Consider the following 55,529-nt stretch of genomic DNA (forward strand, 5'->3'; position numbering starts at 1 on the left):
GTCTTGCCGGCGCCCGCCGGGCCGATCAGCAGGACGGCCAGGGTGGTGGCCGCCGGATCGGGCGCGGGAGCGGAGGCCGGCGGCGCGGCGGGCACGCCGACGAGGCCGCCGGGCGGCAGCGGCAGGTGGCCGGTGGTCTCCGGGGGCGGCGGGCCGGGGGCATGCCGCGGGGCGGGCGGCTGCGCGGGCGAGGGCGGCACCGGGCCGGACGGGGGCACGGGCGCGGAAGGCGGCAGCGGGCCCGACGGAGGCACGGGCGCGGAAGGCGGCATCGGGCCGGAGGGGGGCACGGGCCCGGACGGGGGCACCGGTCCGGCTCCGGTCGCCGGGTAGCCGGGTGGCGGCGGGGGCACGGGTGCGGGACCCTGCTGGGCTCCCGGGTGGTGCGCGGCCGACGCCCAGGCGGCGTGCGGTCCCCGCCCCTGCTGGTGGGGCGGCAGCGGCGACCCCCCTGCGTGCTGCATCCGTTGCCACTCCGTCTCGTACACACATCTGGCACTGGCAGGCGGGTGCGGAGCCCGCTCTCCCCCACACCCTAAGGGGCGTGGGAGGGACACCCATCCGAACGGTACCGCCCCCGGCCGTCGTCGGATGCAACGACCGGGGGCGGTCCGAAGTGCCCGTGCCCCGGCCGGAATCGGACGGAACGGCACAGCGGGGTGGTTACTGGCCGACCTCTCCGTAGGCGGCGAGCAGGACGGCCGGGTCCGGGCCCTCCAGCACGGTCGGTTTGGCCAGTCCGTCGAGCACGATGAACCGCAGCAGGTCGCCGCGGGACTTCTTGTCGACCTTCATCGTCTCCAGCAGCTTGGGCCACTGGTCGTGGCGGTAGTGCAGCGGCAGGCCCACCGCTTCGAGGACGGTGCGGTGGCGGTCCGCCGTCGCGTCGTCCAACCGGCCCGCCAGGCGGCCGAGTTCGGCGGCGAAGTGCATGCCGACCGCGACCGCGGCGCCGTGCCGCCACTTGTAGCGCTCGTTCTTCTCGATGGCGTGCCCGAGGGTGTGACCGTAGTTGAGGACCTCCCGCAGACCCGACTCCTTCAGGTCGGAGGAGACCACGTCGGCCTTCACCCGGATCGAACGCTCGATCAGCTCGGCCGTGTGCGGCCCCGCCGGGGTCCGGGCGGCCTCGGGGTCGGACTCGATGAGGTCCAGGATCACCGGGTCGGCGATGAAGCCGGCCTTGATGACCTCGGCGAGCCCGGACACGTAGTCGTTGACCGGGAGCGAGTCCAGGGCGGCGAGGTCGCAGAGCACGCCGGCCGGCGGATGGAAGGCGCCCACCAGGTTCTTGCCCTCGGCGGTGTTGATGCCGGTCTTGCCGCCGACGGCCGCGTCCACCATGGCGAGCACGGTGGTCGGGATCGCGATCCAGCGCACCCCGCGCAGCCAGGTCGCGGCCACGAACCCGGCCAGGTCCGTCGTCGCGCCGCCGCCCACGCCGACGATGACGTCGGTGCGGGTGAAGCCGGACTGGCCGAGCGCCTTCCAGCAGTAGGCGGCGACCTCGACGGTCTTGGCCTCCTCGGCGTTGGGCACCTGGATGGCGACGGCCTCGTAGCCCTGCTCGGCCAGGTCGGCGCGGAGCGCGTCACCGGTCTCGGCCAGCGCCTCCGGGTGGACCACCGCCACCCGCTTGGCCTTCGGCCCGATCAGCCCGGCCAGCTCGCCCAGGAGCCGGCGGCCGACCAGCACCTCGTAGGACTCGGTCCCGGCGCTGCCGGCGACCTGGATCCGGGTGACTGACTCGCTCATGCTTCCTTCAACTCCAGTGCGTCCAGCGCTGCTCGGGTGACCTCTTCGGGGGTGCGGCCGTCGGTCGCCACGACGGCCGCGGCGACCTCCTCGTACAGGTGCCGCCGGGCCTCCATCAGCTCGCGCCACTGCTTGCGCGGGTTGACCGCGAGCAGCGGGCGGGCCACGTTGAGGCCGGTGCGCCTGACGGCCTCCTCCACGTCCATGGACAGGTAGACCACCCGGTGCCCGGCGAGCAGCGCCCGGGTGTCCGGGTCCAGGACGGCTCCGCCGCCGAGCGCGAGGACGCCCTCGTGCGCGGCGACGGCCCGGCGCACCGCCTCCTTCTCGATGGCGCGGAAGGCGGGCTCGCCCTCCTCCACGAAGATGTCGGCGATGGTCCGGCCCTCGGCGGCCACGATGTCCTCGTCGGTGTCCCGGAACCCGGTCCCGAGCCGCTCGGCGAGGAGCCGGCCCACGGTGGACTTCCCCACGCCCATGGGTCCGACGAGTACGACGGCGGGCAACGCGCTCACCGGATCCGCAGGCCGTCGAGGTACGACCGGACGTTGCGGCGGGTCTCGGCCACGCTGTCGCCGCCGAACTTCTCCGCCACCGCGTCCGCGAGGACCAGGGCGACCATCGCCTCGGCGACGATGCCCGCGGCCGGCACGGCGGAGACGTCGGAGCGCTGGTGGTGCGCCTGGGCGGCCTCGCCGGTGGTCACGTCCACCGTCCGCAGGGCCCGCGGCACGGTCGCGATCGGCTTCATCGCGGCGCGCACCCGCAGCAGCTCACCGGTGGACAGACCGCCCTCGGTGCCGCCGGCGCGGCCGGACACCCGCCGGATACCCTCGTCGGTCCGCACGATCTCGTCGTGCGCCTTCGAACCCGGCACCCGCGCGAGCTCGAAGCCGTCGCCGATCTCGACGCCCTTGATCGCCTGGATGCCCATGAGGGCGCCGGCCAGGCGCGCGTCCAGCTTGCGGTCCCAGTGCACGTGCGAGCCCAGGCCCACCGGCACGCCGTAGGCCAGGACCTCGACCACGCCGCCGAGGGTGTCGCCGTCCTTGTGGGCCTGGTCGATCTCGGCGACCATCGCCTTGGAGGCGTCGGCGTCCAGGCAGCGCACCGGGTCGGCGTCCAGCCGCTCGACGTCGGCCGGCGTCGGGTAGACGCCCTGCGGGGCCTTGGCGGAGGCCAGCTCGACCACGTGGGAGACGATCTCGATGCCGGCCGTCTCCTTCAGGTACGACCGGGCCACCGCGCCGAGCGCCACCCGGGCGGCGGTCTCACGGGCGGAGGCGCGCTCGAGGATCGGACGGGCCTCGTCGAAGCCGTACTTCTGCATGCCGGCGAGGTCGGCGTGGCCGGGCCGGGGCCGGGTCAGCGGCGCGTTGCGGGCGAGGCCGTCCAGGATCTCGGGGTCGACCGGGTCGGCCGCCATGACCTGCTCCCACTTGGGCCACTCGGTGTTGCCCACCATGACCGCGACCGGGGAGCCGAGGGTGAGGCCGTGCCGGACGCCGCCCAGGAAGGTGACCTCGTCCCGCTCGAACTTCATGCGCGCACCGCGGCCATAGCCGAGCCGCCGCCGCGCCAGGTGGTCCGCCACCATCTCCGTGGTGATCGGCACGCCGGCGGGAAGGCCCTCCAGCGTCGCGACGAGTGCGGGACCGTGGGACTCCCCCGCGGTGAGCCAACGCAGCCTGCTCAACGGTGCTCCTCCGTGTTCGCGCCCGGTACTGCCCTCAGCACGCGTGTCCTCGCGTACGGCGACGACGCGACCGGGTGCGCGACCCCGGCCCGCCACCTCCGATCCTCCCACGTCCGCGGCGCGGATTCGGCGGCCGGTCCAGCAGGCGGACGCCGGAGCGGGCGCTCAGCGCCCGGCGAGCGCCTTCTCGCCGGCGTGCCGCATGGCCTCCAGGGGCGCGGGCGAGCGGCCGGTCATCCGCTCCACCTGCAGCACGGCCTGGTGGACGAGCAGGTCGAGGCCGCTGACGACCGCGCCGCCGAACATGGACCAGCGGGCCGCCAGCTCGGTCGGCCAGGGGTCGTACAGCACGTCGAACAGGGTGGCGGGGCGCTCCGGCACGGCCGCGGCGAGGGCGTCGGTGGCACCGGCCGGGGTGGTGGCGATCACCAGCGGGGCGCGCAGCGCCTGCCCGGCGTCCGCCCAGTCCGCCGTGCGGACGTCCACCTCCAGGCGTTCGCCCCACCGCCGCATCTCGGCGGCGCGGGCCTCGCTGCGCACGTAGGCGACCACCTGGCCGGTGCAGATCCGGGACAGCGCGGCGAGCGCGGACGACGCGGTCGCGCCGGCGCCGAGGATCGCCGCCGACCCGACCTCCTCGATGCCGTGCTCGGACAGCGCGGCCACGATGCCGGGGATGTCGGTGTTGTCGCCGAGACGGCGGCCGTCCTCGGTGAGCACGACGGTGTTGACGGCGTCCACGGAGGCGGCCGTGTCGCTGATCTCGTCCAGCAGCGGGATGACCGCACGCTTCAGCGGCATGGTGAGCGACAGCCCCGCCCACTCCGGTCCGAGCCGGTCGAGGAAGCCGGGCAGGGCGGCCTCGTCGGTCTCGAAGCGGTCGTACGACCAGCCGCTGAGGCCGAGGGCGTCGTAGGCCGCCCGGTGCAGCACCGGGGACAGCGAGTGGGCGATCGGCGATCCGAGCACGGCGGCCCGGCGGGCGTCAGTTGCCCGAGGAGGCATTGAACTTGTCCTTGAGCTGCTTGAATTCCGCGTACGTCTTGGCGAATTCGGTGTTCGTGGTGCCGTCCGTCGCCACGAAGTAGATCCAGCCCTCGTGCGTCGGGTTCAGGGTCGCCCGCAGCGCGTCCTCGCCGGGATTGCCGATCGGGCCGGGCGGCAGGCCCTTGTTGGTGTAGGTGTTGTACGGGCTGCGGTCGCTGTTGATCTCCTTCTCGGAGATGTGGATGTTGCTCGTGCCCTTGAGGTAGTTGTAGGTCGAGTCGAACTGGAGCAACTGGTTCGTCTCGGTGTTGGTGGGCTTGAGACGGTTGTAGACCACCTCCGCCATCTTGCGGAAGTCGTCGTGCGTCTTGCCCTCCGCCTGGACCAGGCTCGCGACCGTGAGCAGCTCGAACGCGTTCTTCAGGCCCAGCGCCTGCGCCTTCGCGGGGAGGTTGTACGGGGCGTACTTCTGCTTGGACTGGGCGACCATCTGCTTCAGCACCGCCTCGGGCTTCATGCCCTTGGCGGCCGGGTACGTGGCGGGCCAGAAGAAGCCCTCGAGCGGGTCCTGGATGGAGGCGTTGTTCTGCGCCCAGCTCGGCAGGCCCAGCTTCTTGTACTGCGCCCTGGCGACCTTCCTGGTGGTGCCCGCGGAGACGCCGAGCTGCTTGTCGATGGCCTGGTACACCTGTGCGTTGCGCTCGCCGGGCTTGACGAGCACGTTGCTCTGGCTCCTCGGGTCCAGCATGAGCTGCACGGCGCTGGCGGCGGACATCTCCTTCTTCAGCAGGTACGCGCCGGCCTGGATGGTGTCGCCCTTGGGGTTCTGCCCCTGGGCGCTTACGAAGGCGTCGGCGCTCTTGACCACGCCCGCTTCCTTCAGCCGCCGCCCGATCTCCCAGCCGCCCGCGCCCTTGGGGATCTCCACGGTCACGCTCACGCCGGTCCCGCTGCCCGCGTAGTCGGGGGCCGGGGCGAAACGATTTTGGTAGAACTTCCAGCCGAAATAACCGGCCCCGCCGATGCCTCCGCCGAACACCAGGCAGACGACCAGGCAGGCGCAGCCGTTGCGGCGCTTCTTGCCCTTGACCGGTTTCTTGGCCTTGCCCCGCCGCTCACTCCGGCTCTGCAGCTCGTGCCCGGCGTCGTCCTCGTCGTCCTCCGCCCCCGAGAAGAAGGCGTGCTCCTCCTCGGCCGCCGGTTCCGGTTCCGGCTCGGGGCGCCGGCGGCCCGGCGGCTCGGGCGGCGGGTAGGCGTCCTCGGTGCGGTAGAAGTCGTGCTGCTGCGCGCCGTAGGCGGCGGGCTGCTGGCCGTACGGGTCGCCGGGATCGGGCGGGTAGGGCACCTGGTCCTGGGCGCCGTTCGCGTTCCAGACCCCCTGCTGCTGGTACTGCTGCTGGGTGTGCTCGGCGTACCGCTGGTCCTGGCCGGGGAACGCGCCGCCGTACTGCTGGTGGTCCTGCTCCGGGTGGTACGGGTACTGCTGCTGGTCGTAGCCGGGCTGCTGCTGCCGGCCCTGGTCCCAGTCGCCGTACTGCGGCTGCTGCGGGTACTGCTGCTGCGCCTGGCCGTCGTAAGGGGACTGCTGACCCGCGTGGGTCTGCTGCCCTCCCCATCCGCCGTCCCCGTACAACGGGTCCTCCGGATGCCACGGTTCGGAGCCAGGGCCCCGGCCATACTCAGTCATCGATCCCCTAGAGCCGCGAGGCGGACGGTCGTGCGGCCCGGACCTGCTGCCGTTCCGCCTCTTGTTTGCGGCGGCTGTTCGAACACCGCCGCATCGCGCGGAACGTTACCGTATCGCGATCAGATGACCACTTCGACGCCCTCGCCGGGTGCTTTGCCTGACACCCGTTCGGATTCCAGGGCCTGCTGCAGGATGATGACGGCCGCGGCCTGGTCGATCACGGAGCGGCCCTTCTTCGATCTGACCCCCGAGGCGCGCAGTCCCTGACTGGCCGTCACGGTCGTCATCCGCTCGTCCACCAGACGGACCGGCACCGGCCGGATGCCTCCGGCCAGTTCCTGGGCGAAGGCGCGGACCTTGACGGCGGCCGGTCCCTCGCCCCCCTTGAGGGAGCGAGGGAGTCCGACGACGACCTCGATCGGTTCGTACTCCTCCACCAGCTGCCGCAGCCGGCGGTGGGCGGCGGGCACGTCCCGGCCCGGGACGGTCTCCACCGGGGTGGCGAGGATCCCGTCGGGGTCGCACGAGGCGACCCCGATCCGGGCGTCCCCGACGTCGATCGCGAGCCGGCGTCCTCTGCGCATGTCCGGCCGCTTCCTACTTCGCGGTCTCGGCGACGAGCCGCTCGACGGCGTCGACGGCGTCGCCGACCGCGGCCGGGTTCTGGCCGCCGCCCTGGGCGACGTCAGGCTTGCCGCCACCGCCGCCGCCGAGCGTCTTGGCGGCGGTGCGGACCAGGTCACCGGCCTTGAGGCCGCGCTCGCGGGCCGCCTCGTTGGTGGCGATGACGGTGAGCGGCTTGCCGTTGTTGACGGTGAAGAGGGCGACCACGGCGGCCCGGCCGCCCTGGATGCGGCCCCGTACGTCGAGGACCAGCTTGCGCAGGTCGTCGGGGCTCGTGCCGTCCGGCACCTGGCCGGTGACCACGGCGACACCGCGGACGTCCCTGGCCGACTCGGCGAGACCGGCGGCGGCCTGCAGCACCTTCTCGGCGCGGAACTTCTCGATCTCCTTCTCGGCGTCCTTCAGCTTGCCGAGCATGGCGGAGATCTTCTCCGGGAGCTCCTCGGCGCGGCCCTTGACCAGTTCCTGGAGCTGGGCGACGACCGTGTGCTCGCGGGCGAGGAAGTTGTAGGCGTCGACGCCGACCAGGGCCTCGATGCGCCGCACGCCCGAGCCGATCGACGACTCGCCGAGCAGCTTGACCAGGCCGAGCTGGGCGGTGTTGTGCACGTGCGTGCCGCCGCACAGCTCCTTGGAGAAGTCGCCGATGGTCACCACGCGGACCCGCTCGCCGTACTTCTCGCCGAACTCGGCGATGGCGCCCTGCTTCTTGGCGTCGTCGATGCCCATGACCTCGGCGTGCACGTCGAGGTCGCGGGCGAGCACCTCGTTGATCTTCTGCTCGACGTCGGTCATCACGGCCGTCGGAACGGCGGACGGGGAGCCGAAGTCGAAGCGGAAGCGGCCCGGCTGGTTCTCGGAGCCGGCCTGGGCGGCCGTCGGGCCGAGGGCGTCGCGCAGCGCCTGGTGGGTCAGGTGCGTGGCCGAGTGGGCGCGGGCGATGGCCTTGCGGCGTCGGAAGTCGATCGAGGCGTGGGCCCTGGCGCCGACGGTGACCTCGCCGACCTGGACGACGCCCTTGTGGACGTAGACGCCCGGGACCGGCTTCTGGCAGTCGCGGACCTCGATCACGGCGCCGGAGTCGACCTTGATCCGGCCGGTGTCGCCGATCTGGCCGCCGCCCTCGGCGTAGAAGGGGGTGCGGTCCAGGACGATCTCGACCTCGTCGCCCTCGGTGGCGGCCGGGGAGGAGACGCCGTCGACCAGGATGCCGACGATGGTGGTCTCGCCCTCGGTGTCGGTGTAGCCGATGAAGTCGGTGGCACCGGCGGAGTCGGCGATCTCGCGGTAGGCGCCCATGTCGGCGTGGCCGGTCTTCTTGGCCTGGGCGTCGGCCTTGGCGCGCTCCCGCTGCTCCTTCATCAGGCGGCGGAAGCCGTCCTCGTCCACGGAGAGGCCCTGCTCGGCGGCCATCTCCAGGGTGAGGTCGATCGGGAAGCCCCAGGTGTCGTGGAGCAGGAAGGCCTTGTCGCCGGAGAGCACCGTGCCGCCGGACTGCTTGGTCTCGGTGACGGCGGTGTCGAGGATGTTGGTGCCGGCCTTCAGCGTCTTCAGGAAGGCGTTCTCCTCGGCGAGGGCGACCTTCTCGATGCGCTCGCGGTCGGTGACCAGCTCCGGGTACTGCTGGCCCATCATGTTGATGACGACGTCGATCAGGTCCCTGACGACCGGGCCGGTGGCACCGAGCAGGCGCATGTTGCGGATGGCGCGGCGCATGATGCGGCGCAGCACGTAGCCGCGGCCCTCGTTGCCCGGGGTGACGCCGTCGCCGATGAGCATGGTGGCGGTGCGCATGTGGTCGGTGACCACGCGCAGCGAGACGTCCGAGTCGTGGGCGTCGCCGTAGGCCACGCCGGTCAGCTCGGTGGCCTTGTCGATGACGGCCATGGAGGTGTCGATCTCGTACATGTTCTGCACGCCCTGCAGGATCATGGCGAGGCGCTCAAGGCCGAGGCCCGTGTCGATGTTCTTGCTGGGCAGTTCGCCGAGGATCTCGAAGTTGTCCTTGCCGGTGCCCTCGCCCCGCTCGTACTGCATGAAGACGAGGTTCCAGATCTCCACGTACCGCTCGTCGTTGACGGCGGGGCCGCCCTCGGCGCCGAACTCGGGGCCGCGGTCGTAGTTGATCTCGGAGCAGGGGCCGCAGGGGCCGGGGACGCCCATGGACCAGTAGTTGTCCTTCATGCCCAGGCGCTGGATGCGCTCCCTGGGCACGCCGACGACCTCGTGCCAGATGCGCTCGGCCTCGTCGTCGTCCTTGTAGACGGTGATCCACAGGCGCTCGGGGTCGAGGCCGTAACCGCCCTTGTCCTGGGGCGTGGTGAGCAGCTCCCAGGCGTGCTTGATGGCGCCTTCCTTGAAGTAGTCGCCGAAGGAGAAGTTGCCGCACATCTGGAAGAACGTGCCGTGCCGGGTGGTCTTGCCGACCTCTTCGATGTCGGGCGTGCGCACGCACTTCTGCACGCTGGTGGCGCGCGCGAAGGGGGGCTTGACCTCACCCAGGAAGTAGGGCTTGAAGGGCACCATGCCGGCGGGGACGAGGAGCAGAGTCGGGTCGTCCGCGATGAGCGACGCCGAAGGGACGACGGTGTGCCCGCGCTCCTCGAAGAAGCTCAGCCAGCGGCGGCGAATCTCGGCCGACTCCATCAGTGGTCCTCATTCCGGTTGTGCGAGTACGTCGTGTTCTCGATGTACTTCGGGTTGCTGCGATTGTTCTCCAGGACGGCGTACCGCCCGGGCGCGGGGAGTTCGGGGTCGGCGTTGATGCCCAGCGCCTCCCCCAGCTCGGCCTCCCGCCGGGCCATGTTGTCGCGGACGTCGAGCGCGAAGCCGACCGCGCCGTCCTTCAGTCGCCGGCCGGCCTCCAGGGCCTTGTCGGCCGCGGTCGCGGCGAGGCTCTCCGGGGTCAGCTGCCTCAGCTTGCGGTTGACCTTGGTGGTGGCCCACACCCCGGCGGCGACGCCCGAGGTGAACCAGAACGTACGGCGGAACATCGGTCGGTCTCAGTCCTTCTTCCGCTTGCGTCGTGCGGCGGGGACCGTGCGGCCCACGATCACCGTACGCCGGGGCGACTTCGCGGGCGCGTCCTCCCTGCGGCCGCCCAGCGCCCGGCGCACGCCGTAGCCGAAGGCCGCGACCTTGACCAGCGGGCCGCCGAAGGTGGAGGCGACGGTGGTGGACAGCGCGGAGGCGTTCGAGGTGACCTCCTGGACGTCGGAGGCGATCGCGTCGACCCGGTCGATCTGCGTCTGCGCGGAGCGCACGGCCGCGGAGGCGTCCGCGAGGAGCGGGACGGCCTGGTCGGTCACCTCCGCCACGAGCTTGGTGGTCGCCTTGAGCGTCTGGGCCAGCCTCACCAGTGCGACGGCGAGGAAGGAGACCAGGATCGCCCAGAAGACGGCCACCAGGATCCCGGCCACCTCTCCACCGGACACTGTGCGCACCCGCTCCCTGAAACGTGCTCTGAACATCGGAACCATGAGAAAAGCAGTGCACCGAGCCTATCGCGCCGGTGACGGGGCTCCGTACCGGATTACCGTCGGCGGCGGGCGCGGTCGCGGGAACCGATTGTACGGACCGAACACGTTTCAGTACGCTCCGTGTCCCATGCGAGGTCCTCAGCACCCCGGCCCCTGCGCGGCCGGCCGGCCGCCCCTTGAACTCACCTCCTTCGTCGGGCGCTCGGCCGAACTCGCCGCACTGGCCGAGGCCATGGCGGCGGCCCGGCTGGTGACGGTGACCGGTCCCGGCGGGGTGGGCAAGTCCCGGCTCGCCCTGCGCGCGGCGCGGCGGCCGGCGGGCGGGGCGGAGGTGGCCCGGGTGGAGCTGGCGCACGTCCAGGACCCGCTGTTCGCCGAGTACGCGGTGGCGGACGCCCTGGGCCTGACCGACCACACCACCCGGCCGCCGCGCGAGGCACTGTTCGCCCATCTCGCGGGGCGTCGTGTCCTGCTGGTACTGGACGGGTTCGAGCACCTGGTGGAGGCCTGCGCCGGGCTGGTCGCCGAGCTGCTGCGCGGGCTGCCGGAGCTGCGGGTGCTGGCCGTGGGGCGCCGTCCGCTGGGGCTGGCCGGCGAGCGGCTGTTCCCGCTGGTGCCGCTCGGCGCCGACGAGGCGGTGGAGCTGTTCGCCGACCGGGCCCGGCAGCACGGCGCCGACGTGGCGGACCGTCCGGCGGTGCGTGAGCTGTGCCTGCGTCTCGAGGGGATCCCGCTGGCGGTGGAGCTGGCCGCGGGGCGGCTGCGGGCGCTGTCCCCGGCCCAGTTGCTCGAGCGTCTCGACGACCGGTTCCGGCTGCTGACCGGCGGCGGCCCGGACGCCCTGCCGCGGCACCGGACGCTGCGCACGGCGATCGGCTGGAGCCACGAGCTGTGCACCCCGGCCGAACGGCTGCTGTGGGCACGGCTTTCGGTGTTCGCGGGGACCTTCGACCTGGACGCGGCGGAGTACGTGTGCAGCGGGGACGGCCTGCCCGCCGAGGACGTCCTGGACGTGCTGTCGGAACTGCTCGCGCAGTCGCTGGTGACGCGCGAGGAGACGGCGACGGGACCCCGCTACCGGATGCTGGACACCGTCCGGGCCTACGGCGCCGGCTGGCTTGCGGCCGCCGGGGACACGGCCCGGCTGCGGCGGCGGCACCGCGACTGGTGCCTGGGCCTGGCCACGATGTGCGAGCTGGACTGGTTCTCGCCCCGGCAGCGGGAGGTGGCCGCGCGCGTCGAGGCGGAGCTGCCGAATCTGCGCGACGCCCTCGAGTTCTGCCTGACCGAGCCGGAGGAGGCGCATCTGGGCCAGTACCTGGCGGGCTCGCTGTGGTTCTGCTGGGCGGGCTGCGGACGGCTGTCGGAGGGGCGGCGCTGGCTGGAGCGCAGCGTGGAGCTGGAGTCGGGGTACGAGCGGTCGCGGCTGAAGGCGCTGTGGGTGCTCGGGTACGTGGCAGTCCTGCAGGGCGACACCGTCGCGGCGCCGGCCGTGCTGCGGGAGTGCCGTACCGCGGCGGAGCGGGTGGCGGACGGCACGGCGGTGGCGTACGCGGAGCACCGCACGGGCTGTCTGGCGCTGGTGACGGACGACATGGCGCGCGCGGAGCGGCTGCTGCGCTCGGCGCTCGGGCGGTACCGGGAGATCGGCGAGCTGAACAGCAACGTCCTGATGAGCCAGGTGGAGCTGGCGATGGCGCGGGCGTTCCAGGGGGACCTGGCGGAGGCGGTGCGGCTGTGCGAGGACGTGCGCCGGGTGTGCGAGGACCACGGGGAGCGCTGGGCCCGCTCGTACGCGCTGTACGTCCTGGCCTACGCGGCCTGGCGGGACGGGGACCTGCGCCGGGCGCGGGAGCTGCTGGTGGACTGCCTGGGCGACGCGCACGCCTTTCGCGACCTGCTCGGTTCGGTGCTGTCGCTCGAGCTGCTGGCCCTGGTGACGGCGTCCCAGGGCGACCCGGCGGAGGCGGCGGTCCTGCAGGGCGCCGCGGGCCGGCTGTGGCCGTCGGTCGGGCTGCCGCTGTTCGGCTCGGTCCACTACAACGCACCGCACGAGCTGTGCGAGGCGGCGGCACGGCAGGCACTCGGCGACGAGCGGTACGAGGAGCTGCTGGCCGAGGGGGCCCGGCTGGACCGGGCGGCGGCCGTGGCCCGGGCGCTGGCGCACGAGGGTGCGCGGCCGGCGCAGGGGGTGCCCGTCCGGCGCGGACGGCTGCCGCATGCGCGCGGCGGGGACCACGAACGCGAACCCGCCGCCTCCCGCGCCCGGAAGGGCGGGGAGACGGCGGGCTGAGTGCCTATGCCGTGACCGGGGTCAGCGGGCGTAGTACTCGACGACGAGCTGCTCGTCGCAGATCACCGGGATCTCCTTGCGGTTCGGCTCGCGGTCCAGGCGGAACGCCAGGGCCTTGAGGTTCACCTGCAGGTAGCGCGGGGTCTCACCGTCGGGGGCGAAGCCACCCTCGCGGGCGACCTGGAAGAGCGTCTTGTCCTTGGAGCGGTCGCGGACCTGCACGACGTCGTCCGGACGGACACGGAAGGACGGCTTGTCGACCTTCTGGCCGTTGACCTGGATGTGGCCGTGGACGACCATCTGGCGGGCCTGGTAGATCGTGCGGGCGATGCCCGAACGCAGGACCAGCGCGTCGAGACGGCGCTCGAGCTCGATGATCAGGGCCTCACCGGTCTTGCCCTGGACCTTGGAGGCACGCTCGTAGGCGCGGACGAGCTGGCGCTCGGACACGTCGTACTGCGCGCGCAGGCGCTGCTTCTCGAGCAGACGGACCTTGTAGTCCGAGTTCTGCTTGCGGCCGCGGCCGTGCTCACCCGGCGGGTAGGGGCGGGCCTCGAAGTACTTGACGGCCTTCGGGGTCAGCGCGATGCCGAGGGCACGCGACTTCTTGACCTTGGGGCGGGACTGGTTCGCCACTGTCTGTTTCTCTTTCCTGGTTTTCGGCTTGTCAGGGTTGAGGGAGGTCGCATCCGCAGCCGGGGAGACCCGCCGGGTCCGCGTGGGACCTGCCGGGCAGCCGCTCCCCTGATCTGGGCACATACGTGCAGCACGCGAGTGGCCCACCGACCGTTCCCGGGGATCCGGGGTGGTGGTGGGCTGCCCGCGACACCGTTCGACGGTGCGCGACGCTCCTGGAGCCGGTCCGCGAAGGACCGGGTCTCCGGCTGGGTGTCCCGCTCTGACTGCGCGGGACTCAGCACTTCGGGGCAGTCTACAGGCTGCTCAGGAGCGCTTGCGACCGAGGTGCTTGCGCGTCCACTCCACCGAGTCCGCGTACCGGGCCTCCGCGCCGTGCCGGGTCGGCGTGTAGTACTCGCGGTCCTTGAGGGCGTCGGGTGCGTACTGCTGCTGGGCGATGCCCTCGGGCAGGTCGTGCGGGTACACGTAGCCCTGGGCGTGGCCGAGCTTGGCCGCGCCCTGGTAGTGCCCGTCCCGCAGATGCGGCGGCACGGAGCCGGCCTGTCCCTTGCGCACGTCCTCCAGCGCGGCGCCGATGGCGGTGGTGGCGGCGTTGGACTTGGGGGCGAGCGCGAGGGCGATGGTGGCGTGGCTGAGCGTGAGGGCGGCCTCCGGGAAGCCGATCATGGCGACGGCCTGGGCGGCGGCGACCGCGATGGGCAGGGCGTTGGGGTCGGCGAGGCCGATGTCCTCGCTCGCGGAGATCATCAGGCGGCGGGCGATGAACCGGGGGTCCTCGCCGGCCTCGATCATGCGGGCCAGGTAGTGCAGCGCCGCGTCGACGTCGGAGCCGCGGATCGACTTGATCAGGGCGCTGGCGACGTCGTAGTGCTGGTCGCCGTCGCGGTCGTACTTCAGCGCGGCGCGGTCGACCGTCTGCTCGAGCGTGCGGAGGCTGATCTCACGCTCGCCCTGGTCGAGGGCGGCTCCGGCGGCGGCCTCCAGCGCGGTCAGGGCGCGGCGGGCGTCGCCGCCGGCGATGCGCAGGAGGTGGTCCTCGGTGTCGCCGGGCAGGGCGACGGCGCCGGCCAGGCCGCGCTCATCGGCGAGGGCCCGCTTCAGCAGGCCGCGGACGTCCTCGTCGGTCAGCGGCTCGAGGGTGAGCAGCAGGGAGCGTGAGAGCAGCGGGGAGATCACCGAGAAGTAGGGGTTCTCGGTGGTGGCCGCGATCAGGGTCACCCAGCGGTTCTCGACCGCGGGGAGCAGGGAGTCCTGCTGGGCCTTGCTGAAGCGGTGGATCTCGTCGAGGAAGAGGACGGTCTCCTTGCCGAAGCCGCCGGTGGCGCGGCGGGCGCCGTCGATGACCGCGCGGACCTCCTTGACGCCCGCGGTGATGGCGGACAGCTCGACGAAGCGCTTGTCGGTGGCCTTCGATACGACGTACGCCAGGGTCGTCTTGCCCGTGCCGGGCGGGCCCCAGAGGATCACCGAGGACGGCCCGGCGGGCCCCACCCGTCTCCCGCTGCCCTGGCCCGCGGCCTCGCCCCTGTGCTCCGCGCTCTCGCCCACCAGGCGGCGCAGCGGGGAGCCGGGCTTCAGCAGGTGCTGCTGGCCCACCACCTCGTCGAGGGTGCGCGGACGCATCCGCACCGCCAGCGGGCTGGCGGCGGGATCCTTCTCCTGGCGTTCTTCTGCTGCGGCGGTGAACAGGTCGGGTTCCACGCAGAAACCCTAAATCACCGCACCGACAGTCCCGTCAGGGCCGCCGTCCGGCCGTCAGGCGGTCCAGAAGTCCCACCACCGGGTGAGCACCAGCATGCCGATGACGCCGACGTGCATGACCGGCAGGACCCAGGTGAACTCGCCGAAGAACGACTTCAGCCAGCGCGGGGACGGCAGGAAGCCGTTGCGGACGTTGAACGAGGTGACGTACCAGAACATGACGATCGTGGCGACCCAGGCGAGCGAGCACCACAGGCACAGCGCGTTGATCCGGTACAGGGACTGGAACTGCAGCCAGGTGCAGAAGGCGACCCCGAAGAGGGTGCCGAAGTTGAAGGTCAGCCAGTACCAGCGCGGGAAGCGGGCGCGGGCCAGCAGGCTCACGCCGACGCAGACGACGATGCCGTAGGCGACCAGGCCGAGCATCGGGTTGGGGAAGCCGAAGACGGCGGCCTGCTTGCTCTCCATGACGCTGCCGCAGGACACCACCGGGTTGAGGCTGCAGCCGGGGGTGTAGGTCTTGCCGGCGACCTTGGCCTCGAGGATCTTGAACTTGTCGATCGTGATGACCCAGGCGGCCAGCAGCCCGGCGGCGCCGGTGATCACCAGCAGGATCGCGAGGGCGCGGCTGCCGCCCTCCGCGCGCGGCACGGCGACGGGCCCGGACCCGGGCTCGCTGGAGACGTCCTTGACTGTCGTCTTGCTCATCACGCCGATTCCGTCACTCGAGAGGTGGACCTTCTTCGGGCAGCCCTCATTCTGCCGCACGCGCGCGTGGGTTCACCGTTCGCTCCGCATAAGGAGGCTCGTACGAGCGGTGCCGTTCGACCGGCTTCGGACAGCGCCGGCACCGCGTGCGGCGAGGGCGCCGGACGCCCCCGGCGGGGTGTCCGGCGCCCTCGCGCGCGTGTGCTCAGCCGAGCCGTGACTCCAGTTCGGCCACGATCTCGTTCACGCCGATGGCCGTCTGCTCGCCGGACTCCATGTCCTTGAGCTGCACGACGCCCTCGGCGAGGTCGCGTTCGCCGGCGACGATCGCGTAGCGGGCGCCGCTGCGGTTGGCGTTCTTCATGGCGCCCTTCAGACCCTTGCCGCCGTAGGCGAAGTCCGTCGCGACGCCGATCCTGCGCAGTTCGGTGACCTTGGCGAACAGGACCCGGCGGGCCTCCTCGCCGAGCGGGACGGCGTAGACGCTGGTCGTGGACGGCAGGTCGAGGGTGACGCCCTCGGCCTCCAGGGCGAGGACCGTGCGGTCGACGCCCAGCGCCCAGCCCACCGACGGCAGCGCGGGGCCGCCGATCATCTCCGACAGGCCGTCGTAGCGGCCGCCGCCGCCGACCGCGGACTGGGAGCCGAGACCGTCGTGCACGAACTCGAAGGTGGTCCGGGTGTAGTAGTCCAGGCCGCGGACCAGCCTCGGGTCGTTCTCGAAGGCCACGCCCGCCGCGGTGAGCAGCTCGCGGACCTCCTCGTGGTACGCCTTGCAGGCGTCGCACAGGTAGTCGCGCAGCAGCGGCGCGCCCGTGAGCTGCTTCTGCACCGACTCGCGCTTGTCGTCGAGGACCCGCAGCGGGTTGATCTCCACCCGGCGGCGGGTGTCCTCGTCCAGGTCCAGGGCGCGCAGGAAGTCCTGCAGCGCAGCCCGGTACACCGGCCGGCACTCCTTGTCGCCCAGGCTGTTCAGCAGGATGCGGAAGTCGCGCAGGCCCAGCGAGCGGTAGGCCTGGTCGGCCAGGATGATCAGCTCGGCGTCCAGCGCCGGGTCCTCGGCGCCGATCGCCTCGGCGCCGACCTGGGAGAAGTGCCGGTAGCGGCCCTTCTGCGGGCGCTCGTAGCGGTAGTACGAGCCGGAGTACCAGAGCTTGACCGGGAGGTTGCCCGCCTTGTGCAGGTTGGCCTCCAGGGCGGCGCGCAGCACGGACGCCGTGCCCTCGGGGCGCAGGGCGAGCCGGTCGCCGCCCTTGGTCTCGAAGGCGTACATCTCCTTGGTGACGATGTCGGTGGACTCGCCGACGCCGCGCGCGAACAGCTCCACGTTCTCGAAGCCGGGGGTCTCGACGTAGCCGTAGCCGGAGTCGCGCAGCGGGGCCGCGATCGCCTCCCGGACCGCCAGGTAGACGGCGGAGTCCGGCGGGAGGAGGTCATAGGTGCCCTTGGGGGCCTGGAAGGTACTCACGGATGTCTCTCGTCACATTCCTCGTCGGGGAGCCCGGAAGGCTCCCTGGCCGGCCGCCACCTGCCGCAGATGGGGGTTGGTGGCGCGCTCCTGGCCGATGGTCGTCTGGGGGCCGTGCCCGGACAGCACCACGGTGGAGTCCTCGAGCGGCAGGCACACGCGGGCCAGCGAGTCGAGCATGTCCTCCATGGAGCCACCCGGCAGGTCGGTGCGTCCGACGGAGCCGGCGAACAGCAGATCCCCGGAGAAGAAGACCGACGGGATGTCCGCGGTCTCGGGCATCTGGAAGGTCACCGACCCCTTGGTATGGCCCGGTGCGTGCGCGACGGAGAAGGTGAGACCGGCCAGCTCCAGCTTCGCGCCGTCGCTCAGCTCCCGGACGTCGTCCGGCTCGCCCACGGTCAGCTCGCCCAGCAGCGGCAGGCCGAAGGCGCGGCCGAGCGCCTTCTCGGGGTCGCTCATCATGTAGCGGTCACTGGGGTGGATCCAGGCCGGCACGTCGTGGGCGCCGCACACGGGGACGACCGACGCCACGTGGTCGATGTGGCCGTGGGTGAGGACGACGGCGACGGGCTTGAGCCGATGCTTCCTCAGTGCTTCCTCGACTCCGTCGGCGGCCTGGTGGCCCGGGTCGATGATCACGCACTCCTCACCGGCGGCGGGGGCGACGAGATAACAGTTCGTCCCCCAGGCCCCGGCGGGGAACCCGGCAATGAGCACGATCGTCCTTCGTTGTGTCGATACGGGAGGGCCTGCGGGCAGGCAGCCTGTGGTCCAGAGCCTACCGGCGCTGCCGTTTCCTCAGCTAACCCATATACGGTACGGGGCTACACGCGGCTGTCGGCTCACAGGACGCACGCGTACCGTCGGCAACACGACACGCATGAGGAGAGAACCCGGTGGTCAGCCAGGAGCAGCGGCGGCGTCAGCTCGCCCGGGAGAAGTTCTTGCGGCAGCAGCAGCGGCGCACCAGCGCGCGGCGCAAGGCACGCATGCGCAACTCCGTGATCGCGTCGGTGCTCGGCGTGGTCGTGATCGGCAGCGTCGCGCTGTACACGACGGGCGTGCTGAAGAACGACGACGACAAGAAGACCAGCGCCGGCGCGGACGCGTCGCCGAGCGCCTCGCCGAGCAGCAAGGCGCCGGACCCGTGCGAGAAGCCGGCGGCGGGCTCGGTGAAGAAGCTGAGCTGGAAGAAGGAGCCGGCGGTGACGATCGACACCTCGGCGAAGTACACGATGACGCTCGCGACGACGTGCGGCGACATCGACATGTCGCTGAAGGCGTCGGCGGCCCCGCACACCGTGAACTCGTTCGACTTCCTCGCGGGCAAGGGCTACTTCGACCACACCAAGTGCCACCGGCTCACCGCCGAGGGCATCTTCGTGCTGCAGTGCGGCGACCCCACGGCCACCGGCAGCGGCGGTCCCGGCTACACGCTCCCGGACGAGAACCTCAAGGACAAGAGCCTGAAGGGCAACGTCTACCCGGCCGGCACGGTCGCGATGGCGAACACCGGACAGAAGCACACCGGGGGCAGCCAGTTCTTCCTGGTCTACAAGGACAGCCCGCTGCCGCCGAGCTACACGCCGTTCGGGACGGTCTCCGACGCGGGCATGAAGGTGCTCAAGAAGATCGCGGCGGCCGGCGCCCAGGCGGCCGACCCGACGACCGGGAACACCGCGCCGAACGCGACGGTGGTGATCAACAAGGCGACGGTCGCCAAGTCCTGACCCGGCGGGACACCCGGGACCGCCGCCAGCGCAGATTCGCCCGCGCTGGATGCGGACAGGCCACCCGCCGGTCGCCTATGTTGGCCGTGACGAAACTGTGGACGATGCCCGGGGGCGCTGAAGCCCCTCGCAGGCATCATGTGGAGGAGGCGCTGTGAGCAGCGACCCGTGGGGCCGCGTCGACGAGACGGGGACCGTGTACGTGCGTACGGCCGACGGCGAGCAGGTCGTCGGTTCCTGGGCGGCCGGCTCCCCTGAGGAGGCGCTTGCCTACTTCGAACGCAAGTACGAGGGCCTGGTTGTCGAGATCGGCCTCCTCGAGAAGCGAGTGAAGACCACCGACCTGTCGGCGAAGGACGCCCGGACCGCGGTCGACCACCTGCGCGAGCAGGTGGACGCCCACCACGCGGTGGGCGACCTGGACGCGCTGCGGACCCGCCTCGACAAGCTCGTGGAGACGGTCGAGGCCCGGCGCGAGGAGCGCAAGGCGCAGCGGGCCAAGCAGTCCGACGAGGCCCGCAAGGCCAAGGAGGACCTGGTCACCGAGGCCGAGCAGCTCGCGCAGTCCGACCAGTGGCGGGCGGCCGGTGAACGGCTGCGCGCCCTGGTGGACACCTGGAAGGGCCTGCCGCGTCTTGACCGCAAGTCGGACGACGAGCTGTGGCACCGCTTCTCGCACGCCCGGTCGGCGTTCTCCAAGCGGCGCAAGGCGCACTTCGCGCAGCTCGACGCGCAGCGCGAGGAGGCCCGCCGGACCAAGGAGCGGCTGGTCTCCGAGGCCGAGGCGCTGTCCGGTTCGACGGACTGGGGCGCCACCGCGGCCCGTTACCGCGAGCTGATGACCGAGTGGAAGGCCGCGGGCCGCGCCCAGCGCGAGCACGAGGACGACCTGTGGAACCGCTTCCGCGGCGCCCAGGACGTGTTCTTCGCGGCCCGCAGCTCGGTCTTCGCCGAGCGGGACGCGGAGCAGGCCGAGAACCTGAAGCTGAAGGAGGAGCTGGCCGAGGAGGCCGAGAGGCTCCTGCCCATCACGGACCTGAAGGGCTCGCGGGCGGCCTTCCGCTCGATCAACGAGCGCTGGGAGGCCATCGGCCACGTCCCGCGGGACGCGCGCCCGAAGGTCGAGGGCCGGATGCACACCGTGGAGCGGGCTCTCCAGGAGGCCGAGGAGGCCGAGTGGCGCCGGACGAACCCGGAGGCACGCGCGCGTGCCGAGGGTCTGACCGGTCAGCTCCAGGCCGCGGTGGACAAACTGCGGGCGCAGATCGAGCAGGCCCGCGCCCAGGGCAACGGCGCCCGGGCCGACAAGCTGGAGCGTGAGCTGGAAGGCCGCCAGGCGCTTCTGGACCAGGCCCTGAAGGGCCTGCAGGAGTTCGGCGGCTAAGTCACCCGTCGCTCGCGCGAAAGGGCCCCATACCGGCGTATGGGGCCCTTTCGCGTGCGGCTTGTCCGGTCAGGCGCGGCTGCGCGCCGAGGTCACGCGGTACACGTCGTAGACGCCCTCCACGCCGCGCACGGCCTTCAGGACGTGGCCGAGGTGCTTGGGGTCGCCCATCTCGAAGGTGAAGCGGGAGGTGGCCACCCGGTCGCGGGACGTCTGCACGGCGGCGGACAGGATGTTGACGTGCTGGTCGGACAGGACCCGCGTGACGTCCGACAGCAGCCGGGAGCGGTCCAGCGCCTCCACCTGGATGGCGACCAGGAAGACCGAGGACTGGGTGGGCGCCCACTCGACGTCGAGGATGCGCTCGGGCTCGCGGGACAGCGACTCCACGTTGACGCAGTCGGTGCGGTGGACCGACACACCGCTGCCGCGCGTGACGAAGCCGATGATCGGGTCGCCGGGCACGGGCGTGCAGCAGCGGGCCAGCTTGACCCACACGTCGTCGACGCCCTTCACCACGACGCCCGGGTCGGCGCTGGAGCGCCGCTTGCGGCCGCGGCCGCGGGCCGGCGGGACCGTCTCGTCGATCTCCTCGGTGGCCGCCTCCTCGCCGCCGAGGGCCTGCACCAGCTTCTGGACGATGTTCTGCGCGGAGACGTGGCCCTCGCCGATCGCCGCGTACAGCGCGGAGATGTCCGAGTAGCGCATCTCGTGCGCCAGCGTGACGAGCGAGTCGCCGGTGAGGATGCGCTGGATGGGCAGGTTCTGCTTGCGCATGGCCCGCACGATGGCGTCCTTGCCCTGCTCGATCGCCTCGTCCCGGCGCTCCTTGGAGAACCAGGCCCGGATCTTGTTGCGGGCGCGCGGCGACTTGACGAACCCGAGCCAGTCGCGGGACGGGCCGGCGCCGGCCGCCTTGGAGGTGAAGACCTCCACCAGGTCGCCGTTGTCCAGGGTCGACTCCAGCGGCACGAGCCTGCCGTTGACCCGTGCTCCTATCGTGCGGTGGCCGACCTCGGTGTGGACGGCGTACGCGAAGTCCACCGGCGTCGCCCCGGCCGGGAGCGCGATGACGTCGCCCTTCGGCGTGAAGACGAAGACCTCGTTGCGGGAGAGGTCGAAGCGGAGCGACTCCAGGAACTCGCCGGGGTCCTCGGTCTCCTTCTGCCAGTCCAGCAGCTGCCGCAGCCACGCCATGTCGTTGATGGCGTCCTTGTCCTTGCCGGAGGCCTTGGGCACGTCCGTGCGGACCTTGGAGGCGCCGGCGACGGCCTCCTGCTTGTACTTCCAGTGCGCGGCGATGCCGTACTCGGCCCGCCGGTGCATGTCGAACGTGCGGATCTGCAGCTCTACGGGCTTGCCGTTGGGTCCGATGACCGTCGTGTGCAGCGACTGGTACATGTTGAACTTCGGCATCGCGATGTAGTCCTTGAACCGGCCGGGCACCGGGTTCCACCGCGCGTGCACCGTGCCGAGGGCCGCGTAGCAGTCCCGGACCGTGTCGACGAGCACACGGATTCCCACCAGGTCGTAGATCTCCGCGAAGTCACGGCCGCGGACGATCATCTTCTGGTAGACGCTGTAGTAGTGCTTGGGGCGGCCGGTGACGGTCGCCTTGATACGGGCCGCGCGCAGGTCGGACTGGACCTCGTCGGTCACTATGGCGAGGTACTCGTCGCGCTTGGGCGCCCGCTCGGCCACCAGCCGCACGATCTCGTCGTACATCTTGGGGTAGAGGATCGCGAAGGCGAGGTCCTCCAGCTCCCACTTGATGGTGTTCATGCCCAGCCGGTGCGCCAGCGGGGCGTAGATCTCCAGCGTCTCGCGCGCCTTCTTCTCCTGCTTCTCGCGCTTGAGGTAGCGCATGGTGCGCATGTTGTGCAGGCGGTCGGCGAGCTTGATGACCAGGACGCGCGGGTCCTTCGCCATCGCCACGACCATCTTGCGCACGGTCTCGGCCTGTGCGGCCTCGCCGAACTTGACCTTGTCCAGCTTGGTCACGCCGTCGACGAGCAGGGCGACCACGTCGCCGAAGTCGCGGCGCAGGTCCTCCAGGCCGTACTCGGTGTCCTCCACCGTGTCGTGCAGCAGCCCCGCCATCAGGGTGGCCGGGTCCATGCCCAGCTCGGCGAGGATGGTGGTGACGGCGAGCGGGTGCGTGATGTACGGGTCGCCGCTCTTGCGCTTCTGCCCCCGGTGCCAGCGCTCGGCGACCTGGTAGGCGCGCTCGATCTGGCGGAGCGTGGCGTTCTCGATCTTGGGGTCGTTGCTGCGCACTATCCGCAGCAGCGGTTCCAGCACCGGGTTGTACGGGTTCGCGCGCTGCACGCCGAGCCGGGCGAGGCGGGCGCGGACGCGGTTGGAGGAACCGGAGCGGGCGGGCTGGCCGGCGGCGGGGCGCACGGGCGGGGCCGGTTTGGGGCGGGCGACCTCGGCTGCCTTCTCGACGGGCGCGGACTGGGCGTGCTCGACCGCCCCGCGGGTGTCGTTCTTGGCGGACGACACGTTCCGCGCGGGCTTGGCCGCGGGGGCCGAGCCGGGCTCGGGCTTGGCGGCGGTCAGTGGCTGGGCCTCGTCTGGCAAGAGGACTCCTCGTGCGCGTTCCGGGTCCCCCGGTCAGGCTCCGGAGACCCCATGGTAGCGATCCTGCGCCTCCTCATCGCCTGCGGGCGGTTGTGAGGACCGTCTACCCGTGAAACGCGAGAGGCTCCCACGGGATTCCGCGATGTGGACGCGGGGCGGGACAGAGGTGTGCGGCGGGTGAGCATACGGCGAACGGCCGCCCCCGGGACACCGGGGACGGCCGTCCTGTACGAGGAGGCGTCAGATCCGCAGGAGCGCGCTCAGCGGTGCCTCGCCGAGCGCCGGCTCCAGCCGGGTCCGGCCGCCGAGGAAGCCCAGTTCCATGAGGACCGCGAGCCCCGAGACCTCGGCGCCCGCCCGCTGGATGAGCCGGATCGCGGCCTCGGCGGTGCCGCCGGTGGCCAGGACGTCGTCGACGATCAGCACCCGGTCGCCGGACGCCAGGTCCTCCGCGTGCACCTCGATCTCGGCCGAGCCGTACTCCAGATCGTACGCCTGGCGCAGGGTCGCGCCCGGCAACTTGCCGGCCTTGCGGACCGGAATGAAGCCGAGGCCCGCGCGGACCGCCACCGGCGCGCCCAGGATGAAGCCCCGGGCCTCCAGTCCGACGATCTTGGTCGCGCCGGTCTCGGCGGCGACCCGGGCCAGGGCGCCGGTCAGCGCGGAGAACGCCTCGGGGTCCGCGAGCAGCGGCGTGATGTCCTTGAACATCACGCCCGGCTCGGGGTAGTCGGCGACGTCCCGGATGCGGCTGAGCAGCAGCGACGTGATGTCGGTCAGCTCGGTCATCGGCGCTTCCCGGAGGATCGGCCGCGGCCCCGGTTGCGGGAGACGGTCTGGTCGCGGGGGCCCACCACGGCGGGTGCCGCGTCCTCGTGCCCGTCGCCCGGGCCGGGCCGGGCCGTCACGAGGTCCTCGCCGGCCGCGGCCTGCGCGCGCTTGGCCATGACGCGCTTGCGGAGCGCCTTCATCGCCGGCTCGCTCTCCTTGAGGTCGGCGACGAGCGGGGTGGCGATGAAGATCGAGGAGTACGCGCCGGCCGCGAGGCCGACGAACAGCGACAGCGAGATGTCGTTCAGGGTGCCCGCCCCGAGGAAGCCGCCGCCGATGAACAGCAGGCCGGCCACCGGCAGCAGCGCGACCACGGTGGTGTTGATGGAGCGGACCAGCGTGCCGTTGATCGACTGGTTGGCGATGTCGCTGTAGGTGAAGCGGGTCTGCTTGGTGATGTCCTTCGTCTGCTCCTTGAGGCTGTCGAAGACGACGACCGTGTCGTAGAGCGAGTAACCGAGGATCGTCAGCAGACCGATGACCGTACCGGGCGTGACCTCGAAGCCGACCAGGGCGTAGATGCCGGTCGTGATGGTGATGTCGTGGATCAGCGCGACGAGGGCCGCGATGGCCATGCGCCACTCGAAGGCGATGGCCAGGTAGATCACGACGAGCACCATGAAGATCGCCAGGCCCTGCCAGGCCTTGCTGGCGATCTGCTCGCCCCAGCTCGGGCCGACCAGGTCGGCGGCGAGCTTCTCGGGATTGAGCTTCAGGTCCTGGGCCAGCGTCTGCTTGATCTGGTCGGACTTGTCGGTGTCGATGCCGGCGATCTGGATGCGCAGGCTGCCGTTGCCGAGCTTCTGCACGACGGCCTCGTGGCCGGAGGCGCTCGTCGCGAACTCCTCCGCCTGGGCCACCGTCGTGCTCATCTTGGTCGGCGTCGTGAAGACGGCGCCGCCCTGGAACTCGATGCCCATGTTCAGGCCGCGCACCGCCAGGCCGACGATGGCCGTGATGGTGATCAGGATGGAGATGCCGTACCAGATCTTGCGCTTGCCGACGAAGTCGTAGCTGATCTCGCCGCGGTGCAGTCGAGCGCCGAGGTTGCCGAGTTTCGACATCGCTCACGCCTCCTTCGGGTCGACAGGGCCGGCGGCGGGACCGGCGGGACGGCGGGTGCGGCGCAGCGGCGGCTTGGCACCCAGGCTCTTCGGGTCGAGGCCGGACCACTTGTGGCCGTCGGCGAAGAACTTGCGGCGGGCGAGCAGCGTCATCAGCGGCTTGGTGAAGAGGAAAACGACGACCACGTCGAGGACGGTGGTCAGACCGAGCGTGAACGCGAAGCCCTGCACCTTGCCGACGGTCACGATGAACAGCACGGCGGCGGCGAGGAAGGACACGAAGTCGGAGACGAGGATCGTGCGCCGGGCGCGCGGCCAGGCCCGCTCGACGGCGGGGCGCAGCGAGCGGCCCTCGCGGATCTCGTCCCGGATGCGTTCGAAGTACACGATGAACGAGTCGGCTGTGATGCCGATGGCGACGATGGCGCCGCAGACGGCCGGCAGGTTCAGCGCGAAGCCGATGGCCGGGCCGAGCAGCGACATGATCACGTAGGTGAGGATCGCGGAGACCAGCAGGGACGCCATGGCGACGAGCGACAGGCCGCGGTAGTACGCGACCAGGTAGATCACGACCAGCGCGAGGCCGATCGCACCGGCGATCAGACCGGCGCGGAGCTGCTCACCGCCGAGCGCGGCGGTCACCGTGGTGACGGTCTCCTCCTTGAAGGAGAGCGGGAGCGCGCCGTAGGACAGCATGTTGGCGAGGTTCTGGGCCTCCTGCTGCGTGAAGCTGCCGGAGATCTCCGCCTGGCCGCCGGTGATGGCGGTCTGGACGTACGGGCTGGAGACGACCTCACCGTCGAGGACGATGCCGAACTCGTTCTGCGGGGTCTGGTTCTTGGAGAGCTGGCCGGTGATGTCGGCGAACTTCTTCGAACCGGTGCCGGTGAAGGTCATCTGGACCTGCCAGCCGGAGCCGCCCTGGGTGTCGAAGACCGCCTGGGCCTTCTTGACCTCGGTGCCGTCCACGCCGGCCGGGCCGAGCAGGTACTTGTACCAGACCTTGTCGCGCTCACCGCAGGCCACGGTGGGGTCGCCGGGCTTGACGTTGGTGCCGGCGTTGGCGCGCTCGGCGGGCTTGGCGCAGTTCAGGGCCGCGTACTGGGCCTGCAGCTTGGTGGTGTCCGGGTTGGCGGAGGGCGGGGCGGACGGGCTGGCGGAGGTCTTGGCGCCGGACGAGGCACTCGGGGAGGATGAGCCCGACGGCGTGGGATCGGCCTTCAGCGCGTCGGTGACCGCGCGGCCCTGCGAGGTGGCGGAGGCCGTCGGGGAGGCGGAGGAGGACGAGGACGCCTTCTCCTTGCCGGAGCCCGACGGGCTCGGCGAGGCGCCGCCGCTGGAGGACGCGCTCGGCGAGGGGCTCGCCGGGGTGGCGCCGCTGGGCTCGCTGGCGAGCACCGGGCGGAAGTACAGCTTGGCGGTGGTGCCGACCTGCTGCTGGGCCTCCTTGGAGTTGGTGCCCTTGGGGATGTTCACGATGATGTGATCGGCCCCCTGGGTCTGCACCTCCGCCTCGGAGACACCCAGACCGTTGACACGGCGGTTCATGATGTCGACCGCGGTGTCCATGTTGGCCTTGTTGATCGCGGACCCCTGGTCGGCCTTCGCCTTGAGCGTGATGCTCGTACCACCGGCGAGGTCGATACCGAGGCGCGGTGTCGTGTGCCCGGAGACGAACATCCCACCGGTGAGCGCCACGATGGCGATCAAAATGAGGGCCAGCGAGCGCCCTGGCTTGCTCTGGGCGCTCGCGCTCCGGCCCCTCTTAGGTGCTGCCACCTTCTCGTACTCCCTCTCGGGCCGCGCCGCGCCAGGTCGGCGCGGTCGGCCATGACATGGTGTCGGGCTCCGTGCGGCGAACAGAGGCGCCCGGGGTGCGCCGGTCACGGCCGGGCCGCGCCGCACACCCCGGGAGGTGCCTACTTCGCCTCGGAGTCGCCGTCGGTCTTCTTCGGCTCTTCGTCCGTCTTGGCCTCGGCGACCTCGGCGGCTCCGGCCCCGTCCACGGCGGCGTCCTTCTTGCCGAAGTCGACGGCCTTGTCGCCGGAGGCGGCGGCAGCGTCGGTCTCGCCGGTACCGGTGAGGGAGGAGGCGTCGTCCGGGACGACGCCGGCGTCGGACTTGAGGTCGTGCTCGATGCCGTGGACGATCCGGTTGTACTCGTCGTCGGTGAGGACGGCGCCGATCGCGTTCTTGGCGAAGAGGAGCTCGACGCCCGGCCCGGCGTCGAGGAGGACGGTGTCCTCGCTGACCTCCTTGACCGTCGCGTACATGCCCCCGATCGTGCGAACGCCGGAGCCGGGCTGCATCTCATTGCGCATGCTCGCGGCCTGCTGCTGCTTCTTCTTGGCCGAGCGCGTCATCAGGAACATGGCCGCGATGAGCACAATGAACGGGAGAAGGGTCAAGGTATTCACGGGACGGGGTTTCCTTCGCGCGACCGCGCGGTGAGCGGCCTGTTGATGGGGGTGGGACGGCGCCGCCCGCAAGGGCGGCATCGGCGGAGTCTAAGCGAGTCCGCGCGCATGGAACAACGCTCAGCATGGCACCTGGGTTCCTGCTCCGGCCAATGCCCTCGCCGTCACGCCCCGAACAGGTCTTGTTGTCCGGTTCCCCCGCCGGCCGAGCGGGGCGGGGTCAGACCGAGGTGCGCCCAGGCGGCCGGGGTGCCGACGCGGCCGCGCGGGGTGCGGGCCAGCAGGCCCTCCCGCACCAGGAAGGGCTCGGCGACCTCCTCGACCGTCTCGCGCTCCTCCCCCACCGCCACGGCGAGCGTGGACAGGCCCACCGGACCGCCGCCGAACAGCTTGAGCAGCGCCTCCAGGACGGCCCGGTCGAGGCGGTCGAGGCCGCGCGCGTCCACTTCGTAGACGGCGAGGGCGGCCGCGGCGATCTCCCGGGTGATCAGGCCGTCCGCCTTGACCTGCGCGTAGTCCCGGACGCGGCGCAGCAGGCGGTTGGCGATGCGGGGCGTGCCGCGGGAGCGGCCGGCGATCTCGGCGGCGCCGTCGGGCACTATCTCGACGTCGAGCAGGCCGGCCGAGCGGTGCACGACCCGCTCCAGCTCACGCGGCTCGTAGAACTCCATGTGCGCGGTGAAGCCGAAGCGGTCGCGCAAGGGGGGCGGCAGCAGGCCCGCGCGCGTGGTGGCGCCGACCAGGGTGAAGGGGGGCAGTTCCAGGGGGATGGCGGTGGCGCCGGGGCCCTTGCCGACGATGACGTCGACGCGGAAGTCCTCCATCGCCATGTACAGCATCTCCTCGGCGGGCCGGGACATGCGGTGGATCTCGTCGAGGAAGAGGACCTCGCCCTCCTGGAGCGAGGAGAGGATCGCGGCGAGGTCGCCGGCGTGCTGGATGGCCGGGCCCGAGGTGATGCGGATGGGGGCGCCCATCTCGGCCGCGATGATCATCGACAGGGTGGTCTTGCCGAGTCCGGGGGCTCCGGAGAGCAGCACGTGGTCGGCGGTGGCTCCGCGCGCGCGTGCGGCGCGCAGGACGAGGTCGAGCTGTTCGCGGACCTTCTCCTGGCCGATGAACTCCTCGAGGTCCTTGGGGCGCAGGGCGGCCTCGACGGCCTGGTCCTCCCGGTCGGCGGCGGAGCCCACCAGCCGCTCGGATGCGGCGGAGTCGGTCGTGTCGTCCCAGTTCATGTGGTGTGCCTCGGGGTGGTGTGGTGGGTCAGCGGGCGCGGTTCAGGGTCTGCAGCGCCGCCTTGAGCAGCCGGCCCACCTGCGGGGTGCCGCCCTCGGCCTCGGCCTGGGGGGCCACGGCGGCGACGGCCTCGTCGGCCTCACGGGTGGCGTACCCGAGGCCGATGAGCGCCGCGTGGAGCTGGTCCCGCCAGCCCTGGGTGACGGGCGCGCCCACCGCGGGGGCGCCGACCGGCTCGCCGAGGCGGTCCTTCAGCTCCAGCAGGAGCTTCTGGGCGCCCTTCTTGCCGATGCCGGGCACGGCGGTGAGGGCCTTCTCGTCGGCGGTGGCGACGGCCCGGCGCAACGCGTCCGGCGTGTGGACGGCGAGCATGGCCTGGGCGAGCCTCGGTCCGACCCCGCTGGCGGTCTGGAGCAGCTCGAAGACCTGGCGCTCGTCGTCGTCGGCGAAGCCGTACAGCGTCAGGGAGTCCTCCCGGACGACCAGCGAGGTGTGCAGCTTGGCGGGCCGGCCCTGGCGGAGCGTGGAGAGCGTGTTCGGCGTGCACTGGACGGACATGCCGACGCCGCCCACCTCGATCACCGCCGCGTCGGGGGCGAGCGCGGCGACCGTGCCGCTGAGGAAGGCGATCATGGCGTACGGCCTTTCGTCGCGTGGGCCGAGTGCAGCGCCACGGCCTGCTGGAGTCGGTTCTGCGCGGGGGCGCGCCAGATGTGGCAGATGGCGAGCGCGAGGGCGTCGGCGGCGTCGGCCGGCTTGGGCGGCGCGGCGAGCCTGAGCAGCCGGGTGACCATGGCGCCGACCTGCGCCTTGTCGGCGCGGCCGCTGCCGGTGACGGCGGCCTTGACCTCGCTGGGGGTGTGCAGGGCGACCGGGATGCCCCGGCGGGCTGCGCACAGCATGGCGACCGCGCTGGCCTGGGCGGTGCCCATCACCGTGCGGACGTTGTGCTGGCTGAACACCCGCTCCACGGCGACGAACTCGGGCCGGTGCTCGTCCAGCCAGGCCTCGATGCCCTGCTCGACGGCGACCAGCCGGTGCCCCAGTTCGGCGTCCGCGGGCGTCCTGACGACGCCGACGCCGAGCATGGTGAGCGGGCGTCCCGCGACCCCCTCGACCACACCGACACCGCACCGGGTCAGGCCGGGGTCCACCCCCAGTACGCGCACGCGCCCTCCCTCTCTGGTCATCCGCGGACGCCTGGTGATCCACGGATGCCGCCAGGCTAGCCGCTGCCTGTGACAACGGCGGCGGGCCGGTGGACGTGTCCCACCGGCCCGCCGAACCGCTCAGCCCGCGGCAGGGCTACGCGTCGACCTTCTCCATGATCTCGTCGCTGACGTCGAAGTTGGCGAAGACGTTCTGCACGTCGTCGCTGTCCTCGAGCGCGTCGATCAGCTTGAAGATCTTCCTGGCGCCCTCCTCGTCCAGTTCGACCTGGACGGAGGGGACGAAGCTGGAGTCCGCGGAGTCGTAGTCGATGCCGGCCTCCTGGAGGGCGGTGCGGACCGCGACCAGGTCGGTGGCCTCGCTGATGACCTCGAAGGTCTCGCCGAGGTCGTTGACCTCCTCGGCGCCCGCGTCCAGGACGGCGCCGAGCACGTCGTCCTCGCCCAGCTCGCCCTTGGGGACGATGACGACGCCCTTGCGGCTGAACATGTACGACACCGAGCCCGGGTCCGCCATGCTGCCGCCGTTGCGGGTCATGGCGACCCGGACGTCGGAGGCGGCGCGGTTGCGGTTGTCGGTGAGGCACTCGATGAGCACCGCGACACCGTTGGGGCCGTAGCCCTCGTACATGATCGTCTCGTAGTCCGCGCCACCGGCTTCGAGACCGCCGCCGCGCTTGATGGCGGAGTCGATGTTCTTGTTCGGGACCGACTGCTTCTTGGCCTTCTGGACGGCGTCGTAGAGCGTCGGGTTGCCCTCGAGGTCGACGCCGCCCATGCGCGCCGCGACCTCGATGTTCTTGATCAGCTTCGCGAAGAGCTTGCCGCGCTTGGCGTCGATCACGGCCTTCTTGTGCTTCGTCGTGGCCCATTTAGAGTGGCCGGACATCTGCCTGTCTCCTTCGCGTAACCCATCTCTGCAACGACTCCAGAGATCCTACAAGGACTCCGGTGTCCGGTTGGCGCGCACCATGTCGACGAACAGGGAGTGCACGCGGTGGTCGCCGGTCAGCTCCGGGTGGAACGACGTGGCGAGCGCGTTGCCCTGGCGGACCGCGACGATGTGGCCTTCGTGCTCGGCGAGCACCTCGGTCCCGGCGCCCACGGACTCCACCCAGGGGGCGCGGATGAAGACGCCCTCCACAGGATCGCCCGCGACGCCCCGGACGTCGACCGCGGCCTCGAAGGACTCGTTCTGCCGGCCGAAGGCGTTGCGGCGCACGATCATGTCGATGCCGCCGATGGTCTCCTGCCCCGAGCGCGGGTCGAGGATCTTGTCGGCGAGCATGATCATGCCGGCGCAGGTGCCGTAGACGGGCATGCCGTCCCGCACGCGCGCGCGGAGGGGCTCCATCACTCCGAACAGGACGGCCAGCTTGGAGATGGTGGTGGACTCGCCGCCGGGCAGCACGAGGCCGTCGACCTCGGCGAGTTCCTCGGGGCGCCGCACCGGCCTGGCCACGGCGTCGGCCGCGGCCAGGGCGATGAGGTGCTCCCGTACGTCGCCCTGGAGTGCCAGGACGCCTATGACGGGGGTGTTCATGTGTTCCGGTGCCTTACCAGCCGCGGTTGGCGTAGCGCTCGGTCTCGGGGAGGGTGTCGCAGTTGATGCCGACCATGGCCTCGCCGAGGTTGCGGGACGCGTCCGCGATGATCTTCGGGTCGTCGAAGAAGGTGGTGGCCTTCACGATGGCGGCGGCGCGCTTGGCCGGGTCGCCGGACTTGAAGATGCCGGAGCCGACGAAGACGCCCTCGGCGCCGAGCTGGCGCATCAGCGCGGCGTCGGCCGGGGTGGCCACACCGCCGGCGGAGAAGAGGACCACCGGGAGCTTGCCCAGCTCGGCGACCTCCTTGACGAGCTCGTAGGGGGCGCGCAGCTCCTTGGCGGCGGCGTACAGCTCGTTGTTGTCGTAGCCGCGCAGGCGGGCGATCTCGTTCTTGATCTGGCGCAGGTGGCGGACGGCCTCGACGACGTTTCCGGTGCCGGCCTCGCCCTTGGAGCGGATCATCGCGGCGCCCTCGGCGATGCGGCGCAGGGCCTCGCCCAGGTTGGTGGCGCCGCAGACGAAGGGGGTGGTGAAGGCCCACTTGTCGGAGTGGTTGACCTCGTCGGCCGGGGTGAGGACCTCGGACTCGTCGATGTAGTCGACGCCGAGGGACTGCAGGACCTGGGCCTCGACGAAGTGGCCGATGCGGGACTTGGCCATGACCGGGATGGAGACGGCGTCGATGATGCCCTCGATCATGTCCGGGTCGGACATGCGGGCCACGCCGCCGTCCTTGCGGATGTCGGCCGGGACCCGCTCCAGGGCCATGACGGCGACGGCGCCCGCGTCCTCAGCGATCTTCGCCTGCTCCGGCGTGACGACGTCCATGATCACGCCGCCCTTGAGCTGCTCGGCCATGCCGCGCTTCACACGGGCGGTGCCGGTCTCGGGAGCCTGGTTGTCGATGGTGGACACGGGTGACCTCACTGAAGTGGAGAAGGGTGACTGCACCGATGAGGAAACGCGAGGCGAGCAGTCCACAGCAAGGGCCAATGGCGACCCGGTGGCTCCTTTTGTCCGGCGGCGGGCGCCGGCGCCCGGTTCAGGCGGCTCGTTCCACCAGGGCCGCGGGCGGCTCGTCGTCCATCTCGAAGGCCAGCGGGAAGGGGGCGTGGCCGGCCAGCCGGAACCAGCGCACCTTACGGTGCCCGCGGAGCCTGCGGGCGGCGCCCACGGCGTCGTTGTGGAACCGGCGGGCCATGGGCACGCGGCGCACCGCCTCGGCCAGCTCGTGGGCCGCCGCGTCGCCGCCCGGGGCGTCCCGGACGACCTCGACCTGCCGCGGGTCCTCGAACACCGCGCGCAGGGCCTGGCTCAGCTCGCTCTCCGCGACCTCCCGCTGGTCCTCCTCCGCCTGCCGGGCGGCGTGCGCGGCCTCGTAGAGCACGATCGAGGCGGCGGGGTCCAGTACGCCCGAGGTGGCCAGCTCCTGGGCCACGGAGGCCCGCCGCAGCAACTGGGCGTCGAGCGCGGCGCGTGCGGCGTCCATGCGCACGTGCAGCCGGTCCAGCCGCCCGGCGGTCCAGCTCAGGTACACGCCGACGGCGATCAGCACGACGAGGGCGACGAGGATCCAGGTGAGGGTTGCGGTCACGGGCGAAGGCTATCGGGACGCCGCGGCGCGCCGTCGCCCCCTCCGGTTCAGTCCCGGGCCAGCCCGAACCGCGCACGCCGGCCCGGGCGCTCGTCCGTGGCCACCGCCGCCGTCCCGGTCGTGACGGTCTCGTACACCGACAGGATGTCGGCGCCGACCGTCGACCAGTCGAAGCGGCGGACGTGCGCGCTCCCCCGCTCCCGCAGGCCGGCCCGGCGCTCCGGGTCGGCCAGCAGGTCCACTGCGGCCCGCGCCAGCGCGTCGGCGTCCTCGTTGGCGAAGACCTCGCCGGCCTTGCCCCGGTCGAGGACCTGGACGAAGGCGTCCAGGTCGGAGGCGAGGACGGGGGCGCCCGCCGACATGGCCTCGACCAGGATGATGCCGAAGCTCTCGCCGCCGGTGTTGGGCGCGACGTACAGGTCGACGCTGCGCAGGAAGCGGGCCTTGTCCGCGTCGCTGATCATGCCGAGGAACTCCACCCGCGGGCGCAGCTCGGCCGGCAGGTCCTCGACGGCGGCCTCCTCGTCGCCGCGCCCCGCGACCAGCAGCCTGGTCCGCGGGCGGGCGGCCAGGATCGCCGGCAGCGCCCGCATCAGCACCGGCAGGCCCTTGCGGGGCTCGTCGATGCGGCCGATGAAGCCGATGGTGTCGCCCTGCCACTCGGGCCTCGGCTCGGCCCCGGCGAAGAAGTCGACGTCGACGCCGTTGGGGATGACCACCGCGTCCCCGCCCAGGTGCTCCACCAGGGTGCGGCGGGCGTACTCGCTCACCGCGATCCGCGCGCTGATCTTCTCCAGCGCGGCCTGCAGGATCGAGTAGGCGGCGATCATCGCGCGCGAGCGGGGGTTGGAGGTGTGGAAGGTGGCCACGATGGGGCCCTGGGCCGCCCAGCAGGTGAGCAGGCCGAGCGAGGGGGAGGTCGGCTCGTGGATGTGGACCACGTCGAACGCGCCCTCGTGCAGCCAGCGGCGCACCCGCGCGGCGGACAGGAACCCGAAGTTCAGCCGGGCCACCGAGCCGTTGTACGGCACGGGCACCGCGCGGCCGGCCGAGACTACGTACGGCGGCAGCGGGGTGTCGTCGTCGGCGGGCGCGAGGACGGACACCTCGTGGCCGAGGCGAATGAAGTACTCGGCCAGGTCGCGGATGTGGAACTGGACGCCGCCGGGCACGTCCCAGGAGTACGGGCAGACGATCCCGATTCTCACGAGGGTCCCTTCGTGGGGTCCAGGTCGGCGATCCACAGACGCTGGAGCATGTGCCAGTCCTCCGGGTGCTCGGCGATCCCGGTGGCGAAGGCGTCGGCCAGCGACTGTGTCATGGCGGACGTCCTCTCGGCGCGGGTACCCGACGGCGGTACCTCGATCGGGGGATGCACGCGGCCCTTCATGACCGGGGAGTCGTCGTACCAGAGGGTGACGGGCAGCAGCAGCGCGCCGGTCTGCTGGGCCAGCAGGGCCGGTCCCGCGGGCATCCGGGCCCGGTCGCCGAAGAAGTCCACCTCGGTGCCGGAAGCGGACAGGTCGCGGTCGGCGACCAGGCAGACCAGTCCGCCGTCGCGCAGCCGCCGGGCGAGGGTGCCGAAGGCCGAGCCGCCGCTGTGCGGGAGCACCTCCATGCCGAGGCCCTCGCGGTAGGCGACGAAGCGGTCGTAGAGGGTCTCGGGCTTCAGCCGCTCGGCGACCGTGGTGAACGGGGTCCGCAGCTCGGTGGTGACCCAGGCGCCGGCCAGGTCCCAGTTGGCCAGATGCGGCAGCGCGAGGATCACGCCGCGGCCGGAGGCGAGCCCGTCGGTCAGGTGGTGGAGGTCCTTGGGCTGGAAGCCGGTCCTGACGCGTTCGGGGCTCCAGGCGGGGAGCCGGAAGGACTCCATCCAGTAGCGCAGGTAGGACCGCATGCCCGCGCGCGAGAGTTCGGCCAGCCGCTCGGGACCGGCGCCGGGCACCACGCGCGCGTAGTTGGCCTCCAGGCGCTGTACGCCCTTGCCGCGCCGCTTCCAGGCGAGGTCGGCGATGGTGCGGCCGAGGCGGACCGCGACGGGTTCGGGGAGGTTCTTGACGGTGCTCCAGCCGAGCCCGTAGAGCGCGTCGGTGAGCCGGTCCGCGGTGCTCACTTGGCCGCCTCCCTCCCCGGGGCGGCGCTCTCCCCGGCCGCCGCCTCGGCCTCGGCGGACTCGCGGCGGACGGTGACGACCCGCTGGACGAGCGTGACGAGGCTGCCCACGGCGACGATCCACAGGGCGATCGGCAGCAGCCACTGGATGCCCGGCACACCGAACTTGTGCAGGCCCGCGAAACCGGCCGCGACCAGCGAGATCACCAGCCGCTCGGCGCGTTCGACGAGCCCGTTGACGGCGACCGGCAGCCCGATCGACTCGCCGCGCGCCTTGGTGTAGGAGACCACCTGGCCGCTGGCCAGGCAGAAGATCGTGACGGCGCACAGGACGTTGTCGTCGCCGTTGCCCGCGTACCACAGCGCGAGGCCGCCGAAGATCGCGCCGTCGGCCACCCGGTCCAGGGTGGAGTCCAGGAAGGCGCCCCAGCGGCTGGAGCGGCCGAGCTGGCGGGCCATGTTGCCGTCGACCAGATCGGAGAAGACGAAGAGCGTGATCACGACCGTGCCCCAGAAGAACTCCCCCCGGGGGTAGAAGACCAGCGCGCCCGCCATCACACCGGCGGTGCCGATGAGCGTGACCGTGTCGGGGCTGACGCCCCGGCGGATCAGAAACGCGGCGAACGGTGTGAGGACACGCGTGAAGAATGCACGCGCGTACTTGTTCAGCATGGCCTTCCCGACGGTCGTTGTCGCCGTGGCCCTGGTGGCCTCCGGCTGGCCCATCGTAGTCACGCGTGCGCGTGAGTGACGGGCGGGCACCCACGAGCCCGCGCCCCCGTGGCCGCTTCGCGGCCGTTCGTATGGACGGGGCGTTACGGGAGTGGAAAGCTCGAAGGACCGCGGGCGTCGCCGGAGCCGCCGCAGCACGCGGGTCCCGCGTGTCCGCGCCCACAGTGACCTCACCGTGCACGGGAGGCAGGATCATGGGCGACAAGGCACAGACACACCACCCCGGAGCCGCCGGCAGGGCAAAGGCGGCCGACCACCCCGCGTCCATACGGAATGTGGTGCTGGTCGGCCACTCCGGATCGGGCAAGACCACGCTGGTGGAGGCCCTCGCGCTGACCGCGGGGGCGGTGAACCGGGCGGGCCGCGTGGAGGACGGCGGCACCGTCTCCGACCACGACGACATCGAGCACCGGCAGCAGCGCTCGGTGCAGCTCTCGCTGGTCCCGGTCGAATGGGACGGCATCAAGATCAACATCCTCGACACCCCCGGGTACGCCGACTTCGTCGGGGAGCTGAGGGCCGGTCTGCGGGCGGCGGACGCGGCCCTCTTCGTCGTCTCGGCCTCGGACGGGGTGGACGGCTCCACCCGGATGGTCTGGGAGGAGTGCCAGGCCGTCGGCATGCCCCGGGCGATCGTGGTGACGCACCTGGAGTCCGCGCGCGCGGACTTCGAGGAGATGACCCGGGTGTGCGCGGAGGCCTTCGGCGCCGACGACCCCGACGCCGTGCTGCCCCTCTACCTGCCGCTGCGCGGTCCCGCGGGCCCCGACGGGCACGCGCCGGTGACCGGCCTCGTCGGCCTGCTGTCGCAGAAGCTGTTCGACTACTCGACCGGTGAGCGCAAGGAGTCCGAGCCCGGCGAGGACCAGCTGCCGGACATCGACCGGGCCCGCGACCGGCTGATCGAGGGGATCATCGCCGAGAGCGAGGACGAGACCCTGATGGACCGCTACCTCGGCGGCGAGCGGGTCGACGTCAAGACGCTGGTCCAGGACCTGGAGCGGGCCGTGGCACGCGGCACGTTCTTCCCGGTCCTGGCCGCCGCGCCGGCCGCCGAGGGCGCCCGGCAGGGCCTCGGCACGGTGGAACTGCTGGAGCTGATCACCGGCGGCTTCCCGACGCCGTTCGAGCACCCCATGCCCGGGGTCACCACGATCGACGGCAGGACGCGTGAGCTGCAGGCCTGCGACACCGAGGGCCCGCTGGTCGCCGAGGTCGTGAAGACCTCCTCCGACCCCTACGTGGGGCGTATCTCCCTGGTCCGCGTCTTCTCCGGCGCCCTGCGCCCCGACGAGACGGTGCACGTCTCCGGGCACGGGCTGACCGACCGCGGGCACGAGGACCACGACGTCGACGAGAAGATCGGCGCGCTGTCCACACCGTTCGGCAAGCAGCAGCGGCCGGTGACCCACGCCGTCGCCGGCGACCTGGTGTCCGTGGCCAAGCTCGGGCGCGCGGAGACCGGGGACACCCTCTCGGCCAAGGACGACCCGCTGCTGATGGAGCCCTGGCGGATGCCCGATCCGCTGCTTCCGTTGGCCATCCAGGCGCACAGCAAGGCCGATGAGGACAAGCTCTCGCAGGGCCTGGCCCGCCTGGTCGCCGAGGACCCGACGATGCGCCTGGAGCAGAACCAGGACACCCACCAGGTGGTCCTGTGGTGCCTGGGCGAGGCGCACGCGGACGTCGCCCTGGAGCGGCTGCGCAGCCGGTACGGCGTCCAGGTCGACGTGGTCCCGCACAAGGTGTCCCTGCGGGAGACGTTCGCGGTGAAGGCCGCCGGGCGCGGCCGGCACGTGAAGCAGTCCGGCGGGCACGGGCAGTACGCCATCTGCGAGATCGAGGTGGAGCCGCTGCCCGGCGGCTCGGGCATCGAGTTCGTGGACAAGGTGGTCGGCGGCGCCGTGCCGCGCCAGTTCATCCCGTCCGTGGAGAAGGGCGTACGGGCGCAGGCGGCCAGGGGCGTGGCGGCGGGCTATCCGCTGATCGACGTCCGGATCACGCTGCTGGACGGCAAGGCGCACTCGGTGGACTCCTCCGACGCCGCGTTCCAGACGGCGGGCGCGCTGGCGCTGCGCGAGGCCGCGGCCGGCGCCCGGATCCACCTGCTGGAACCGGTGGCCGAGGTGGGCGTGCTCGTTCCGGACGACTACGTCGGCTCGGTGATGAGCGACCTGTCGAGCCGGCGCGGCCGGGTGCTCGGCACCGAGCAGGTGGGCTCGGGGCGGACCCTGATCCGGGCCGAGGTGCCCGAGTTCGAGATCGGCCGCTACGCGATCGACCTGCGGTCCCTGTCCCACGGCACGGCCCGCTTCGACCGCGCCTACGCGCGGCACGAGCCGATGCCGCCGCAGATCGCCGAGCGGATCCGCGAACAGGCGGGCGAGAGCCCGTGATCCGCACCGGCCCGGCTCCGTGCGCCGGTGGGCGGCTTCGGCCGTCCACCGGCGCGCCGTCGGCGGCTGCGGATACGCTGATCACCTGATCACGTCGTGCCGAACCCGTGCCGTTGTCGGGCGGATTCGGCAAGTTGGCCTGTTCAACAGGTGTGCGGGGCAGTGAAGTCGGGAAGGCCGCAGGAGCGAGACCGGCGGCGAGGGGGCGGGAATGTCGGTTGGTACGGAGTGGGACGGACCGCAGGTGCCCGTCTCCGGCGACGAGGGCCAGGCGGCGACGTACGCGCTGGCCTCGGCGGCCTACCGGGACAACGTGGTCGAGGACATCAAGAAGACCGACAACGAGTGGCACCAGTCGACCGTCAAGGCCGGCCGGATATCCCTGCTCAGGCCCAATCTCGGCGAGGCGTTCTCACGGGCCGTGGTCGACCGCATGCTGGCCCCCGGCCGCAAGCCGCTCATCCAGTCCTTCGGCGCCGAGCCCCAGGTCGTGGTGGAGCACGCGCTCGCGGCGAACAACATCCGCCGCGAACGCGACAACCGGCTGTCGGTCGTGGTGGTGCTGTGCGGCCTGATCTTCCTGCCGGGGTTCATCGGCTGGCTGCTCGTCTTCCAGCTGCGCACGCTCGTCTCCCGCCGCGAGGACAAGCGCGCCGGGGCGCTCGCCACCGCCCTGCTCACCGGGGTGGGTGTGCTCGCCGCGCTCTTCCTGCTGAAGATGCCCTTCGGCGGATTCTGGGCGTGGTACGCGCGGGGCTGCGTCGTGGTCCCGGTGCTCGGCTGGTTCTGGGCCAAGCGGATCTGCGAGCGCAGCGCCCAGGACCTGCGGGCGCGCTGGGAGGGCCTGCTCTCCGGCAGCAGCGTCGGCGCCAAGGTCCCCGAGGCCGTGCCCCGCGCGCCGGGCGAGACCGCGGCCGAGCAGCTGCGCCAGTCGCTGGCCCGGCTCGCCGCCGAGCAGCGGTCCAACTCCGTCTTCTACGCCGGGCCCAAGGGCATACTCGGCATGGGCACCCGCTGGGGCTCCTGGCAGCTCGCCGAGGACCTGGAGCCCGCCGATCCCTCCCGGGAGATCCACCCCTTCCGCAGCTGGGACGTCATACGCGCCATCCACGACCAGCTCCGCATGCTGGAACGCGGCCCGCTGAACACCGGCGGCTTCCCCCGGCCGTCGATACGGCACTGGATCGTCACGCCGATCGGGGAGAACGCCAAGGAGGTCTCCCGGCCCGAGGGCACGGACGTGGAGGCGTTCCAGATCAAGCAGCACGCCATCCAGGACATCTGCAACAAGCAGCAGTTCGGCAGCGGCGACCGGCACTACCTGGGCGTGCAGTGGACGCTGTGGGACGGGCAGCTCGTCATCACCATGATGATCACGGTGACGGTGCTGCACGAGACGCTGCGCATCGAGGTGACCGGGCACGCGCTGGGGCCGGTGAACCCGCTGTTCACCACGAAGCCGACGGCGCCCACCAAGGAGGTCGCCAAGTCGCTCAAGCCCTGGGAGAACCGCACGGTCAAGCTGCCGCTCGTGACCGCCGACGAGGTGGTGCGGCTCACCGCGCGCGCCCCGCTGACCTGGTACCCGCCGGCGCTCAAGTGGCTCGGCGGCTCGCTCGCCCTGCCGGAGCCGTTCGGGCTGCGGCACGCCTGGGCGGACCAGCCCTGGCGGCACCGCTTCATGGCCGACGACGCGCTGCGCGCGGCCACGCCGGTGCTGCGGGTGGTGCACTCGGCCGCGATCCGGGTGCTGCGGGAGAACGGCGTGGACACCGAGAAGTTCGGCAACCGCTCGTCCGTCCTCAGCGGCCTGGTGCAGGACCCGACGCCGAAGAAGGCCGACCTGTACGACGCGTGAGCGGTGCCCTCGTGCCCGGGGGCACCGTCCCGTCCGAGACAGGCCCTAGGTGTATTGATCACGAGCGTTGTTGACACTCGTCAGTGCTTGATCATGGCGAAGACCTCCGGTGTGGTGGAGCTGTCTAGGACTGCACCGCACGGAGGTCTTCGTGTCCCACCGTAATGCCCGGCTGACCGTTCACGGCAGGCGACTGCTCGTCGAACGTGTCTGCGCAGGCCGCCCAGTCGCACATGTCGCAGCTGAGATGGGCATCTCGCGCGTCACGGCCCACAAGTGGATCCGCCGTTGGCGGGCCGAGGGCGAGCAGGGGCTGCACGACCGCTCCAGCCGTCCGCTGACCACGCCCCATCGCACGGCACCGGCAGTCGAGGCCCGGGTGTGCCGGCTGCGCCAGGACCGCAAACTCGGCCCCGCCCGCCTGGGCCCGATCCTGCAACTGCCCGCCTCCACCGTGCACCGCATCCTGCTCCGGCACGGTCTGAACCGCCTGGCCTTCATGGACCGGCCCACCGGCCAGATCATCCGCCGCTACGAGCGCGAGCGGCCCGGCGAGCTGGTCCACGTCGACGTCAAGAAACTCGGCCGCATCCCGGACGGCGGCGGCCACAGGACGCTGGGCCGCCAGGCCGGCCGGCCCACCCGCGGCGGCATGGGCTTCGATTACATCCACTCAGCCGTCGACGATCACAGCCGCCTGGCTTACAGCGAGATCCACGCGGACGAGAAGGCCGTCACCTGCGCGGCCTTCCTGCGCCGAGCCGCTGCCTTCTTCGCGACCTCGGGCATCGACCGCATCGAACGGGTCCTGACCGACAACGCCTGGCCCTACCGCAAGAGCTTCGCCTGGCAGCAGGCTCTGGCCGACCTCGGCGCGACCGGCAAACTCACCCGTATCTACCGGCCGCAGACCAACGGCAAGGTCGAACGCTTCAACCGCACCCTGCTCGAGGAATGGGCCTACCTGCGGCCCTACACCAGCAACAACGAACGAACGGCAGCCCTGGCAGACTTCCTCCACACCTACAACCACCACCGCTGCCACACCGCACTAGGCGGCCACCCACCGATCAGCCGTGTGAACAACGCTTCAGGTCAATACACCTAGGCGGCCGGCCAGGCCTCCGCCAGCATCTTCCGGGTGTCCGCCAGCAGCTGCGGCAGCACCCTCGTGTGGCCGACCACCGGCATGAAGTTCGTGTCGCCGCCCCAGCGCGGGACGATGTGCTGGTGCAGGTGGGCCGCGATGCCGGCGCCGGCCACCGTGCCCTGGTTCATGCCGATGTTGAAGCCGTGCGCGCCGGACGCGGTGCGCAGCGCGGTCATCGCCTGCTTGGTCAGCTCGCCCAGCTCGGCCGTCTCCGGCAGGGTGAGGTCGGTGTAGTCGGCCACGTGCCGGTACGGCACGGTCATCAGATGGCCGCCGTTGTACGGGTAGAGGTTGAGGACCGCGTACACGTGCTCGCCGCGGCGGACGACGAGGCCGTCCTCGTCGGACTTGGCCGGGATCGAGCAGAAGGGACAGCCGTCGTCGGCCCCCGGACCGGTCGGCTTGTTCTCGCCCTGGATGTAGGCCATCCGGTGGGGCGTCCACAGGCGCTGGAACGCGTCCTGCGTCCCCACTCCGATCTGCTGCTCCGGCTCACTCGTCATGCTAGGCAGCATATGGCTTCGCCCGTTCGCGGCGTGTCGCCGGGGCGGCCCGAACGACGTCACCGGCCAAGCTGGGCCGGTGGACGACGACAGCCCGGCGGCCCGCTGGGAGCAGCGCACCGAGATCCCGCTCTTCGTGGGGTCGCTGATCTTCCTCGCCGCCTATGCCACCCTGGTCCTGGCAGTGGGCCTGCCGTCCTTCTGGCGTGACCTGTGCCTGGTCACGCTGCTCGCGCTCTGGGTGCTGTTCGCCGCGGACTACGTGGTGCGCTGGCGGCTCGGCGGGCAGCGGTTCCTGCGCTTCGTCAGCACGCACTTCCTGCACACCGTCGTGGTCCTCCTGCCGCTGCTGCGCCCGCTGCGGATCGTCCCCCTCTACGACGTCATCCAGCGCCGGCAGGGAGACCCCCGGCTCTCGCTGTACGCCCGTGTGATCGCCTACGCGAGCCTGTCCACCCTGCTGCTGGGCTTCTCCGGGTCCCTCGCCGTCTACCAGCAGGAGCGCGGGGTGCCCGGCGCCAACATGCAGACGTTCGGCGACGCCGTGTGGTGGGCGGCCGCGACCCTCAGCACGGTCGGCTACGGGGACATCGTCCCGGTGACCCCGCTCGGCAGGGTGATCGCGACCGGGATGATGGCCTGCGGGCTCGGCCTGCTCGGCGCGGTGACGGGTTCGTTCTCGTCGTGGCTGATGCAGACCTTCTCCCGTGAGGGCGACAAAGGGCCCCCGGAGAAGTGATCTCCGGAGGCCCTTCGGCCGGTGCGGATCAGACCTGGGCGCGCTCCGCCACGACCTTGGCGATCTTGGCGATGGCCTCGTCGAACGGGATGCCGTTCTCCTGCGAGCCGTCGCGGTAGCGGAAGGACACCGAGCCGCCCGACATGTCCTCGTCGCCCGCGATGACCATGAAGGGCACCTTCTGCTTCTGGGCGTTGCGGATCTTCTTCTGCATGCGGTCCGAGGAGGAGTCCACCTCGACGCGCAGGCCCTGCTTGCGGGCCGCGGCCGCGAACTTCTCCAGGTACTCCACGTGCGCGTCGCCGATCGGGATGCCGATCGCCTGCACCGGCGCCAGCCAGGCCGGGAAGGCGCCCGCGTAGTGCTCGAGGAGCACCGCGAAGAACCGCTCGATGGAGCCGAACAGGGCGCGGTGGATCATCACCGGGCGCTGCTTGGCGCCGTCCGGGCCGGTGTACTCGAGGTCGAAGCGCTCGGGCAGGTTGAAGTCGAGCTGGACGGTCGACATCTGCCAGGTGCGGCCGATGGCGTCCTTGGCCTGGACGGAGATCTTCGGCCCGTAGAAGGCGGCGCCGCCCGGGTCGGGGACGAGGGGCAGGCCCTGCTTCTCGGCGACCTGGCGCAGCGTCTCGGTCGCCTCCTCCCAGGCCTCGTCCGAGCCGACGTACTTCTCCGGGTCCTTGGTGGACAGCTCCAGGTAGAAGTCGGTCAGGCCGTAGTCGCGCAGCAGGCCGAGGACGAAGGTGAGCGTCTTGTCCAGCTCCTCGGACATCTGCTCACGGGTGCAGTAGATGTGCGCGTCGTCCTGGGTGAAGCCGCGGGCACGGGTGAGGCCGTGCACCACGCCCGACTTCTCGTACCGGTACACGGTCCCGAACTCGAAGAGGCGCAGCGGCAGTTCGCGGTAGGAGCGGCCGCGCGCGTCGAAGATCAGGTTGTGCATCGGGCAGTTCATGGGCTTGAGGTAGTAGTCCACGCCCTCGTCGAGCTGCATGGGCGGGTACATGCCGTCGGCGTACCAGTCCAGGTGGCCCGAGGTCTCGAAGAGCTTCCCCTTGGTGGCGTGCGGGGTGTAGACGAACTCGTAGCCCTCCTCCTCGTGCCGGCGGCGCGAGTAGTCCTCCATCACACGGCGGACGATGCCGCCCTTGGGGTGGAAGACGGCGAGGCCGGAGCCGATCTGCTCCGGGATGGAGAACAGGTCCAGCTCGTTGCCGAGCTTGCGGTGGTCGCGCTTCTCGGCCTCGGCGAGGAAGTCGAGGTACGCCTTCAGCTCGTCCTTGGACGGCCAGGCGGTGCCGTAGATGCGCTGCAGCATCGGGTTCTTCTCGCTGCCGCGCCAGTAGGCGGCCGCGTTGCGCATCAGCTTGAACGCGGGGATCAGGCGGGTGGAGGGCAGGTGGGGACCGCGGCAGAGGTCCTTCCAGCACAGCTCGCCGGTCTTGGCGTCCAGGTTGTCGTAGATCGTCAGCTCGCCGGCGCCGACCTCGACGTCCGCGCCGTCGTCGTGCGACGCCGAGCCCTTGAGGCCGATCAGCTCCAGCTTGTACGGCTCGTCCGCCAGCTCCTCGCGGGCGGACTCGTCGGTGACCACGCGGCGGGAGAAGCGCTGGCCGCGCTTCTGGATCTCCTGCATCTTCTTCTCGATGGCCTTGAGATCCTCGGGCGTGAACGGCTTCTCGACGTCGAAGTCGTAGTAGAAGCCGTCCTTGACCGGCGGGCCGATGCCCAGCTTGGCCTCGGGGAAGAGCTCCTGCACGGCCTGCGCCATGACGTGCGCGGTGGAGTGGCGCAGGATGTTCAGGCCGTCCTCGGAGGAGATCTCGACCGCCTCGACCTCGTCGCCGTCGGACAGCTCGTAGGCGAGGTCCTTCAGCTCGCCGGCGACGCGCGCGGCGATGATCGAGCGCTCGCCCGCGAAGAGGTCGGCGGCCGTAGTGCCCGTCGTCACCACGCGTTCTTCCCGCTCGGAATCGCGTTGGATGATCACACGGACGTCTGACACCGGTCTCTCCTGACTGAAGGTGGGTGCGGCGCCATACCAGGAGCGCGCGCACAACGGATCGTACCGACCCGGGACCGCCGACCGCGAAACGGTTACCTTCCGTGCCCGTCCCGGCACACCCAGGTCCCCGCCTCCAGCACGTCCCGCGCCCCCGCCCCGGCACGCCCCGCGCTCCCCGTCCCGGTCTCCTCAGTCGTCGTCCCGGTACGCCTCCTGGCACGTCTCCTCGAAGCAGCCGGGACTCTCGTGCAGTGACTTCATCAGCCGGTCCCGCTCGGCGTCGTCGACCCGTACGGGTACGACTCCGCCGGCGCCGGTGAGCCTGCGGAATCCGCCGCGGCGCTCCAGCCGGCCCTGCACCCGGACCGGGAGCCCGACCAGGTGGGCGTGGCCGGCGACGCGGTAGTCCTCCTCGTCGAGGGTGACGCGGACGTGCGGGACGTCGGCGCCGGCGAGCACCCGCAGCCGCACGGTGCCCTCGCCGAACGGTCCGGAGCGGCGCAGCCGGACGACGGCGCCGGTGATCCGGACCGGTACGGAGGGTTCCTCGCGCAGGTAGCGGGCGCCCGCCGCGCGCAGGGCGGGCAGGTCGCCCGGGGAGAACTCGACGGGCTCGGCCGAGACGGCGCAGCCCTCGGGGACGGCGGTCCCGGGCGCCCAGGCGACGGCGACGCGGGCGCCCTCGGTGCCGCGTACCAGTGCGGTCAGCGCGTCGGTCAGTTCCCGGCTGGCGCCGGCCTCGACGGCGCCGTCGAAGGCGTCCATGCCGCCGGTGGCGCGCTGGTAGTCGACGGCCTCGCGGACCGCGTACAGCGCCTGGTGGAGCCGGACGGCGAGCGGGCGGCCGGCGGGCACGGGCACGAAGGCGGTGAGCCGGCGCCCTTCCGCGCCGGGGCCGACGAACACGTCCGCCAGCAGGGCCGCCGCGGCCGAGCGGTGCCGGGCGCCGTGGTAGCCGGCCCGCGCGCGGGTGGCCAGCGCGGCGGCCAGGAGCATCTGGCGGGCGGCGCCGCGCAGTTGTTCGTCGGCCGTCCAGGGAGCGGCCCCGGACGGCCCGCCCGGGGCGTCCCGCCACCAGCGGATCTCGTCGCTGGGCACGGCGAGGGAGATCAGCACCTCGCGCGCGGACGGGGTGTCGCTGCGGGCGAGCGCGTCGACGGCCTCGCCGAGCAGGTCGTCGCTGTCGGGGAACGCGCGGCTCTCGGGGACGAGCAGGCTGGTGCCGGCGCCGCCGGGGCCCGGCGGGGTCCAGCGGCCGTAGCGTCCGGCCGCTCCCCCGCGCCGCTGCCAGCCGTGCCGGTGCAGCAGGGCGGCGAGCACGGCGGGGTCGACCGCGGCGGGGTCGACCGCGGCGGGGTCGACCGCGGCGGGGTCGACCGCGGCGGGGTCGGGCGCGGCGGGGTCGGGCGGCCGTCGCCGGGCGGGGTCGCCCGGGTGCGGCCGGGCCTGGCGCGGAAGTTCCTCCTGGGGACGGCTCCTCATGGCCTGCCTCCCGTTCCGACCCGCGTCATGATCTCGCACAGCGCCCGGTCGTCGAAGATGCGTGAGGTCGGTATCCGCACGGTGGTCCGGTGCCGGCCGGTGACCGGATGACCGGCCAGGTCGACCCAGTAGCAGCAGTGCCTCAGGTCGAGCCGGTCGTGGCTCGCGCGCAGCCAGTCGTCCTGGGACCGCGGGACCAGCATGACGACGAGGATCTTGTGCACCGAGACGGGTGTGCGGGCGAGTTTGCGCAGGTGGTCGTTGTCGAGCGTGAAGGAGAAGAAGCGGCCCGGCGGGTTCGGCGCGATCTGGTAGGTGCACTTGAGCTGCACCTTGATGGTGACCTCGTCGTCGACGGTGTGCCCGGGTGAACTGTGGCTGACGTGCCAGTCGATGCCGTTGTCCGGGAAGGGCTGGGACAGCGAGCAGCCGGCCGCAGCGGCGACCGCGTGCAGATAACCGACCTGCAGTGTCTCCATGCAGGCGGTGGTGGCGAGCGTGCCGCGGAGGTGACCCGCGCGTTCGGGCAGCAGCCCGCCCCGCTCGGGCTGTGCGATGGCCATGACCAACAGCCTTCCGAGCCGTGGGTTTCCCCGTTTCGAGCCGCTGAACTGCGAAGACCCGTACTCCTGTTGTGTCCTCCCGGCGTACGGCGCAAACGGCCCGGGTATCACCAAACAGGCAGAAGACGGGACGTCAGCTGCCGGGCCTGAACGAGGAGTTGGGTTGCGATGACGAACTGGTACGAGGGGCCGCTGGCCGCCTTCGACACGGAGACGACGGGCGTGGACGTCGAGGCCGACCGGATCGTGTCGGCCGCCGTCGTGGTCCAGGACGCGCCGGGCGCCCGGCCGCGGATCGTCCGCTGGCTGGTGAACCCGGGAGTGCCGGTGCCCGAGGCGGCGACCGCGGTGCACGGGCTGACGGAGGAACACCTGCAGCACAACGGCCGCTGGCCGGCGCCGGTGATGTACGAGATAGCCGACCGGCTCGCCGAGCAGGCGGCGATGGGGCGGCCGCTGGTGGTGATGAACGCGCCCTTCGATCTCACCCTGCTGGACCGGGAGTTGCGCCGGCACCGGGCGTCCTCGCTGGAGCAGTGGTTCCGCGGCGCTCCGCTGCGGGTGCTGGACCCGCGGGTGCTGGACAAGCAGCTGGACCGCTACCGCAAGGGCCGCCGCACGCTGACCGACCTGTGCGCGCACTACGGGGTGGCGCTGGAGGGCGCGCACGACGCGGCGGCCGACGCGCTGGCCGCGCTGGAGGTCGTGCGCGCGGTGGGCCGCCGATTCACGACCCGCCTGGAGCGCCTGTCCCCCGCCGAGCTGCACACTCTCCAGACCGACTGGCACGCGGCCCAGGCGCGCGGCCTGCAGGCCTGGTTCGCCCGCAGTGGCTCACCGGAGATCGTGAGCACGGACTGGCCCCTGCGGCCCGAGCTGCCGGCGGCCGCGTGAGCGACCGGGGCTCCGGTGCCGGCGCCCCGCCGGCTCACCAGGAGCCGCCGCCCCCGCCGCCGGCGCCGCCGCCGACGCCTCCGGAGCTGGAGCCGCCGCCACCGCCGCCGCCACCGCCGCCGGAGCCGCCGGACGGGGCCGGCGGGGCTGCGCTGGTGAGGACCACGGCGGCGAGCAGGACGTCGCCGCCGCTGAGGGTGGAGGCGCGCCGCGTCGAGGCGGAGGCCCCGGCCGCCGCCTCCCAGGCGGAGTCGACCCCGAGGGCGACCGCCCAGGCCGCGTACCGGTCCGCCCGCGGGCCGGTGGGCAGTTCGTCCGGGCAGGCGGTCGGGTCGGCCAGGTAGCGCCGGAACGCCTCGATCTGGAGCCAGCGCGCGGTGCCGCGCGCAGTGCGCCGCTCCAGTTCCCAGTGCCGGCCGACGAGGGCGGCGCCGACGCCGGCGAGGACGGCCGCCGTCAGCAGGACCGGCCATCCGGCGGCGATGCGGCGGCCGCTCAGCACGCCACCCGTGATCGTCAGCACGAAGCCGAGCAGCGCCCCGATCAGGCCGCCCGCCAGGGCCGCGTCGGTGCGGCGCCGGGCGGCCGCGTCCCACAGGCCGCTCGTCCCGCGCCAGCGGTCCAGCCGCTGCGCGAGGTCGTTCCAGCCCTGCCTGAACCAGGGGTCGCGGGCCCCGAGGGCGACGCTGGAGCGGCCGGCGAAGATCTTGTCCAGTACCTCCTCGGTGTCCGGGTCGCCGGGCTCCCCGGGGTCGCGGCGGTCCAGGACCGGGTGCCGGTCGTCGCCCCGGACGGCGAGGTGGCCGTCGGCCGCGGCGGTGAGCAGCCAGGCGACCTGATGGCGGTCGTCGACGCGCTCGGTGAGCAGGATGCCGCCCTGGGCCGGGGTGAGGTCGTCGGGCGGCGCGGCGCACGGCGTGAGCGTGCGGGCGAGCCGTTCGACCTCGACGCGTCGTTCCCGGCCGCCGTCCAGCGGCAGGCGGTCGCGCCCGGCGAGGCGCAGCGCGCAGACCGTCGGCGCGGCGCACGCCAGCGCGACGGCGAGGAAGAAGCCGGCGTTGCGCACCGGGTGCGGGAGGGTGGTGCCGACGGCCTTGCCGGAGGGCGCCGCGGGCAGGACCGCGGGGGCGGCGGCCCCGGTCTTCGCGGCGGTGGCGTAGAGGGTGAGGCCCTCCTCGCCGCTCAGCTCGCCGATCCTGACGACGAGGTGCCCCGGTCCGCCGCGCACGGCCGTGCAGGGTTCGCCGTCGTCCCAGGTGCCGCGTTCGCAGCGGAGCCCGGTGAGGTCGCGGGCGCCCACGACGTGGACCTCCACGTCCGCCCGGTCTACCTTCCAGCCGGTGCCGACCGCGTCCCAGGCGAACCGGTGGCCCTTCACCACCTCGGGGAGCACGTACTGGATGCGGTAGCGGTGGACTCCGCTGACCAGCCGGCCGGGGTCGCCGATCCTCAGCCGGTCGGCGATGTTCCGCTCGCCCTTCTCGTCCTGGTAGTAGTCGCCGTAGGTGTCCTCGTAGGGGACCTTGTGGCCGTCCCTGGTGACCCGCACGTGGTCGCCGTCCTCGAAGGGCGAGCCGGGCACGTCGCGGTAGATGCCGTGGGAGTCGCCCGAGTGCCCGAAGTCGTAGTCGATGACCTCGGTGATGCGGGCGCTGCCGTCGGCGCGTATCTCGGCACCGACCCACATCGAGGTGACCCGCTCCTTGTTCGCCAGGAGCTGGGCCAGTGCGGCCACCGCGGCGAACGCCACCAGCGTGGCGCAGACGACGATCAGCGCGCGCACCCGGCGCCGCCGCACCGGTCTCCCCCCGCGTCGCCTTCTCCGGCTCGTCCCGTCGGCCACGACGCCCCCCCTCAAGACGTTCGAACGACATGAAAAAGCCGGCCTGCAGAAGCAGACCGGCTTTCCCCGGGTGGGCGATACTGGGTTCGAACCAGTGACCTCTTCGGTGTGAACGAAGCGCTCTCCCACTGAGCTAATCGCCCGGGAACGCACTGAACAATACAGGTCCCCGCGGGGTTAGTTCAAACCGCTTCGAGGCGGCGCAGCAGTCCGCGGCGCCCGGCGGCCATCATCAGCCGGTGGTTGGCCCGGAAGAGGGGGCGGCCCGGGACGGCCAGCCGCCTGAGCATGGGCTTGGTGACGTCGACGACCTGGTCGTAGCGGGCGAGCGTGCCGGGCCCGCCGGAGGTGACCGTCCAGCGGGCCCATCCCTCGATGTCGCCGCGGACGGCGGCCTCGATCACGCCGGCGGCCGGGTCGCGGCGCGTCTCGCGCAGGGTGAGCGTCAGGTCGTACGGCAGCAGGGAGCGGATCGTGAGGGCGCCGGTGACCGCGTCGAGCCGGGTGGCCGAGCGCACCTGGGGCCACCAGCCCGGATAGTCCTCGGGCCGCTCCAGCACGGCGAACACCGCGCTTTGCGGGGCGGCCAGGGACCACAGGGTGCGGAAGCGGTAGTGGTTCCAGTCCATGACCCGAGTCTGCCCGCGGCGGGGGCGCGCATCTGAGTACGCGTACTCATGCGCCGCCAGTGACGCGCACCACAATCGGGGGCGAGCGCCGCCGCCCGTGCGACGGCGCTCCCCCTCGCCCGCCGGCCGGGCATCCGATCGGCCCGCCCGAAGCCGAGTCCGTCCTCGGTAACCGACGGGAATTCCGAGCCGCTTGCCGTCGGCCTCGCCGGCCGCGACGACGCCCGCCCGGAAGTGATCCAGGCTCAGATCGCCTTGCCGCACCTGGCACTTGAGGTCGAGGAGAATTCCGCGCTTGTCGTACTTCCGAAGGAATGCGACGGCGTTCTGGAAAACGTCCCGGGGATTTCCGCCGACGGCCTGCGTCCGGAGCTTCTCGCAGAACGGCTGATACGCCGGGAAGTCGGTCCTGACCTTGATCTTGGGGCGCTTCTTCCCGGAGAGTGCGGTCATCCGGTCGATCTTCTTGGCCCGCTCCTCGCCACCCCACCAGGAGTAACGGATCGTCACCGCGCCATCCCCCAGATCCGCTGCCGCCGCCGCATCCGGCCGTCGCCGCGAGCCCGAGCACGGCGGCCGAGACGACCCGGCCGCCCTCAGGTGTGAATCGTTCCAAGCCAGCGCTTCGCGGCGAGGCCGGCGCGACGGCGTACGCGTACCGCGTCGGCGCACAACGACGACGGCCCACCTGCTGTTCGCAGGTGGGCCGTCTTCCGGGTGGGCGATACTGGGTTCGAACCAGTGACCTCTTCGGTGTGAACGAAGCGCTCTCCCACTGAGCTAATCGCCCGGGCGCAGGAAGAACATTACCCCATGTCAGGGGGTGCCCCGGACCAGGGCGGGGCCGCGGCCGCCGGTGCGCGGCGCACCGGCGGCCACCCGGGTCACTGGTCCTCGATCTTCCAGGGCATGACGAAGCCGAACTTCCACAGGTATATCCCCGCCAGTACGCCGGCTATCACCAGCCCGATCACCGTGAGCGTGATGTTCCGCCGGCGCACCCGGGGGTCGAGGGCCCGCTGGGCCGCCTCGGTGACCTTGCGTTTGGTCCAGCGCAGCACGAGCTGGGCCCAGACGAACTCGGTCGCCCAGATCGCCATGCCGCCGAAGATCACTACCCAGCCGGGGCCGGGCAGGGGCAGCATGACGATGCCCGCCGCGACGACCGCCAGGCCGATCACGAAGACGCCGACCTGCCAGCTCAGGTGCAGGGCTCTGCGCGACTTGACGAACTGCGGAGCCTTCGAGCCGAGTCCCCGCTCGGCCTGCTCCTCGTCTGCCTTCATGCCGTCCGCCTCGTCGATGGCCACGCCGACCTCGCCCGGCTCGTCACTCCCCGTATTCATGCAGACAAACCCTACCGTAGGGAATCAGTCACTGGAATGGGCGCAGGTCTCACGGAAGTTCTCGGCCGGAAGAGTTACGTAAAGACACGCAAAACCCTCAGAGGGGTTTACAACGGCACCGTAGGTGGCATGTCGATTTCGCCGACGTGCGAATCCCCGAGCGCACACTGAGCGAAAGGCCCTGGCGCTTATGAACACCACGGTCAGCTGCGAGCTGCACCTGCGCCTCGTTGTGTCGAGCGAGTCCTCCCTGCCTGTCCCCGCAGGCCTGCGGTACGACACGGCCGACCCCTACGCCGTGCACGCCACCTTCCACACCGGAGCCGAGGAGACCGTCGAGTGGGTGTTCGCCCGCGACCTCCTGGCCGAAGGGCTCCATCGCCCTACCGGCACCGGAGACGTCCGTGTCTGGCCTTCCCGCAGTCACGGTCAGGGCGTGGTCTGTATCGCCCTCAGCTCCCCTGAGGGAGAGGCTCTGCTCGAGGCCCCGGCGCGGGCCCTGGAGTCCTTCCTGAAGCGGACCGACGCCGCCGTGCCGCCCGGCACGGAACACCGGCACTTCGACCTGGATCAGGAGCTGTCGCACATCCTGGCGGAGAGCTAGGTCGCCCGCCTCCAAACCGCCCGGCGCCGTCCACTCGGGGAGACGGTTCGGGCTCAAGGACAACCGCATACGGCAGGCCCTCGCCGTCACCGTGAGCGCTCACGGTGATGGCGTCCGCCTGTGTACCGCGCGCGTCCGGGCGTGGGACACTCGGGAACCCCCGGGAGCACGGGGGCGCCGGGCCGGCGGTGCGCCGGCGGGCGGTATCCGGTGCGGTGGGCGCGGTTGTCGCTACTATCGGCCGGCATCGGCGGGCGTCCGCCCGACCTCCAGGCCAGGGAGCGAAACGTGCTGATCACCCACGACACCCGCTGCGCCCTAGACACCGTGGTGGATCTGGTGAACTCCGCGCCGGACGACGGGACGGCGGTGGACGGGCTGCCGGATGTCGTGGCCCTCGCCGATTTCGTACGAAGCCACAACATCAGTGACGTCGGGGTGCTGTCCGACTTCGACCTGTCGGCGGTGCGCAAGGTCCGGAGCAGGTTCGCGGGGATCTTCGCCGCTCCCGACGCCCGGGCGGCGGCGGGGCTGATCAACGAACTGGTCGCCGCGGCCGGCACCACCCCCCGCCTGACGGACCACGACGGCTACGACTGGCACGTGCACTATTTCGCTCCCGGCGCGTCCGTGGCGGACCACCTGGCCGCCGACTGCGGCATGGCGCTCGCCTTCTTCGTGGTAGCCGGTGAGCAGGAGCGGCTGCGGCGCTGCGAGGCCCCGGACTGCCGGCGCGCGTTCGTGGACCTGTCCCGCAACCGCTCGCGGCGCTACTGCGACAGCCGGACCTGCGGCAACCGGCTGCACGTGGCCGCGTACCGGGCACGCCGCAAGGAGGCGGCGGGCTGACGGCCGGGCGCGGCTCGTGCCGGTGGGACGGCGCAGTCCCTGGTGGTCCCGGTCGGGCGACGTAGGTCCCGGTGCGCCCGGTGAGGCGGCGTGGGTACCGGTGGGCCCGGTGGGGCGGCATAGGTTTCCGTGGGCCCGGTGGGGCGACGCCGGTCCCGGCGGGTGACGCCGGGACGGACGTGTACGGCTCACAGCAACAGCAGGTCGTGCAGCGCTGCCATGAGGATCAGACACCCGATCACCGCAAGGAAGATCATCAGCGGTGGCTGGGAAAGGGCGAAGAGGCATCCGCGCGGCTCGTCCTTCGGCGGCGCGGCCTCGCTCTCTGACGTGTCCAGCATCTCGCGGGTGATGATGGCCCAGGAGACACCCCGTTGGCGATCAGCACCCCCAGCGAGCGCGAGTGATCACTCTTCTCCCCACTGACCGGTTCGTTCCGCTTCCGCTTCTGAACGGTTTCAGGTCATATGCCGTGCTTCTTGAGAATCGCCTCGATGTCGCTGAAGTCGTCGGCGGAGGTCTTCCCGGCGGGCGGAGCGGCGGCCCGGGTCGCGGGGCTCTTGCCGGCGCCGAGCGAGGGCGCCGAGGCGGTCGGCGCCACCGCGTCGGTCCGGGCGGCACCGCGCGCGGCCCGGCGCTCGGCGCGGGTGCCGCCGCGCCTGCGCTCGACCGCCCGCGTTCCGGCGAACAGCAGCCAGGCCGCGCCCAGCACCCCGAAGCCGGCCCAGGCCGTCGGACTGAAGGCGGTGTCCGAGAGCCAGCCGACGATCCCGGTCATCACCAGGCCGATCGGCACCAGGGAGTAGGCCGCGATACGCGCGGCGGAGAGGTAACGCTTGCGGTAGGCCGTGACCACCGCTATGCCCAGGCCCGCCGCGGAGACGGCGGAGCAGACGGTCTCGGCAATCATCCGGTCCTCCTGGCGGGCTCGGTCGGGTGGCGGGACGGGCGGCACGGGCTGTGCGCTTCGTCCGTTCCATCCTGCACCGTCCCGGTCCCGCGGGGCCATGCCCCAGCGAGACATCAGGGAGATCTCCGGGTCGCCTCCTCCGCAGGTCCTTACCGCGTGCGCCGCGATCCGGCCCGTTCTCTCCCGTCTCTCCGAGCCTCGCGGGAAAGCCCCGGCGGCCGTGGCGCGGGCCCCGGTCGCGTTCCCGATTCGGCCCCTGGGGGCTCGCCTGGAAGACTGTTGGCCATGAGCGACTCCTCACCCGCCAGCACCGAAGCCCTCGTCCTCGACGTCTGGTGCGAACTCCAGTGCCCCGACTGCCTGAGCGCCCTGGACGACGTCCGCGCCCTGCGCGCCCGCTACGGGGAGCGGCTGGAGTTGCGGCTGCGGCACTTCCCGCTGGAGAAGCACAAGCACGCCTTCGCCGCCGCCCAGGCCGCGGAGGAGGCTCTGGCGCAGGGGCAGGGCTGGCCGTACGTGGAGGCCGTGCTGGAGCGGGTGGCGGAGCTGGACCGTGCGGGAGAACCCCTCCTGGTCGAGGTGGCCCGGGAACTCGGCCTGGACGCCGAGGAGTTCGACACCGCGCTGATCGACGGCCGGCACATCCTGATCGTCGACGCGGACCAGGCCGAGGGCAAGGCGATCGGTGTGACCGGCACCCCGACGTACGTCATCGGCGGCGAACGCCTCGACGGCGGCAAGAGCCAGGAAGGGCTCCGCGAGCGCATCGAGGAGATCGCCGACCGGCTGCTGGCCGACCGGGCGTGACGGCGCCGGCCGGACGTGACGGCGCCGGACGCGACGGGGCCAGTCGTTGCGCATCCGGGCGTCGCAGGTCCGCACGCGACCGGCTCGGGTACGACCGGCTCGAACGGCTCGGGTACGACCGGCTCGGGCGCGACCGGCCGCAGCCGGTCCGCGGTCGCCCCACGCCTCGGAGCTTCGCGGACCGCCCCGGTCACAGCAGCGGTTTGGTGAAGGCGCTTTCCGTCGTCTCGTAGCCGAGCGACTCGTACAGCCGCTCGGCCGGGGCGTTGCCGGCGAAGACGTTGAGCCCGAGGACCGGCCGGCCCGCTTCGATCGCCTGGCGCTCCGCCAGCAGCATGAGCGCCCGGCCGTGTCCCCGGCCCCGCTGGGCCGGGTCGGTCTCCACGTCGAAGACGAACGCCTTGCCCTCCTGCAGGGCCAGCCACAGCACGCCCACCCGCGTCCCCTCGTGTTCGAGGACGCTGAGGTGCGTGTCCGCGGACGATCGCCCCTGCGGCAGCAGCGTCTCGTGGTCCCTGCGGGCCTTGGCGAGCGCCGCGTCCTCGGGGACCCCCAGCCCGATCCAGGTCCGCGCGTAGTCGGCGGTCGCGTGCTCCTGCCAGGCGGCGAACTCGGCCTCGGTCATCGGTCGCGCCCGGCTGCCCGGGGGGAGTTCGGGCGGAGCGGCGCCGAGGCGCTTCTCCATGGCGCGGTTGCGCAGGGTGTATCCGAGGGCGCCGGCCAGCCGCAGCGCGCCCTGCGCCGCCGCCGGGACCACGGCTTCCATCAGGGAGCAGCCCCAGCCGCGGGCGACCTCCTCGGCGGCCAGCGCGGCCACCGTCCCCCGGCCGCGCCGCCGGTCCGGCTCGTCGATCCGCACCTCGACGACGCGCGCCACCGAGTCGCCGAGGTTCGCCGAGGTGCCGAGGTGGAGCACGCCGACGGGACGGCTGTTGACGCACACCTGGTACCGGCGTGAGCGAGTGCCGTCGGCGTTGTGCTGAAGCGGCTCGGCCGGCCGCAGGGTCGTGGTCATCACGGGTGTTCTACCCGTTCGGCGGCCCCGGGTCAGCCGAATTTCGCGCCGGTCACGGATCGAGGTCGTGGCCGGAACGCTCGTCGAAGATCCGCATCGCCTTGAGGGTCGCCGGGCCCGGGGCGCCGGGCAGTTCCCGGTCGTCGACCCGGTGCACGGCCTGCACGTCGCGCAGGCTGGAGGTGAGGAAGACCTCCTCGGCGCGCTCCAGCACGTCCAGCGGCAGATCGGTCTCCTTGGCGCCGGTCCACTCCACCACGAGGGCGCGGGTGATGCCGGCGAGGCAGCCCGAGGCGACCGGCGGGGTGTGGATCTCGCCGTCCAGGACGACGAAGACGTTCGAACCGGTGCCCTCGCAGAGCTGTCCGACCGTGTTGCCGAACAGGGCCTCCGAGGCGCCGTGCTGGTGGGCGCGCGCGAGGGCGACCACGTTCTCGGCGTACGAGGTGGTCTTCAGGCCGGTGACCGCGCTCCGCTCGTTACGGGTCCAGGGCACC

Annotated in this window: 52 protein-coding genes and 2 tRNA genes (2 of these 54 running past the window's edge); 11 read left to right on the forward strand and 43 right to left on the reverse strand. The window is 72.0% G+C overall.

The window, feature by feature from the left end; translation table 11 throughout:
- The 10 genes from TNCT1_RS29530 to TNCT1_RS29580 form a co-directional block, all read right to left on the reverse strand.
- Positions 1–464: the 5' end (the start) of an AAA family ATPase gene (locus TNCT1_RS29530; RefSeq protein ID WP_143638155.1), read on the reverse strand. The gene continues 508 nt to the left of window position 1, outside the view; only the first 464 of its 972 coding nucleotides appear in the window; its start codon is at positions 462–464; the stop codon falls past the left edge of the window.
- 199 nt (positions 465–663) lie between these two features.
- Positions 664–1,755: a 3-dehydroquinate synthase gene (gene aroB / locus TNCT1_RS29535; RefSeq protein WP_143638157.1), complete on the reverse strand. Its 1,092-nt coding sequence runs from the start codon at positions 1,753–1,755 to the stop codon at positions 664–666.
- Positions 1,752–2,270, reverse strand: a complete 519-nt coding sequence (locus TNCT1_RS29540; protein ID WP_143638159.1) for a shikimate kinase — start codon at positions 2,268–2,270, stop codon at positions 1,752–1,754. The genes aroB and TNCT1_RS29540 overlap by 4 nt, the downstream gene beginning before the upstream one ends.
- The gene (gene aroC / locus TNCT1_RS29545) at positions 2,267–3,451 is read right to left on the reverse strand and encodes a chorismate synthase (RefSeq protein WP_143638161.1); all 1,185 of its coding nucleotides are present in this window, start codon (positions 3,449–3,451) and stop codon (positions 2,267–2,269) included. The genes TNCT1_RS29540 and aroC overlap by 4 nt, the downstream gene beginning before the upstream one ends.
- Before the next feature lie 165 nt (positions 3,452–3,616).
- The gene (locus tag TNCT1_RS29550) at positions 3,617–4,456 is read right to left on the reverse strand and encodes a shikimate dehydrogenase (protein WP_143638163.1); all 840 of its coding nucleotides are present in this window, start codon (positions 4,454–4,456) and stop codon (positions 3,617–3,619) included.
- Positions 4,437–6,125 carry an endolytic transglycosylase MltG gene (mltG, locus tag TNCT1_RS29555; protein ID WP_143638165.1) on the reverse strand — a complete coding sequence of 563 codons (1,689 nt, stop codon included), beginning with the start codon at positions 6,123–6,125 and terminating at the stop codon, positions 4,437–4,439. Before mltG ends, TNCT1_RS29550 begins: the two co-directional genes overlap by 20 nt.
- A 119-nt stretch (positions 6,126–6,244) precedes the next feature.
- Complete coding sequence (gene ruvX / locus TNCT1_RS29565; RefSeq protein WP_143638167.1) at positions 6,245–6,709, reverse strand: Holliday junction resolvase RuvX; 465 nt, start codon at positions 6,707–6,709, stop codon at positions 6,245–6,247.
- Positions 6,710–6,722: 13 nt separating this feature from the next.
- A complete protein-coding gene (gene alaS / locus TNCT1_RS29570) occupies positions 6,723–9,395 on the reverse strand; it encodes an alanine--tRNA ligase (protein WP_143638169.1) in 2,673 nt (890 codons plus the stop codon).
- Positions 9,395–9,742 (reverse strand): hypothetical protein, encoded by a 348-nt coding sequence (locus tag TNCT1_RS29575; RefSeq protein ID WP_143638171.1) that lies wholly within the window; start codon positions 9,740–9,742, stop codon positions 9,395–9,397. The genes alaS and TNCT1_RS29575 overlap by 1 nt, the downstream gene beginning before the upstream one ends.
- 9 nt (positions 9,743–9,751) lie before the next feature.
- Positions 9,752–10,192 carry a DUF948 domain-containing protein gene (locus TNCT1_RS29580; protein WP_143638271.1) on the reverse strand — a complete coding sequence of 147 codons (441 nt, stop codon included), beginning with the start codon at positions 10,190–10,192 and terminating at the stop codon, positions 9,752–9,754.
- A 163-nt stretch (positions 10,193–10,355) separates the two neighbouring features.
- Between TNCT1_RS29580 and TNCT1_RS29585 the strand changes: the two genes are divergently transcribed.
- Positions 10,356–12,521: a regulator gene (locus TNCT1_RS29585; protein ID WP_160160437.1), complete on the forward strand. Its 2,166-nt coding sequence runs from the start codon at positions 10,356–10,358 to the stop codon at positions 12,519–12,521.
- Between the two features lie 21 nt (positions 12,522–12,542).
- Here the strand turns inward: TNCT1_RS29585 and rpsD are convergent, their stop codons facing one another.
- From rpsD to TNCT1_RS29610, 5 genes are all read right to left on the reverse strand, one after another.
- Positions 12,543–13,157 carry a 30S ribosomal protein S4 gene (gene rpsD / locus TNCT1_RS29590; protein WP_108957064.1) on the reverse strand — a complete coding sequence of 205 codons (615 nt, stop codon included), beginning with the start codon at positions 13,155–13,157 and terminating at the stop codon, positions 12,543–12,545.
- 306 nt (positions 13,158–13,463) lie between these two features.
- Positions 13,464–14,861 carry a replication-associated recombination protein A gene (locus TNCT1_RS29595; protein ID WP_143638173.1) on the reverse strand — a complete coding sequence of 466 codons (1,398 nt, stop codon included), beginning with the start codon at positions 14,859–14,861 and terminating at the stop codon, positions 13,464–13,466.
- A gap of 54 nt (positions 14,862–14,915) precedes the next feature.
- Positions 14,916–15,569, reverse strand: a complete 654-nt coding sequence (locus TNCT1_RS29600; RefSeq protein WP_143638175.1) for a vitamin K epoxide reductase family protein — start codon at positions 15,567–15,569, stop codon at positions 14,916–14,918.
- Positions 15,570–15,774: 205 nt separating this feature from the next.
- Complete coding sequence (gene hisS, locus TNCT1_RS29605; protein WP_143638177.1) at positions 15,775–17,037, reverse strand: histidine--tRNA ligase; 1,263 nt, start codon at positions 17,035–17,037, stop codon at positions 15,775–15,777.
- Positions 17,038–17,049: 12 nt separating this feature from the next.
- Positions 17,050–17,757: an MBL fold metallo-hydrolase gene (locus TNCT1_RS29610; protein WP_143638179.1), complete on the reverse strand. Its 708-nt coding sequence runs from the start codon at positions 17,755–17,757 to the stop codon at positions 17,050–17,052.
- A 179-nt stretch (positions 17,758–17,936) separates the two neighbouring features.
- On the opposite strand from TNCT1_RS29610, the gene TNCT1_RS29615 reads away from it, so the two are divergent.
- Positions 17,937–18,770 (forward strand): peptidylprolyl isomerase, encoded by an 834-nt coding sequence (locus tag TNCT1_RS29615; protein ID WP_143638181.1) that lies wholly within the window; start codon positions 17,937–17,939, stop codon positions 18,768–18,770.
- A gap of 154 nt (positions 18,771–18,924) precedes the next feature.
- A complete protein-coding gene (locus tag TNCT1_RS29620; protein ID WP_143638183.1) occupies positions 18,925–20,154 on the forward strand; it encodes a DUF349 domain-containing protein in 1,230 nt (409 codons plus the stop codon).
- 69 nt (positions 20,155–20,223) lie between these two features.
- On the opposite strand, the gene TNCT1_RS29625 is transcribed toward TNCT1_RS29620, so the two are convergent.
- From TNCT1_RS29625 to pgsA, 15 genes are all read right to left on the reverse strand, one after another.
- Positions 20,224–22,737 (reverse strand): bifunctional (p)ppGpp synthetase/guanosine-3',5'-bis(diphosphate) 3'-pyrophosphohydrolase, encoded by a 2,514-nt coding sequence (locus TNCT1_RS29625; RefSeq protein WP_143638185.1) that lies wholly within the window; start codon positions 22,735–22,737, stop codon positions 20,224–20,226.
- Between the two features lie 240 nt (positions 22,738–22,977).
- Positions 22,978–23,526: an adenine phosphoribosyltransferase gene (locus TNCT1_RS29635; protein WP_143638189.1), complete on the reverse strand. Its 549-nt coding sequence runs from the start codon at positions 23,524–23,526 to the stop codon at positions 22,978–22,980.
- Complete coding sequence (gene secF / locus TNCT1_RS29640; protein ID WP_143638191.1) at positions 23,523–24,632, reverse strand: protein translocase subunit SecF; 1,110 nt, start codon at positions 24,630–24,632, stop codon at positions 23,523–23,525. Before secF ends, TNCT1_RS29635 begins: the two co-directional genes overlap by 4 nt.
- Before the next feature lie 3 nt (positions 24,633–24,635).
- Positions 24,636–26,411: a protein translocase subunit SecD gene (secD, locus tag TNCT1_RS29645; protein WP_174266496.1), complete on the reverse strand. Its 1,776-nt coding sequence runs from the start codon at positions 26,409–26,411 to the stop codon at positions 24,636–24,638.
- Between the two features lie 140 nt (positions 26,412–26,551).
- Positions 26,552–27,049 carry a preprotein translocase subunit YajC gene (gene yajC / locus TNCT1_RS29650; RefSeq protein ID WP_143638195.1) on the reverse strand — a complete coding sequence of 166 codons (498 nt, stop codon included), beginning with the start codon at positions 27,047–27,049 and terminating at the stop codon, positions 26,552–26,554.
- Between the two features lie 164 nt (positions 27,050–27,213).
- Positions 27,214–28,284 carry a Holliday junction branch migration DNA helicase RuvB gene (gene ruvB, locus TNCT1_RS29655; protein WP_143638197.1) on the reverse strand — a complete coding sequence of 357 codons (1,071 nt, stop codon included), beginning with the start codon at positions 28,282–28,284 and terminating at the stop codon, positions 27,214–27,216.
- Between the two features lie 28 nt (positions 28,285–28,312).
- Positions 28,313–28,918: a Holliday junction branch migration protein RuvA gene (ruvA, locus tag TNCT1_RS29660; RefSeq protein WP_143638199.1), complete on the reverse strand. Its 606-nt coding sequence runs from the start codon at positions 28,916–28,918 to the stop codon at positions 28,313–28,315.
- Complete coding sequence (gene ruvC / locus TNCT1_RS29665; protein WP_143638201.1) at positions 28,915–29,454, reverse strand: crossover junction endodeoxyribonuclease RuvC; 540 nt, start codon at positions 29,452–29,454, stop codon at positions 28,915–28,917. Before ruvC ends, ruvA begins: the two co-directional genes overlap by 4 nt.
- A gap of 136 nt (positions 29,455–29,590) precedes the next feature.
- Positions 29,591–30,343, reverse strand: coding sequence for a YebC/PmpR family DNA-binding transcriptional regulator (locus TNCT1_RS29670; protein WP_143638203.1), 753 nt, complete (start codon positions 30,341–30,343; stop codon positions 29,591–29,593).
- A gap of 48 nt (positions 30,344–30,391) precedes the next feature.
- Complete coding sequence (gene pdxT / locus TNCT1_RS29675; protein ID WP_143638205.1) at positions 30,392–30,997, reverse strand: pyridoxal 5'-phosphate synthase glutaminase subunit PdxT; 606 nt, start codon at positions 30,995–30,997, stop codon at positions 30,392–30,394.
- A 13-nt stretch (positions 30,998–31,010) separates the two neighbouring features.
- Positions 31,011–31,916, reverse strand: coding sequence for a pyridoxal 5'-phosphate synthase lyase subunit PdxS (gene pdxS / locus TNCT1_RS29680; RefSeq protein ID WP_143638207.1), 906 nt, complete (start codon positions 31,914–31,916; stop codon positions 31,011–31,013).
- Between the two features lie 127 nt (positions 31,917–32,043).
- Positions 32,044–32,595 carry a LemA family protein gene (locus TNCT1_RS29685; RefSeq protein WP_143638209.1) on the reverse strand — a complete coding sequence of 184 codons (552 nt, stop codon included), beginning with the start codon at positions 32,593–32,595 and terminating at the stop codon, positions 32,044–32,046.
- A 47-nt stretch (positions 32,596–32,642) separates the two neighbouring features.
- Positions 32,643–33,803, reverse strand: coding sequence for a glycosyltransferase family 4 protein (locus TNCT1_RS29690; protein WP_143638211.1), 1,161 nt, complete (start codon positions 33,801–33,803; stop codon positions 32,643–32,645).
- The gene (locus TNCT1_RS29695; RefSeq protein WP_143638213.1) at positions 33,800–34,708 is read right to left on the reverse strand and encodes a phosphatidylinositol mannoside acyltransferase; all 909 of its coding nucleotides are present in this window, start codon (positions 34,706–34,708) and stop codon (positions 33,800–33,802) included. The genes TNCT1_RS29690 and TNCT1_RS29695 overlap by 4 nt, the downstream gene beginning before the upstream one ends.
- The gene (pgsA, locus tag TNCT1_RS29700; protein WP_143638275.1) at positions 34,705–35,433 is read right to left on the reverse strand and encodes a phosphatidylinositol phosphate synthase; all 729 of its coding nucleotides are present in this window, start codon (positions 35,431–35,433) and stop codon (positions 34,705–34,707) included. Before pgsA ends, TNCT1_RS29695 begins: the two co-directional genes overlap by 4 nt.
- Positions 35,434–35,633: 200 nt before the next feature.
- Between pgsA and TNCT1_RS29705 the strand changes: the two genes are divergently transcribed.
- The 3 genes from TNCT1_RS29705 (at position 35,634) to TNCT1_RS29715 (ending at position 40,801) form a co-directional block, all read left to right on the forward strand.
- Complete coding sequence (locus TNCT1_RS29705; RefSeq protein ID WP_143638215.1) at positions 35,634–37,835, forward strand: elongation factor G-like protein EF-G2; 2,202 nt, start codon at positions 35,634–35,636, stop codon at positions 37,833–37,835.
- A 211-nt stretch (positions 37,836–38,046) separates the two neighbouring features.
- The gene (locus TNCT1_RS29710) at positions 38,047–39,693 is read left to right on the forward strand and encodes a hypothetical protein (RefSeq protein WP_143638217.1); all 1,647 of its coding nucleotides are present in this window, start codon (positions 38,047–38,049) and stop codon (positions 39,691–39,693) included.
- A 151-nt stretch (positions 39,694–39,844) separates the two neighbouring features.
- Complete coding sequence (locus TNCT1_RS29715) at positions 39,845–40,801, forward strand: IS481 family transposase (RefSeq protein WP_143638219.1); 957 nt, start codon at positions 39,845–39,847, stop codon at positions 40,799–40,801.
- Here the strand turns inward: TNCT1_RS29715 and TNCT1_RS29720 are convergent.
- Positions 40,798–41,358, reverse strand: coding sequence for an HIT domain-containing protein (locus TNCT1_RS29720; RefSeq protein WP_143638221.1), 561 nt, complete (start codon positions 41,356–41,358; stop codon positions 40,798–40,800). The genes TNCT1_RS29715 and TNCT1_RS29720 overlap by 4 nt on opposite strands.
- Positions 41,359–41,425: 67 nt before the next feature.
- Between TNCT1_RS29720 and TNCT1_RS29725 the strand changes: the two genes are divergently transcribed.
- Positions 41,426–42,085: a potassium channel family protein gene (locus TNCT1_RS29725; RefSeq protein ID WP_143638223.1), complete on the forward strand. Its 660-nt coding sequence runs from the start codon at positions 41,426–41,428 to the stop codon at positions 42,083–42,085.
- A gap of 28 nt (positions 42,086–42,113) precedes the next feature.
- Here TNCT1_RS29725 and thrS read toward each other — a convergent pair whose 3' ends face one another.
- The 3 genes from thrS to TNCT1_RS29740 all read right to left on the reverse strand — a co-directional run bounded on the left by thrS (position 42,114) and on the right by TNCT1_RS29740 (position 46,135).
- A complete protein-coding gene (gene thrS / locus TNCT1_RS29730; protein WP_143638225.1) occupies positions 42,114–44,090 on the reverse strand; it encodes a threonine--tRNA ligase in 1,977 nt (658 codons plus the stop codon).
- Between the two features lie 189 nt (positions 44,091–44,279).
- Complete coding sequence (locus TNCT1_RS29735; protein WP_143638227.1) at positions 44,280–45,572, reverse strand: hypothetical protein; 1,293 nt, start codon at positions 45,570–45,572, stop codon at positions 44,280–44,282.
- Positions 45,569–46,135 (reverse strand): DUF4365 domain-containing protein, encoded by a 567-nt coding sequence (locus TNCT1_RS29740; RefSeq protein WP_143638229.1) that lies wholly within the window; start codon positions 46,133–46,135, stop codon positions 45,569–45,571. Before TNCT1_RS29740 ends, TNCT1_RS29735 begins: the two co-directional genes overlap by 4 nt.
- Before the next feature lie 168 nt (positions 46,136–46,303).
- On the opposite strand from TNCT1_RS29740, the gene TNCT1_RS29745 reads away from it, so the two are divergent.
- A complete protein-coding gene (locus TNCT1_RS29745; protein WP_143638231.1) occupies positions 46,304–47,029 on the forward strand; it encodes a 3'-5' exonuclease in 726 nt (241 codons plus the stop codon).
- Positions 47,030–47,063: 34 nt separating this feature from the next.
- On the opposite strand, the gene TNCT1_RS29750 is transcribed toward TNCT1_RS29745, so the two are convergent.
- The 5 genes from TNCT1_RS29750 to TNCT1_RS29775 form a co-directional block, all read right to left on the reverse strand.
- The gene (locus TNCT1_RS29750) at positions 47,064–48,827 is read right to left on the reverse strand and encodes a DUF2207 domain-containing protein (protein WP_143638233.1); all 1,764 of its coding nucleotides are present in this window, start codon (positions 48,825–48,827) and stop codon (positions 47,064–47,066) included.
- A gap of 116 nt (positions 48,828–48,943) precedes the next feature.
- Positions 48,944–49,015 (reverse strand) — tRNA-Val (locus TNCT1_RS29755).
- A 39-nt stretch (positions 49,016–49,054) separates the two neighbouring features.
- The gene (locus tag TNCT1_RS29760; protein ID WP_143638277.1) at positions 49,055–49,501 is read right to left on the reverse strand and encodes an SRPBCC family protein; all 447 of its coding nucleotides are present in this window, start codon (positions 49,499–49,501) and stop codon (positions 49,055–49,057) included.
- Positions 49,502–50,219: 718 nt separating this feature from the next.
- Positions 50,220–50,291: transfer RNA gene (locus TNCT1_RS29770), tRNA-Val, on the reverse strand.
- A 94-nt stretch (positions 50,292–50,385) separates the two neighbouring features.
- Positions 50,386–50,847 carry a TIGR02611 family protein gene (locus TNCT1_RS29775; RefSeq protein ID WP_143638235.1) on the reverse strand — a complete coding sequence of 154 codons (462 nt, stop codon included), beginning with the start codon at positions 50,845–50,847 and terminating at the stop codon, positions 50,386–50,388.
- Positions 50,848–51,037: 190 nt separating this feature from the next.
- Here TNCT1_RS29775 and TNCT1_RS29780 point away from each other — a divergent pair, with 190 nt between their 5' ends.
- Together TNCT1_RS29780 and TNCT1_RS29785 are read left to right on the forward strand one after the other, a co-directional pair.
- On the forward strand, positions 51,038–51,451 hold the full coding sequence (locus TNCT1_RS29780) for an SsgA family sporulation/cell division regulator (protein WP_004002642.1): 414 nt from the start codon (positions 51,038–51,040) through the stop codon (positions 51,449–51,451).
- Positions 51,452–51,739: 288 nt separating this feature from the next.
- Complete coding sequence (locus TNCT1_RS29785) at positions 51,740–52,300, forward strand: CGNR zinc finger domain-containing protein (RefSeq protein ID WP_143638237.1); 561 nt, start codon at positions 51,740–51,742, stop codon at positions 52,298–52,300.
- 188 nt (positions 52,301–52,488) lie between these two features.
- Here TNCT1_RS29785 and TNCT1_RS35935 read toward each other — a convergent pair whose 3' ends face one another.
- Together TNCT1_RS35935 and TNCT1_RS29790 are read right to left on the reverse strand one after the other, a co-directional pair.
- Positions 52,489–52,641: a hypothetical protein gene (locus TNCT1_RS35935; protein ID WP_174266498.1), complete on the reverse strand. Its 153-nt coding sequence runs from the start codon at positions 52,639–52,641 to the stop codon at positions 52,489–52,491.
- Between the two features lie 122 nt (positions 52,642–52,763).
- Positions 52,764–53,210 (reverse strand): hypothetical protein, encoded by a 447-nt coding sequence (locus tag TNCT1_RS29790; protein ID WP_143638240.1) that lies wholly within the window; start codon positions 53,208–53,210, stop codon positions 52,764–52,766.
- A gap of 285 nt (positions 53,211–53,495) precedes the next feature.
- Between TNCT1_RS29790 and TNCT1_RS29795 the strand changes: the two genes are divergently transcribed.
- The gene (locus TNCT1_RS29795) at positions 53,496–54,017 is read left to right on the forward strand and encodes a DsbA family protein (RefSeq protein WP_174266499.1); all 522 of its coding nucleotides are present in this window, start codon (positions 53,496–53,498) and stop codon (positions 54,015–54,017) included.
- A 190-nt stretch (positions 54,018–54,207) separates the two neighbouring features.
- Here TNCT1_RS29795 and TNCT1_RS29800 read toward each other — a convergent pair whose 3' ends face one another.
- Together TNCT1_RS29800 and TNCT1_RS29805 are read right to left on the reverse strand one after the other, a co-directional pair.
- Positions 54,208–55,032 (reverse strand): N-acetyltransferase, encoded by an 825-nt coding sequence (locus TNCT1_RS29800; protein WP_143638244.1) that lies wholly within the window; start codon positions 55,030–55,032, stop codon positions 54,208–54,210.
- Between the two features lie 52 nt (positions 55,033–55,084).
- Positions 55,085–55,529 carry the 3' portion of an aminotransferase class IV gene (locus tag TNCT1_RS29805; RefSeq protein ID WP_143638246.1) on the reverse strand. It continues 377 nt past the right edge of the window, so only the last 445 of its 822 coding nucleotides appear in the window; its start codon lies off the right edge, out of view; its stop codon occupies positions 55,085–55,087.

The sequence above is a fragment of the Streptomyces sp. 1-11 genome (assembly GCF_007176755.1).
In the GTDB taxonomy this organism is placed as follows: Bacteria; Actinomycetota; Actinomycetes; order Streptomycetales; family Streptomycetaceae; genus Streptomyces.

Bases quoted from the DNA above. Each gene is read 5' to 3' on its own strand.
- TNCT1_RS29775 (WP_143638235.1), bottom strand. From the start codon at position 50,847: ATGAATACGGGGAGTGACGAGCCGGGCGAGGTCGGCGTGGCCATCGAC.
- TNCT1_RS35935 (WP_174266498.1), bottom strand. From the start codon at position 52,641: ATGCTGGACACGTCAGAGAGCGAGGCCGCGCCGCCGAAGGACGAGCCG.
- pgsA (WP_143638275.1), bottom strand. From the start codon at position 35,433: ATGGGCCAGCCGGAGGCCACCAGGGCCACGGCGACAACGACCGTCGGG.
- secF (WP_143638191.1), bottom strand. From the start codon at position 24,632: ATGTCGAAACTCGGCAACCTCGGCGCTCGACTGCACCGCGGCGAGATC.
- TNCT1_RS29670 (WP_143638203.1), bottom strand. From the start codon at position 30,343: ATGTCCGGCCACTCTAAATGGGCCACGACGAAGCACAAGAAGGCCGTG.
- ruvA (WP_143638199.1), bottom strand. From the start codon at position 28,918: ATGATCGCCTTCCTCAGCGGCACGGTCGCCGCGCTCGCCCCCGACGCG.
- TNCT1_RS29800 (WP_143638244.1), bottom strand. From the start codon at position 55,032: ATGACCACGACCCTGCGGCCGGCCGAGCCGCTTCAGCACAACGCCGAC.
- TNCT1_RS29740 (WP_143638229.1), bottom strand. From the start codon at position 46,135: ATGGCCATCGCACAGCCCGAGCGGGGCGGGCTGCTGCCCGAACGCGCG.
- TNCT1_RS29760 (WP_143638277.1), bottom strand. From the start codon at position 49,501: ATGGACTGGAACCACTACCGCTTCCGCACCCTGTGGTCCCTGGCCGCC.
- mltG (WP_143638165.1), bottom strand. From the start codon at position 6,125: ATGACTGAGTATGGCCGGGGCCCTGGCTCCGAACCGTGGCATCCGGAG.
- TNCT1_RS29790 (WP_143638240.1), bottom strand. From the start codon at position 53,210: ATGATTGCCGAGACCGTCTGCTCCGCCGTCTCCGCGGCGGGCCTGGGC.
- TNCT1_RS29575 (WP_143638171.1), bottom strand. From the start codon at position 9,742: ATGTTCCGCCGTACGTTCTGGTTCACCTCGGGCGTCGCCGCCGGGGTG.
- TNCT1_RS29795 (WP_174266499.1), top strand. From the start codon at position 53,496: ATGAGCGACTCCTCACCCGCCAGCACCGAAGCCCTCGTCCTCGACGTC.
- alaS (WP_143638169.1), bottom strand. From the start codon at position 9,395: ATGGAGTCGGCCGAGATTCGCCGCCGCTGGCTGAGCTTCTTCGAGGAG.
- TNCT1_RS29705 (WP_143638215.1), top strand. From the start codon at position 35,634: ATGGGCGACAAGGCACAGACACACCACCCCGGAGCCGCCGGCAGGGCA.
- TNCT1_RS29600 (WP_143638175.1), bottom strand. From the start codon at position 15,569: ATGAGCAAGACGACAGTCAAGGACGTCTCCAGCGAGCCCGGGTCCGGG.
- TNCT1_RS29745 (WP_143638231.1), top strand. From the start codon at position 46,304: ATGACGAACTGGTACGAGGGGCCGCTGGCCGCCTTCGACACGGAGACG.
- TNCT1_RS29635 (WP_143638189.1), bottom strand. From the start codon at position 23,526: ATGACCGAGCTGACCGACATCACGTCGCTGCTGCTCAGCCGCATCCGG.
- TNCT1_RS29780 (WP_004002642.1), top strand. From the start codon at position 51,038: ATGAACACCACGGTCAGCTGCGAGCTGCACCTGCGCCTCGTTGTGTCG.
- ruvB (WP_143638197.1), bottom strand. From the start codon at position 28,284: ATGAACTGGGACGACACGACCGACTCCGCCGCATCCGAGCGGCTGGTG.
- TNCT1_RS29720 (WP_143638221.1), bottom strand. From the start codon at position 41,358: ATGCTGCCTAGCATGACGAGTGAGCCGGAGCAGCAGATCGGAGTGGGG.
- aroB (WP_143638157.1), bottom strand. From the start codon at position 1,755: ATGAGCGAGTCAGTCACCCGGATCCAGGTCGCCGGCAGCGCCGGGACC.
- TNCT1_RS29550 (WP_143638163.1), bottom strand. From the start codon at position 4,456: ATGCCTCCTCGGGCAACTGACGCCCGCCGGGCCGCCGTGCTCGGATCG.
- ruvX (WP_143638167.1), bottom strand. From the start codon at position 6,709: ATGCGCAGAGGACGCCGGCTCGCGATCGACGTCGGGGACGCCCGGATC.
- pdxT (WP_143638205.1), bottom strand. From the start codon at position 30,997: ATGAACACCCCCGTCATAGGCGTCCTGGCACTCCAGGGCGACGTACGG.
- TNCT1_RS29710 (WP_143638217.1), top strand. From the start codon at position 38,047: ATGTCGGTTGGTACGGAGTGGGACGGACCGCAGGTGCCCGTCTCCGGC.
- TNCT1_RS29585 (WP_160160437.1), top strand. From the start codon at position 10,356: ATGCGAGGTCCTCAGCACCCCGGCCCCTGCGCGGCCGGCCGGCCGCCC.
- TNCT1_RS29735 (WP_143638227.1), bottom strand. From the start codon at position 45,572: ATGAGGAGCCGTCCCCAGGAGGAACTTCCGCGCCAGGCCCGGCCGCAC.